Genomic DNA, 57,671 nt, shown 5'->3' on the forward strand with positions numbered 1-57,671 from the left:
TGAAACCACCGCTCCACAAACTGTATTTGAGGATTTTACAAACAATCATAATAAAACATTAATTCAGTTATTCGTTGTCGGTATGAGTGCACCCGTTCAAGTAACTATTCTAACAAGAAGATCTAGCGTACCAATTACTACTACATTACAACCTGTTCAAACAAAAATATTTCAAGTTGAAGATTTTCAAAGTCTTACTCTTACAAAGCAGGAAGGTTCTACTAGTGTAGTTAGTTTATTTGTTCAAAAAACATTTTGTATATGCTGTAACGATAATAACGATTCATGTGATAAATATTACCACGAATGTAATTGATATATTAAATCACCAGAAAAGCCCTTTATATAAAGGTTTTTTTTCCTTTTACTCCCCTCATTTTCCCGTTTTTTATTATGTTTCCTAACTTACAGTAATGTCCTTAAAAAAAATTTCATATATATTTATCAAACGCACTTTAAAATCCCAGAGTTTCAAATAATTTCAAAAGTCGACTGACCAACAATATTCGACTTATCTTTAAAAACTTATTAAAAATAACTTAGATACAAAAAGGCTACGTTTTATATAAGATAAAAAATTATCTTACGCAAAGGAGCTTGATTATTTGTGAATTACCAAAATGATAACAACTCTAACATTCACAAACCTTGTTCTTGTCCATCTCCCACGGCTAACAGTTTAAATGTTGTTCAAACTACCCCATCAATAGTTTCTGTAAACTCTGCGATTCCACTAGATACCGTGGTAAATTCTAATGGCACGGCAATCTCATTCACACCACCAACAACTGTTTTACTTGAAGGTGGAAGAACCTATTTGGCAATCTATGAAGTGCAAGTTATTATTCAAACAGGAGGTAATTCGGCAGGTATCACTATGTATCTGAATAATAATCCAATCATTGGCTCAGGTACTTCTCTAGGATATACTGCAGGATTCACTTCTGTATCAGCACCCGCAATTTTCACTACACCTTCAGGTATAACAAGTACTCTTACTATTAATGTAGGACCATATTCTAATACATTAAATACATTGGGCTTGACTCTTGCTGTTGTAGCATTAACATAGTTAAATCTAATACTTTCTAAAATAAATTTCTTTGTCCTTTAACTGCGGTTTGGAGTTAACCTCTTAGAACTCACTATAACTACATATAGAAAAAGATTATTATCTAGATCAATAGTATTGGGTGACTCGGCTGACACAATTGCTGAGTCACCCATTTTTTATAATAAATTAACGCTTTTGTTTAGTTCTAATTTTTATAGTTAGATTAGATAAATTTGTTTCTTATTATCTCAAAATACAATCACACCCAATTTATATCATGCATCTACTGGATATAATCTGATATTCTTAGAGAGGATGATATACATATGTCTAGAAAAGACAGATTCAATTCACCTAAAATAAAATCTGAAATTTCAATTTCTCCCGACCTAGTCGGGCCTACTTTCCCACCAATCCCATCATTTACTCTGCCTACTGGCATTACCGGACCTACTGGCAACACTGGGCCTACCGGCGACACTGGACCTACCGGACCCACATTTAACATTAATTTTCGTGCAGAAAAAAATGTTGCACAGTCTTTTACTCCTCCTGCAGATATTCAAGTATCGTATGGTAATATAATATTTAATAATGGTGGAGGGTATTCTTCAGTAACGAATACATTTACAGCCCCTATAAATGGTATCTATTTATTCAGTGCCAGTATAGGATTTAATCCAACTTTAGGTACGACTTCTACTCTAAGAATAACTATAAGAAAAAATTTAGTATCCGTTGATATACAATTTTCTGCAGCAGAAAGCGGAACTTTAACTGTAGGCAGTAGTAATTTTTTTTAGTGGCGCATTATTACCATAATGAAAATCTTAAAATATAATAGCTACAACAAATCTCATACATATAGGAGGACCTTAATGATTCTAGCTCAAGAAAAGAACATAAAATTAATTATGCATTTTCTTACCTTATTATCTTTTTTTATTCTTATTTTCTTTAGCATCACAATTTTTTATATACCGTTGATTTTTTATTTTGTATACAAATCACAAAACATTCGAAAAAACATCCTGGAAGCTGTGTTTTATCAACTATTCATTTGGATAATTACAGTAATTTGGAATCTCTTCGCAATAAGAATCTTAATGCTATCCTTGTCTAATTTAGACTTGACTTCAAATAATACTTTGATTATTTTCGGCATAGCTCCTTTATATCTAATACTGTTCCTTTTGTTAATTTTCGGGCCTATAAAAGGGATTTTATATGTGCTACAAGAAAAAGAGTTTCATTATCCTATTATTTCTAAATGGATTAACAAATAAAATCACGTGTAGAAGAATTCAGAGTTTTACTGAATTCTTTTTTTATGGACCTTTCAAAGTCTTTTACATATTCCTCCGTTCCTTCTTTTAAATAAAATCCAAATTCTATACCAATTAATTGACTTATATTTAATTTTTTGGGATTTCATAATAATATTTACCTATAAAATCATTACCCTTATATAAGGAGCCATGAGCCTTTCCACTCATGGCTCTTTTTTATTACGATTTTCATTTCACATCTACACGATTTTGACTAGCTTCTCGACTAAGTCCGTCTGGATATCTTGTTGCTAATTTAGATATATTCATTTGAGCAATATCTCCTAGGGTATATCCCCTTTCGTGAGACATGATTGAAATGTAGTACAAGATGTCCCCTATCTCTAAAGCGATTTTATGTGTATTTCCTTCTTCTTCTCCTGGACAATAAGCTGGATCAAATCCATGACCATGAAAAATTGCTTTTTTTACAACATCAGCAACATCAGCAACCTCACCAACTTCTCCCGTAAGCCCTAATGCTGCATTTAAAACAAATCTACCAAAATCGTTATTTGTATTCCATGTACATAATGTCGCTTCTTGATATTGATCTAATTCACAAATTTGATTGATATTCATTACAGCTTGTCATTCCATTGATTCACTAACTAATCTGGTTGTTTCATATACACCGTTTTCCATAGCGTTCATTTTATTTTCCCTTCCTATTTAGCAAATTCCTAATCCTTTTTGAGGTAAGTTCGATGACTGGTATAAATCTTCAAATTCATTTATCTAATTTACATCTGTTAACTGAAATTCAATAAGATATTCTCTTTCTCCCAAATTTCGTTTTAATCTTTCTAAGTCTTCATTGCTTATTACAAATCGCTTTGAACTAACGATTGATGGATTCATTTGAACATCACGAACACATGCTGATATCGTAAATTCTTGTTCCATATTATTTTTTATAATCCATATTTCATCTCCAATATGCAAATTGTATTTTTGCATAAAATAAATCGGTACACCTATTTCCCCTTTACTAATCTGTATCACTTTATTATTTAAATCTAATAAAAAATCAAAATTAGCGTTTTGTTTCACGGAACTAATATCTATTACGCTATTATGTTCGCCTTATTTTTATTTTGTATAAAAATGTTATACCCGTTTACTTGTACTTGGATTATCTCTGCCGTTTGCTACTTTTTTACAAACGGAGTTTTTTCTACAAAAGAATTAATTGACTTTTGATTTACTTCTCCGGCATGCATTTGTACGAAATGCGGTGCGTTTGATACTTTAACCAATCTCTCCATTGAGTTCAATAGATTTAAAACGGTACTTGAAGCACTAGCCATTAAAAGACTTGATAACATGATAAACATGAATAAAATGGTAATTATCATTTTATTTTGAGAAAAATCTCTTTTTAATATTCTCCTAATCATATAAAGCTAGTTCCCTTCATTAGATAGTATTTTCTTCGTCACAACCGCTAGTAATATCATTATGAAACTAATAACTAATATAGGTAAATAAATTTTCATGCTGAATCCTTCAAACATAAAACCATAAACGACTTGCCCAATCGGTGCCATACATTGAGATACCGCTGCTATAATTGCCATCACTTTTCCTAGATTTTCATTTGGTGTTTTCTTTTGGACTACAGTAATCACATAGATGGATACAATTGTCATAATCATCGCAATTAGAATAGAAGAAAGTATAAAGAGGATAAATGGTGGATAGATTCCTAAATTAAGAATAAATGGTGTAACCGAGAGTGCCACTGGTATGACTAATAAAGCTATGATAAGCATCCAATTATATAATGTTTTCATCTGTAACTTTTTAGCAAAGAAACCGATTGACAATGCCCCTAATATGGTTGCAAAATCAATTAATCCCATTCCAATTCCATACATCATATCGCTACTCTGCATAGTTACTCGTAATATAATAGGTCCTCCGACAACAAATAACGGTGTCAAAATTAAATTTAGTAAAGCTGCAAGTAACATAGCCTTCAAAATAAAAGGTTGCTTTAAAACACAAAGAAAACCTTCTTTCATATCTTTTACAATTGTCGGTACGATATGGCCTTCCTGTATTCTTTTTATAAATGGTATTGTAATAAACATTTGTAAAATCGCAGATAAAAAGAAAGCAAAACAACTTGTTATTACGAGCATTTTCAAACCAATTATGCCGTATAATAGTCCTCCTAGTACAGGTGCAACTATATTAGATAATGCTTGCACACCATTTACGATACCGTTCGCTTGTTCTAACTTTTTCTCTGGGACTAATTGCGGAATACTTGCCATAACAACTGGTGCGTACATTGCACTAACGACTGCTAGTAAAAACATAATTGTTCCAATCAATAAAATTGATATCGATTCAGTTAATAACAAAACTATAAAACTTAATACAATAGCAGCGTTTATAAAATCCAAAATGACCATTACATTACGGCGGTTGAAACGATCTGCTATCGCTCCGCCAAGAGGAGCTAACAAAAACGGGATACTTGTTACGGCATATAACCCTGCAAATATATCGGCACGTCCTGTTATATCTAGCACATATAAAGACAGTGCAAAACGTAATAGTGTTGAACCTAAAATAGTAATAATTTGACCACTTACCATTAAGTGAAAATCTTTCAAGGAAGATTGAATACTTGCTGGCATCCTCATCACATCCTTCATTTAGTTAGACCGACTGCCGGTCGATAATACTCAAACAGAAAATCACTATTTCTGTTTAAGTAAAACTTCCATCATATAATCAAAAGATCCCTCTTTCGCTCCGACAGATGCTTCCATCATTTTGATATAAGCTTTAGCTCTGTTTATCATTTCTTCCGGTTTCCACTGGAATAAACCATCATCAAATATGACTTGTGCTGAAGAGAGTAATAATTCAATTGTTTCTCGTGGGTATGGAGTAGAAAATATGCCTTCTTCTATTCCTTGCTCTAAAACTTCCGTTAATACAGGAGATAAATGTATAATGGATTGCACTAAACTTTTCTGATGCATTTCTGCATTATTCGGTTGATGGAATTGTTCAATCATTTTTTCTTTTACATCTCCTGATTTTGGTGATTGTTCCATTAAAATTTTAAATAACTTATCTAAAACGGGGATATCGGGATTGGAGACAATCCTTTTCGCCTTAGTGACATCCTCTTTAATAATCCTCATAATGATTTCATCCATTACTTCCTCCTTCGACTTAAAATAATGATAAAACGTCCCCTTTGCTATACCTATTTCTTTTAAAATGTCATTTACGGTTGTTTTCGTATAACCTTTCTTAAGAAACAAACGCTCAGCTGTTTCTAAAATTTCCTTTCTACGCTCCTCATACTCCTTTACAATTCGCATTCAAGTTCTCCTTCCCACCTGACCGACTGTCGGTCTATTAAAATTATATGTTTAGTTTGCAAAAAGTTTCCTATTATTGTATATACAACATCCTACTTTCTATTTCCTTTATAAATTTTTATTTTTTAACGTACGCTCAATTTGTTTAAAACGTATCTCATGTTTTTTATCGTCACCTTTCATTTTAGGAAAAGAACGATGCCCTCCGCTTGACCCTATTTTTCTCGATTCTTCATCCAGACGCACAACACTTTGTAGTTTTTCAGCTCCTTCACCACAAGTCAGCGCATCTCCTTTACATCGATGACTTCAAAAAATGACAATTGATTCATACGACACGGTTCCCCTCCGTTCGATCTATGTTCTTATCAATGGAGTATTTTGTTGAGTTCCAATATGTAATATTGCATATTTTGTACTTTTAATTTTTGCACATGCGATAATTTATTTATAAAAATATAATTATTAATAAGGGTGATTTATATGAGCAAGTTCCGAAAGAAAATGATTAAATATTTGCAAACATTTTGGGGATGCTTAGCATTTGGTGTATTAATGTTTGCTATCTTCTTAATTACGGATTTAACAGATGCATCTTTAAATACATTAGGCTGGAGAGACTGGCTAGGTTCTGTAGCAGGCGCAACCATTTTATCTGTTGGAATATTTACTTTAAATAAATTGAATTTAAAATAAATATTCGGTCAATACTGTATGTAGGCTGTATGCCAACATTCATTTAAAGTAGTCTTCTCTGTATCTCCTTGTATTGAGCAGTTAGCTTTTGCTAGCCGCTCTTTTATTTTGTTCCGGTTCTTGCCTCTTAAAGAACTCTTTATCTACTTTCCCCCTAATAAGTACACATATCTTATCTATTCCCCATTACTACAAAATGAAATCTGTATTTTGTTTTACGCGTCGCTTCTTCAATCAGCCAAGATACAATATTAAAATCATTAGCATCACCCTTTAAAGATGTTCCGTTCCAAAAGCATTCTTTCATCACTTCAAGTAATTCTTCAACAGCTTCAATTCATCTCATATTCATTTTCCCTTTCTTCCAAATAACTATTTTGTTTTACTAATTAGCTGATTAATTTCACAAACACCTTTATCAAACATTCCACGTTTCTTCACCCCGTGAATATTTTTCAAATAAAAATACATACTATTTTCAAGCCGCCGTGTCCACGGCTAATACCTCTTTCTTTTGTTACAGCAAAAGCAGGTAGGTTCTTCACTTATCTGCTTTTGCTGTATATTTTTTAAGAAATCGAAAATAATACCAACAAGCTGTTTGAACTAGCAGCTTCACTCTTCTCGCAATGGGGATGCAAATTATCACAATTAGCTAACTCATTGAACTCACTGGCAAACAACCAAAATCGTTGTCTGCTTTTTGTATGAGATTTTTCGTTTTACATATACTACTTTTGAACCTGCAGACCAATACGAGCCATTTTGGCGCTTGGGATTTCCCTTCCGGGGATAAGTATTTTTTACTTATCCCTTTTTTGTATAGACACGTATATTTAGGGTAAAACTAATTACAAGCAGATTTTCTGTTTATGCGTAGTTCTAAACAAGATTACTTTTTCTCCTATTAAAGGACGGCAGGTACGACTGCTAGTCCTTTTTTCTTATTCCGCATATTATCACTACATTACCTTCATCGTCGTAAGCAATTTTCCCATAAGGATGGCAGTGGTGCTTCTCGAGTTCCTCATCGATCAAAACTAACAAATTAATTTTCCAGTTTCCAACGATCGTACCCCAATACGAGTTTAATCCTTCATAAACTTCTCTTGTTCTATTTCGATAATTGCGGAATGTATAATGAAAATACTCGCTCGCTTCAATACCTTTTCTTTTAACCAAAGTGTTCTGCTGAATGACAGTAATACCCTTGCTCTACTGGTTTTGAACTATAAAATTTCCTTTATAAATTTCAAATACGGTGAATGAAATTTTTTCTTGCCATCATCCTTGTTGTATACAAACAAAAAAAGAGCCACAATATTTCGGGACTCTTTTACAATTATAACCATTTAACGACCGCGTCTTTGCTGACCTTGCTTTGTACTACCTTTTTTATTACTTGGCTTATTAAATGATCGGTTATTTTCATTTCTAGAACTATTTCTCGAACTATTTCTTGAATCACTTCTTGAGCTATTTCTCGAATCACGTCTTGATTCACTTCTTGAACCTTCGCGGCTATCTCTTTGACGATTTTGACCTGATTTCTTCGGAGCCGGCTTTGGTACCGGTTTTCCATTTTCATCTACACGTTTTATCTTCGGTTGTTCGATCATTTCTCTTTGTATTGGTGCACCAAGCGTTTTTTCAATTTCTTCTAAATGTTTTTCATCTTTCGCTGCAACGAACGTAATTGCAAGACCTGATCCACCTGCACGTCCTGTTCGGCCAATGCGATGAATGTAACTTTCTACATCTTCAGGGATATCATAGTTAAATACGTGCGTTACGCCATCTACATCAAGTCCACGAGCTGCTACATCCGTTGCGATTAAGTACTGAATTTTAGCTTCGCGGAAACTCTTCATAACTCTTTCACGCTTCGCTTGAGGTATATCACCATGAAGTTCAGCACAATTATAACCTAGTCCTTTTAAATTATCATAAAGCTTACTTGCTCTAACCTTTGTACGACAGAAAATAACTGCTAAAAATGGCTGATCACGATCCATAACAAAACGAAGTGCATCTGGCTTTGCACGGTCTGTCGTCTCAATGACACGCTGCTCAATTGTATCGACCGTTACTTCTTCACTTTGTACTTGAATCATTTGCGGTTCATCCATATAACGCTTCGCTAATTTTTTAATATCTTTTGGCATCGTTGCTGAGAATAACATCGTTTGTTTACTACCTGGTGTCTCATCTAAAATATCTTCAATATCATATAAGAAACCAAAATAAAGCATTTGATCCGCTTCATCTAGTACAATCGTTGAAAGATTACTTAAATCAATTGTTTCACGTCGTATATGATCTAATAATCGTCCTGGTGTTGCAACAACAATATGTGTATTACCTTTTAATTTTCTCAACTGTTGCGCTACATCTTGTCCACCATAAATCGCTAGTACATTAATATCTTCTCTTTGAACAAGCATTTTTTTAATTTCAGCTGTAATTTGCAGTGCTAGCTCCCTTGTTGGTGCAACAATTAAAGCCTGAACATCACTAGACGCTGGATCGATTTTTTCTAAAATCGGTAACACGAATGCAAGTGTTTTACCTGTTCCAGTTTTTGCTTGACCAATTATATCTTTACCAGACAGTATTACCGGAATCGCTTTCTCTTGAATTGGTGTTGCTTCTGTAATTCCATTTTCACGTAATGTATGATTAAAAGTTTCACTAATTCCTAATTCTAAAAAGTTTTTCAAATAGACCACTTCTTTTCCTTATTTTTCACATTAGCTTTCATTGTACCATTTGTTTCGCCAAATATGAAAAATAAAAAAATTCTTATCTTCTTTTTTTATATTCATCCTGTACTAGATGAACAAATTCTTTTTGCTTTTTCTCAGATTTTATTAATGCTTCCATGTTAGTAGAAGACAAAATGAACTTCTTAATTTTTCTATTACTCCAAATTAAACTTGTATACTTCGGATCTTCATGTAGATTTCGAAACCACTCTAATTCACTTAATTTTGCGATATGGTGTTTCAATTTCATGTCATTTCGAGGATAAAACAAAATTATATCCATTATTACATCAAGCAATAAACTCATCTTCTCCCCTCCTATACATATATATTTCAAATTTACGGAAACATAGTTAAAGGGTGATGGAATTGAACACTACATTCATAAAGATATTTTGCATATTTTTCTTACTATATTTTCAGTCGACCTCAATTATTATGGCAAAATCTCGAACAAATGTGATAAGTGAATTTAAACAAGCTTTACTCAAAAATGATAAAAAATTAATGCAGTCATATGTAACAGAAGGAGTTGAACTACCTACTTTCCAAAAGGAAAAACCTATTCATGAAATTAAAATAGTACCATCTCCAAAAGAAGATACTACAATTCTTATTTCTTATTTCAAAGGCACTAATGATGAATTTACTGTCGGTTTCATTTTAGAAATAGTAACAAAAAATAATAAAATATCTCAAATCAATCAAATTTATGATGGGAATCCACTTATGAAAGAAGCTACTATCGTAAAAGAATATGAAGTGAAGTGTAAGGAACATATACTTACTCCTACAAAATTCCCGTTCGAAATTCACGAATTTCAAGGGTACATTTATAACGATTACTTAAACCTCCAATATTACAATGAAGATATTAATGGGATTTTTAAAATCACTGTTTCACCAGTTCAAAACAAATTAGGCTTCTATGTACCTAGTGGAGCTAAGTTCTACAGCTTAAAAAATAATATAAAAGCATTATATAATCCTCATTTTGATTCAGCATATGAGCTTATCTTTCAGCAGAATGGTTTTCAATATACAATTGCAATTGGTAACAAACGCTATATACAAGGTAAATATAACGTAAAGGATTTAATTCAAATTGCAGAATCTATGAATTAAAAAACCAATCTTTTCTATATCAAAAAGATTGGTTTTTTATTATTTTATACAGTAAGTTTTCCTCCATGATAGCAATAATACTGTGCTGCTTTAAGACTTTTAATCCTATTTAAAGACTGTTCCGACCTTTCTATATCTAAACAAAAATTCGGATTAGCTATAACTAATTCTCGATTCTCTTGAACCGCTGCATCTCCTGTAATTACACAGTCTAAATTCGGAAAATATAATGAAATATGCCCCGAGGTATGTCCTGGCGTTGCCACTACTTGACATTCATTATTCGAAATCATTTGACCATCATGTACTTTTTCATCGACGGAAATATGTTTTATATTTTTTAACTGTTGTATAAACCATTTGCCAAATTCTTTTTCTTCATTTGGCATACGTTTTAACATTTCTTCAGCTTGAACTAACCTCTCTGATTTTATATCACCATTAATATAGTTAGATTCAATTTCACTAGCAATAACATTAATATTTGGATATTTCACTTTAAAATCATATACAGCCCCTATATGATCGTCATCATAATGGGTAATAATTATATTCTTTAAGTTTTTCATCTCATATCCATGTTTTAATATTGCATTTTCAATTAAAGGTAAAAAACTTGGATATCCTGTATCAACTAACGTTAATTCATTATGTAATATAATTAAACTTGGATAAATACATTGTTTTTGCCCGTTAAATTCGAATTCAATTGGTAGTTCTATTATTTTCATTTTTCTTCCCCCATACCGCTTATAAAATGCATAATAATAACTAAATCACCCACATACATCTTACAATATATATACTATGTAACGGAACACTGTTCAAAATAATCCACATTATATTATTTTGAACAGGTATTCCCCTATTTTTATGGAAATATATAATTAAGAAAAACAATAAAATTGATTAATCTCTCACTTCTTTGTCCATCCTTTTAAAAAATCTATGTTTTTGTAAAAGGAGTGTTTATATGGAGAAACAGACACTTTGGAAAAAGTTCAAAAAAAGCTCTGTAAACCTCGGTAAATCCAGCGTATATGAAAGTATTATTTTATTCTACACAATGAAAAAGAAAGAATTACCTACTAAAGCGAAATTCATAATATTAGCCGCTTTATCTTATTACGTATTAACAATCGATTTCATTCCAGATATAGCTGCTATTATTGGGATTGGATTATTAGATGATGTTTTAGCAATCGCTGTAGCGCATAAATACGTTATGAGACACGCAGATGCTGAAATTCGAGAGAAGAGCAAAGTAAAAATGGAGTCATTATTTACTTCAGCACAAGCATAATTAAACTAACTAGTCATTTACCTACCTTTTTACTTTCAAAAAAAGCTAACTGTAATTAATGATAGTTCCACCTCACTGAATATTACCCTTTACCATGCGACCATTGCAGAATAAATTCCTAACTCAGTACTCAAACCGTAAACAAATAGGGTGTCAGCACTTGTTCCTAAGTTCTGGCACCCTTTTGTTTGTTCTTATTTATATCTGTTATACAGTTGCACGTGTCCCCCTATACAAAACTGCTATTGCCGCGACTATAAGGATCACACCCATAAAAGCAGGTGCAGCATGACCAAGCGATACATAGATTTGCCCTCCAATAATAGGACCAATCATTCTTGCTAAAGCTTGAATAGATTGGCTTCCACCTTGAATCCTTCCTTGTTCACTAGAACTAACAGACTTTGAAAGCATCCCGTTGAATGAAGGCCCGAAAATTGAATCACCAAAGCCGAACATTAACATTCCGACGATAAGTAGTGGATACACCGAAAACAAAGCTGATGCTGCAATAAAACTGTAGCCTATAATCTCCGAAACCATCCCAAGAATTGCTATTTGTTTATCACTAAGCTTGATTAAAAGCTTTGGCATGATAAAACTTTGTGAAACAATGTCTTGAAAGCCCAAAATTGAAAACATAAGTCCGATTAATGCAGGTTTCCAACTGAAAGTATCCATTGTAAATTGTGTAAAAATTGCTTGTAAAGATCCGTTAGGTATCCAAAGTAAAAACGCCGAGACAAGTAACCATTTTAAATTTTTCATGGAAAGTATGTTTGCTAGCTGTGCAAAAGGATTCAACCTTACAAAAGTAATCTCTTTCAATCTATTATTTTTGTCAAGGCTCTCTGGCATATATTTCATCCCATATACAACATTTAATAAAGTTATGATTGCTCCAAAATACAAAGGTACAGTAGCACCAAACTTAGCAAGTAATCCTCCAAGGGTTGGGCCAATGATAGTTCCCGCACCTACAACTGCACTCACCCATCCAAAGTATTTCGTTCTCTGCTCTTTTGGAATAATGTCTGCAAAATATGCGAAGATAGTACTTATGCTCCCGCCTGTTATTCCTTCTATTATGCGTCCAGCAAATAGTACCCATAAAGCTCCTCCTATACCAAAAACTAAGTACCCAATTGCAGAACCAAATAAGCATATTAAAAGTAATGGACGACGCCCATATTTATCGCTTAAAGCTCCGAGTACTGGGGCAGCTAAAAACACGCAAGCCGCATATACGGAAGTTAGTAGTGTAACAACTAATGCTTGTTCTTCTGAATTACTTATATATGGCTGTACTAAGAATGGAACTACAGGCATGATGATACTGAAACCTATACCACAAAGAAATACAGAAATAAGTCCGAATAGTAAAGCATGTTTATCTATGTTTTTTTCAGTTTCCCTTTCATTTTGTGATCTAAATATAGACATTTAACTTCTCTCCTCAAAACATTTTGTTGCTGTGTCAACAAAAATAACATGATAAAAAAGCAGCCTATTCTCATTAGAGTAAGGCTGCCCGTAAAAGCCCGATTGGTGAGGGCTGATAATCAGTGGAGATGAAGAAAACCCCCACTGATTAATGTTTCACTTTATTATTAAAATGTATTACGATTTAATATGTACACCTTGTTTCTTTATTTCTGCATCCAAATGTCTACTATACTTTTCCACGAAACGAATTATACTGTCGAATTCTTCTTCAGTTACTTGCTCAAATACAGCTTTATCCCGCTCTTGAAACTCTTTGTGCAGATCTTCATGGATTTTATAAATTTCTTTCCCTTCTTCCGTAAGCCTAAAATAAATTTCTTTCTTATTTTCTGACTTTTGGTAGCTTTCAATAAGGCCTTTTTGTATGAGCTTCTTAGTCATTCTACTTATAGCGCCGCGAGTCACATAAAAAGCCTCTGCGAGTTGTGTCACGTTAGAATCTGCATTGTTTTCAATATATTCAATGCAGTGAACTTCAGAAGACTTAAAACCTTTAAGACCTTCTTCCATCTTATCTTTATTAAGCCAAACCAGCTTATTATATAATTCCCTGAATCCGTTCATGACCTGTTCTTCTTTATTCATGACCTGCCCTCCTCACCGCTCATTAGCACATTAAAACTATTATATTAAATTTCTGCTTATGTTTCGACAATATTGAAATAATTATTGTAACATTAAAGATATGTGTAAAAATAGACGCTTAAATAAAACAATTCATTAAACAGCAAATTCTGCAAACTTATTGCTACTTACAGTAAACGGTAGACAAAAAGTAAGAGCTAAGATCATTTCTCTTAGCTCTTCTTTTATAAAACTATTTCACTTCATTAGCGACAAAAAAGTGCTCACATACACTTGATATGCGCTGTAAGTCCACGTTCCCACCAGATATAACAGCTACTACTTTTTTCCCTTTTATATAACTATCAACTTTTCCTGCAAGAAGTGCAGCAGTTGCTAATGCACCTGCACCTTCTACAACAGCTTTCCCACGTTGTAATAAATCTTTCATCGCTACTTCCAGCTCTTTTTCTGATACAGTTACAATATCATCTACTAATTCTTTTACAATTTCAAATGTTAATTCCCCTGGTATTTTAACTGCGCAACCATCTGCAATAGTAGGCGCCTCATAATGTTCTACGATTGCTCCTTTATCGTAAGATGCCTTCATTCCATGAACACTATCTGCTTGGACACCAATTATATTAATGGATGGATTAAAAGATTTTAATGCTACAGAAATACCAGAAATAATTCCGCCTCCACCTATTGGTACAATAACAGTATCTACATCCCACATATCATCAAGAATATCTAATCCAATTGTACCTTGACCAGCCATTACCTCTACATCATCATATGGATGTAAGTATGTCTCACCTGTTTCCCTTATAATTTCTTCACATTTTGCCTTTGCATCATCAAAGGTTTCACCATGTAAAATCACTTCAGATCCATATCCTCTAGTTGCTTCAACTTTCGCCTGCGGTGCAGAAATTGGCATAACAATTTTACTCTTAATACCGAGTAAATGAGCAGATAATGCAACTCCTTGTGCATGATTACCTGCTGAACATGCAATGACACCTCTTTCTTTTTCTTGATCCGTGAGCCGTGACATTTTATTAAATGCGCCACGGAATTTAAAAGAACCCGTTAATTGCATATTTTCTAATTTCAAATGAATTTCTCCGCCCGTTTTACTAGTCAAGTAAAAAGATTTTACTAATGGCGTTTTACGAGCATTTCTATCTAGAATCTTGTGAGCTTTTTTAATATCGTCTATATGTAATGGGAGTTTTCTAGTTATCATACTTACACCTCTTCCAATGTTCTATTCCTAAGTTTTCGTAAGTCGTAGCTCCTTTATACGAAAAGAAAAAGTCTTTATATATGTACCCCACTCTGAAATAAACACATTTGCAAACAATTTAACATCCTCTTCATATCACGTTCTTTATAATGATTCAGGCATGCAATTTGGATCCAGTTATTCTTTTGTAAATACGCTGATTCATAATGGACAATATATCCTTGTAAAGCTAACGAATCACCTACCGTTTTAGAAGACTGACCTTCGCTTAATTGAATCGTAAGTATAATTTTCGCGGCATGTTCTTTAGGTGAAACAAGTTTTAATCCTATACTAGTAATAGCTTCTTCCATATAATCATATGTCTCTTTAATTTTCACATATACTTTTTCATCTTCAAATCTCTTCAGTGCTTCTTGCAAAGCATAAATTAAATTCCATGAATGAGAATATGGAATACTTTCATTTTCTTCGTACATACCAATGTCCATATAGGCCGGTAATGTCTCGTTTACTTTCACATTGTGATTATGAAAAACAAAAGATACTCCAGTAAACGATTTAATTGCCTTTCCACTAACACCACTTGCAAAATATATATTCTTCAAATCTATTGGTATTGCACCAATTGAGCTTATACAATCTACACATAGTTTCATTTGATTCGTGTTACAAAGAGTATTTAGCTCGTTTAAATCGTTTAACATTCCAGTAGATGTTTCATGATGAACACACCAAAGCCATTCATAATTTCCAGTTGTCATTATTTCTTCTAATTCGGTATAAATAAACGGCTCTCCCATTTCTTTTTTATACGTATCAAAATGTAACTGTGAACGTGTTGCATGCCCAACTAATCTATTACCAAATTCCCCATTTGTTAATACTAGTCCTTTCCCTGTTAAAGATTGTAACTGTAAAGCAATCGCATCATTTGCTAATGTACCCGTTCCTAACATAAGTTGTACCTGTTTTGCTTTTGTCATGTAAAGTAACCGTTTTTTCACATTGTCCATCGTCACTTGAAATGACTTAGAGCGATGCGAAATAGGCTTAGTACAAAATGCCTTTCGAACGTTCTCTTCAATGTCTACTGGACCAGGTAAAAAGGTGTATTCTTTCGTCATAATACTTCCAACACTCGATTCTTCAAACATAGCAGGGGTAACATACATTGGCTGGAAAGCTGCTTCTTCTGTACCAACTAACGTATGGAAAGCTTTAAATCCCATTTGCTCATATAAAGGGAGTTCACGCGTTGTAGCAGAAATGAGTGCCAATTCATATCCATTTAGAAGCAAATAACGATGTAGAAAACGAATTAACCCTAACAACGCTCTTCCATTCCTATATTCACGTTCTACTGAAAGTAAACGAATTTCATACACTTTTTCTCCATGCTCTTGCAAATAAACATCTAAATTTGAAATTTTATAATCTAACGAGAATGGTCGTTTTCCCCGCACCGCGACCATACCTACTAATCTATCCTCATCTAAACAAATTAAATATGTATTTTCTTCATGAAACCGATCTATACGAAACCGGTCTTTCGTTTCTTCATGTTGCGGAATCTCTTCTACAAAAGTTTTATAATTTAATTTATGTATACTTTCAAATTCCCAATCTTGATCAGCAACTTTATAAATTAACCCCATGCCTTATCTCCTTTATCTATTTAATAAAAAATGATAAGTGGAGATTATCCCCACTTATTAAACATTTATTTTATTCTCGATTTACATATAGAATAAGTACAATAATCATTCCACTTAAAATAATCGTAACAACAGAATAAGAATAAAGAATCATACAAATTGGTAAACAAGCAATCGTAATTAGTCCTGGCTTCGTAAATCCTTTGAATATTAAATAAAATACAATAAAAATGCCTATGAGGGTAAGCGCTATCAAATAATCAAATGCAATTAATCCTCCAATAAATGTTGAAATACCTTTACCGCCCTTACCTTTAAATAAAACTGGGTAAATATGTCCAATAATAACGGCCAATAATGTTAACATTACGAATGTAGGGTCTTCAAACAGATATTTTGCAACAGTAACAACGATTGCCCCTTTAATCGCATCCCCAAAAAATGTAGCGATGAAATACCCTTTTCCATATACGCGCCCCATATTTCTTGCGCCAGGATTTCCGCTTCCTTCATCCCTAATATCAACGTTATGTCTCAATTTTGTTACTATATAAGCGGTCAATATGTTTCCAATTAAATAAGAAGCCACCAAATATAAAAACTGCATACTATTAATCATGTAATCATTCACTTTCTAAATAGGAATACATATACAATATTCAATTACTACGTATATTGTACGTTTTTAACATAAATCCCTTCATACATTTTAACATCATATTTTTACAAATCATACAAAAATTCTCATGCGCTATTTTTAAAAATATATATCCCTCATTAAATAATATGTTCCTTTCACTGCCATTTCTGCTTGTGATACGAATGTAATTTCTTTCATACTTTCTTCACAGCATTTCTTAAATACAGCAAATATTTCAGGAACTAAACGCAATATACTCCCACTTACTGCAATTGGCATTGAGTGCTTAAAGTTCAACTTGTTATAAACATTTACTGTAATCCTTGCTAATTCCTTTCCAGCTTGCATTATAATTTCATGCGCATCATCATTGCCACTTCTCACTTCCTGAATAACTAATGGTGCGATTGCTGCAATTTTATCTTTAGAAGAAGTATATACTAAGCTTTTTATATGAGACGGTGTCAAAAGTTGAAACTGCCTTTGAATATTCAAACTCAATGGACAAAGGCTGATTCCTTGATCGAATTGAATTGTCATTTTCTTTAAAGCTTGTAATGCAATCCAATATCCGCTCCCTTCATCTCCTAAAATATGTCCCCATCCACCGCTATACTGATATACTTCTCCTTTCCTTCCTATACAAATTGCACCTGTACCACCTATAGTTAATATTCCATCCTTACCTTTTAAAGCAGCTGCATGCGCGATCATTGCATCATTAAAAATTTCAATTTTTGTTCCGTATTTCTTTTTTAAACGTAATGTTAATTCATTTGTATTCGCTCCGCTTATACCAGCTAATCCTAAACAAATACAAACGCAATGCTCATTTATTAAATTCTTCTGGCATTGATTAATTGCTTCCATAATATGCAAAAGCGCCTGATCAAAATCTATTAATACATTTCCAAATCTGCTCGTACCTCTTACAACTTCATTTCCATTTTGATCAAATGCAATTGCCTCTGTCTTCGTTCCCCCGCCATCTACTCCAATCATATACTTCATATGTTCGCCTCATTTTCATTTACATATTGGAGGGAATGTTACATTCCCTAAAACCACGGAATTCTTAGCACCTGTTGCGCTCGGCACATTACTCGGATTACGATGATACGTTTCGTTTGCTAAAATAGCAAATGCAATCGCTTCTTTCGCTGCTGAAGAATGACCGATATCCTCTTGTATACATATACTACATTTCTCTTCTCTTAATCCATTCCGTATCATTTCAACAAGTGTATTATTATAACTTCCACCACCACCTAAAATCACCTCATCAATGTCATAATACGGTAAAATACACTCCTTATAATGATGAACAATTGAACATGCTGTAAACATCGTGACAGTTGCCAATATATTTCTTTTACTATGCTTTTCAAATCGATTTAATAATTCAGTCACAAACGCTTCTCCAAAATGTTCTCTACCTGTTGATTTTGGTGGTTTCACGTTCAAAAATGGATGGTTCATACAGTATGTTAAAATTTCATCTACAACTACCCCTTGACTTGCGATCCAACCATTTTGATCATATGGTACATGAAATAATCTTTGACATACTTCATCGATTACCATGTTACCTGGTCCAGTATCAAAAGCAATAACACTCTCATTACTTCGTTTACTTGGAACCACTGTAACATTACCAATCCCGCCAATATTTTGCAGTAGTCTATTTTTAGTTTGATGCCGGTATAAAATAATCTCTGAATATGGTACAAGTGGTGCACCTTGTCCCCCTGCCGCCATGTCCATCGTTCGGAAATTCGAGATAACCGTCGTGTTCGTTTCATATGCTATTACTGCTGGTTCCCCAATTTGCAATGTTGAAGAAATAATATTCCCTTCTTGCTTTGGCTGATGATAAATCGTTTGTCCGTGAGAGCCTATTAAATCTAATTGTCTCAAAGGAAAATTGGCCTCTTTACAAACTTCCTTTACAGCATTGGCGAAGCATAAACCAAGTTTAAAATTCAAACTACATATAAGTTGGACATTCGAAGTTTCAATTGATAACGCTTGTTGGATCTCATTTTTCATATCATTACAAAATGGAACAGTAGTAAAATGGATGAGTTCGATTTTAGAATCTACACCAATTCCTTCTATATGAACGAGCGCTACATCTATTCCATCTAATGAAGTACCAGACATTACCCCTGCAATATACATAATGTGCATGACCTCCTATTTACTAAAAAACAATCATGTAAGTAACGAACGTACAACCAATCGAAAACAATATAAATCTAAAAAACAACTGAGCTTTCGATGCAAACGATCCATCAATGAAAGAAACAACTACCGTAAGCAAAACGCTTGCCGCAATACTTGTAACGAGCCATATACTATGCATTTGTGATAGATATAGCATTCTTAATAAAGGCACAAAAAGTAAATTCGCACATATCAATCCAAATAATAATAAAAATACACCTTTATAACTAAATTTTATATTCATTCTATTTCTCCCTTTCTTGTTTTAATGTGAAAGAAGTGATAGACAAAAAGTCTATCACTCAAAATAACAGCATACAGATTAAGGATTAACAGATTCCCCGTCACCATTCTTTTCAATTTCAAGCATATTTTTGTCGTACATTTTAAAGAATGGTAAATAAATAAGGAACGATATTGCTATATTTATAAAAACTAATACAATAGCACGCCAATCTCCACCTGTTGCTAAATATGCACCAATTGGAGCAGGTAATGTCCATGGCGGCATAATATGCGTTGGTGTTACAAATCCCATCGCAGTTGCTGAATATGCAACAGTTGCTGTTACAAGTGGTGTAATGATAAATGGGATAATTAAAATTGGATTTAGTACAATCGGTAATCCGAATATGACTGGTTCATTAATATTAAAAATACCTGGAACAATACAAGTTCTTGATAATGCTTTCGAATATTTCGATCGACCAAATATAATCATAGCTAATACAAGCCCTAACGTCGCACCAGAACCGCCAATCCATATAAACCATTGATATAACGGCTCGGGTGAAATAAATGGCAACTGATCTGCTCCACTAGCAACTGCTTCACCATTTTTCCCTAGGTATACTTCCCATAATGGCCTAGCAACAGTTCCAACAACCGACACACCATGGATTCCGAATGACCAAAAAAACGTAATTAAAAACACTGGAATCATTACACCGAAGTAACTATCCCCAGCTTTTACTAATGGTGCTGCTAATTTATCAACAACATGGTGTAAATCAATGCTAAAAACGACAGTTACTAGACTCATTATAATAATAACGAATGCTGCAGGTATAAGTGCTTCAAATGAACGCGATACAGATGGCGGTACTTGTTCTGGCATTTTAATCATTACATTTTTCTTCTTACAAAATCTTAAAATCTCTACGGATAAAATAGAAACAATCATCGTCACAAATAATCCATGACCTCCGAGATTTGTCATCGGAAGCATGAATCCTTTTTTATCAATTAACTCAGGCGTTAATGTTAAAAGTAGTGAACATACCGCGAGCTGTGCTCCTGATAAAGCATCTAATTTATAACTTTTCGCTAAATTATATCCTATTCCAAATGCGATATATAAGGACATAATAAACATGGTTAAACGATATGGTATCAATATACTTGTTTGATTCTTTAATGCCCAAACTGATATGAAACTATCTTTCGGCAGTGGTGGAAATGCTACTATTAAAAAGAAGCTTCCTACTATAATAAATGGTAACGCCGAAATAACTCCATCACGGATTGCTTGTAAATGTCTCTGCTCAGAAAGCCTTGCCATCGGTCCAGATAAGTTTTTATCAAGAAACGTGACAAACTTATTCATAACGTTTCCCCCTAACTTATTAATTCATTTACAGTTTTTAATAAAGTCGGGCCACCAAGCGGTGTGTATGCTTGCGGCGGTATAATGCCACACGGAATAGATTCCTCCTCTGCAAATTTTTTTACAGAGTCAAATCGGTGTCTTATTTGAGGTGCCACCATTACGACATCCCAGCCATTCTTTACTTCTTCCTCTACCTCATTCGTTCCAATTGCATGCACTTCCATGTTCACACCATTTTTCTCCGCTTCTTTTTTTAAAGCGTTTACAACAATTGCACTGGACATTCCTCCAGAACAGACGAACAAAACTTTCATTTATTAATCCTCCTATACTTATAATTTATTACCCTTCAAATGAAAGGAAGTTTCACTTTACTAACAAGCATATGAAGTAGTAAATGAATTTAGTTATAATGAAAGTAAATTTCATTAAAAATATTTTTCCTATTAAATTAATGTTTCAATATGCAATTTTCTCTATTGCAAGGTCAACCTCGCCTCATATATTATTTTAAATAATCATATGATAGGGAGGCGTATAAATGATCGTTAAACGTTTATTAATGATATGTTGTATCGTTATCTTGTTCATCCCTTTCTCTTTCATTCCCCCTCACTCTACTTATGCTGAAGTAAATACTACGTACAAAAAACATGAATTACGTGCTGTATGGATCGCATCAGTTCTGAATATTGATTGGCCCTCAAAAACTGGCTTACCTATTGAAAAACAGAAGCAAGAATTTATAAGGTTATTAGACAATGTAAAAAGCACTGGTATGAATACAGTTGTTGTACAAATTAAACCAACCGCTGATGCTTTCTATCCTTCAAATTACGGTCCTTGGTCTGAATACATTACGGGTACACAAGGAAAAGATCCTGGTTATGACCCGCTCGCATTTATGATTGAAGAAGCTCATAAAAGAAATATAGAATTCCACGCTTGGATTAATCCATACCGAATAACGATGAATCACACCGATATAAATCGATTATCAAATAATCACCCTGCAAGGCAACATCCCGATTGGGTTGTCCCTTATGGCGGAAAGTTATATTACAATCCCGGTATTCCGGAAGTGAAAAAATTTATAACAGAAGGCGCTTTAGAAATCGTACAAAATTACGATATTGATGCGCTGCATATGGATGATTATTTTTACCCATATAAAGTAGCCGGTGAAGAATTTCCAGATCAGAAAACGTACGAAACATATAATAACAGTAGATTTACAAATATAGAAGATTGGCGACGTAACAATGTAAATGAACTTGTAAAAGATTTAAATACTGCTATAAAACAAGAAAAATCATATGTAAAGTTTGGCATTAGTCCGTTCGGCGTATGGAGAAATATAGCTGACGATCCCACTGGCTCTAACACAACCGCAGGCCAAAGAAACTATGATGACCTTTATGCTGACACACGTGAGTGGATACAAAAAGGATATATTGACTACATTACACCGCAAATATATTGGAATATAGGTTTCACCCCAGCTGCATATGACATATTAGTAGATTGGTGGGTTAAAGAAACAAATAACAAACCGATTCACCTATACATTGGTCAAGCGGCCTATAAAATTAATAATAACTCCGTCCCTGCTTGGTCTGATCCAGAAGAATATCCAAGACAAATTGCATTAAACCGGCTATATCCTGAAATAAAAGGTAGTATGCATTTTAGCTTAAAAGATATTAATAACAATCCACTTGGAGTTAAAGATAGACTCTCAAAAGACATATATAAACATCCTGCATTAATCCCGCCTATGCCTTGGATTGATCATGATCCACCAAAACAACCGACTTTAAAAGGTGCCATTCCAAGAGATGAAGGTATTGCAATCGGTATCATTGACAATAGAGATAATGATTCTGCTTATTACGCTATTTACCGCGTGAATGGGAAAAATGAAGTGGATATACAAAATCCCAAAAATTTACTTACTACTGTAAGAAAAACAAAACTTGGAGAAATTTATGTAGATAAAACTGCTATTTCCGGAGAAACGTATACCTATGTCGTAACTGCAGTTGATCGATTGCATAATGAAAGTGTGGCTTCTAGTCATACTACCGTTAGTGCAAAATAAAACCTCATAAAAAAAGCGCCTTAAAGCTGTGATACTTAGCTTTTAAGGCGCTTTTTGTTATTTATTCTTAAACTTCTCAGTCGCTGCCCTCATCTTCACATTTAAATCGTGATCAATCGAGTCGCGAATATCTCGCTCTACTACTTCCATTTCTTTTTTGAAATTTTCCAAGTAGATCTTCAGTTCTTCTTCCTTCTCTGGTCTTTGTGAAGGTGGTAATTGTACTACCAACGATAACATGGCCGTTAAATCTTTCATTAAGAATGTTTCAAGTTTATGTTGTTGTTCAAACATGCGTTGCTCTTGATAGTACGGAAGTGCATTTAATACTGAAATTGTAATATCATCAACCGTTCTTTGTAATGAAGGATTTATTGAGCGTTTATACGCTTGAATTGTATTTAATGCGTCTGGATAACGGTCATAAAAATACAATTTGTAAAATGATAAGTCTGTCGGTTTTACAGTTTGCTGCGTTTCTTGTCTTAAGAAATCTTTCACTTTCATCGCAGCCACATCAATATCTTCATTCGTAAGCTTTTTCGTAGTTTTTGCCATTACATGCACTTTTTTCTGCTTTTCTTTCGGTAACATCGAGAAGACTTGCTCTCTCGTACGTTGACCTGATGCACAAAATAGAGTATTTAATGTATTTTGTTCTTTCTTTCCTTCGGTGCGAATCCAGCGATAAAACAGTGGATGTTGTGTAAATTCTTGTAGAAACGGTATTGATTTGTTTGATATCTTATCTAGAGAATCTTGCGCTCTTTTATATGGCTTCGTCCATGAAAAATACAGTTTCCGCCCGAAGTATACGACTAAAACAACGACAGTAAATGCTATTAAAAGCAATGTACCGAGTAGTAATAGTACTGTTTGAATGAAACTCATTTGTTCACCTCCTCTAATAATCCGTTATTTCCTTGGACGCTGAATGAGTTTCTGCTTCATCTCATCATTAAATGTGTCTAGTTCAATAACGAACTTCTTGCTTGACTCAATAATACGTTCTGACGATTTTTCAGATGCTTCAATTGCAGCGAACACATTTTGGAATGATTCACGTAATTTATCCATGCTAATAGCAGGGTTTTCAAGCAATTTCGTCGTTTCTTCTGTATTTTGTTTTAACGCTTGAGAATTACTTAATACCATCGATTCAATTGCTTCATTCGTCGCATTTACGGCATCAATTGTTTTCCGTTGATTCGTTAATGCAAGCTGAATAGCAGCTGAAACTGTTACAACGTTTTGTGTCATCGTAATCGCATTACGTATCGCCTCTGTTAATTTTTCATTATTTTTCTTAATGATGTCTACAGAAGCTATAGATTGTAATAATACACTTTTCGCTTGCTGCATATTACGTGTACGTACAAGTATCTTTTCTAATGCATCGTTAATTAACGGAATATCCCTTTGACGCTCTGGGTTTTGTTTCTCAGCTTCAAGCATGCCAGCAAGCTTTTTCCCTAAGTATACTTGTTTATCAAGAGCATGAATTTTATCGTGCGATTGTTCTTTTAACATTTCAAGACCAACTGTATCCTCTTGTAAGTTATCACGACCAATTAGAAGGGATCTAATAATTTCCTCAATTTGCTTATCTATAGATTGATATTTATGCACGTATGTTTCAAGTGGATTTTTCTTAAATACTTTAAACATAATTTTCTTCATACCACTTGCTTTTAATGAATTCGGATCAAGCTCTGATACTACTTTGCGTAATTCTAACAATGTATTTGGAATTTCTTCATTCTTTCCATTCATCATCGCTGTGACAGGACGTTTTAATGCTGATAACGTTTGTCCTGCTGCTTGTTGTTCTTTATCCCCCAAATCTCCTAGCTGCGACAATACTTTCGATAAATCTGTATTTTGCTCGCTATTTAACTTTTGTACATAAAGATCGGCTTCTTTATTTAATTCATCAAGTTCTTCATCTTTTATAACTGTATCAACTACTACTTCTACATTATTATCTTTCACAATTGATACGGGTTCTTTTTTCTCGAGTTCAGTCAACAAAATCGCTCCTTTATTTATATGTGCGAATTTATATGCACTATATTTCATCAATTATATCGTATTTCATATACATTCTGACTGCTTGAAATCGACTTTTTTAGAAATGCCTATTTATGCAGTCATTCCCTGTTTCTTACTATAAGTATACCTGTAATCAACATAATTTTCCTCAGACTTAAGACCTAGAGAACAACATGCTGAAGGCGGATTCTTCATATATTTCCTAAATAATTTACGTTCTTTCAATCGTGCTACACTCAATCTTTTGACATTCACCCGTTTTCAATGTGATAATTCTATTACACTCACTTCTATTTATTTTTGCGAGCTACAAATGCTCCCTTTTGAAACGCTAATAACACCGTTTCAAACGTATCATCTTCTTCAATCATTTTTATAAACTCATCTAATTCACTCGCATGAGAAGTTGCATTATCAACAACAAGAAAACCTTTTGGTTGTAACATACGTTTTATATGCTCAAACCACCACATGTATTGCGTGCGCTCTGAATCTAGGAAAATAAAATCAAATGAATGATCTAATTGGGAATCTAAAAATGCCCCTGCTTCTTGATTATGAATATCGATTCTTTGTAACAGGTTTGCCTTTTCAAAATTGACAAGTGCCTCTCCAACTCGTTCTGAAGAAAGCTCTACAGTTGTTACATTTCCATTTGTTTCTTCTACCGCATTAGCTAACCACAATGTAGAATAACCATTAGAAGTTCCAATTTCCAAGATATTTTTTGCATTACACCCTTTTACTAAAATTGATAAAAATTGCCCCATCTCACGAGAAATATTCCGTAATTTTTCTTCCCGTATTTTTTTATTCCGATCATGCTCTTCTCCATATTGTTCAAGTTGAAGTAATAATGAATCTAACGTATCCATTCTTTTCATCGCCTTTCCAAGCAATATGATGAAAAAGCTCTTGCTGCCCGTCTACTTTTATTATATGCGAAACGAAATCCTTTTTCCCGTTATATGACAAAGATTTATAATTTTTTATAGCATATTGTTTCGTTTTTTGGTAAAGTTAATTTCTACGTGCAATTATTCCATTCATATTATTTCATATTAAAATTGCAGTTATTAAATTATATAAACCCCATTTAAATGAATCGGTATTTCAAATTCAATTAAGCGCCCTTTTCGGACGCATTTTCTTTGTTTATATATTTCCAGAAGAAAGGATGCTTACAAATGAACGTGATTAGCTTAGATGCTGCTCGAAAACGAAAGCAGCATAAAAAATTAATGATTACTATACCGATTATTACACGTATTTATGAAGAAGACGGGGAAATTAAATTTGAGGTAGCTGGCGAAAAAGATGTACCTCTTGAAATGTTAGAAAAATAATAAAAAAACGCATTTCTAAAGAAATGCGCTTTTTTATATTTTTACATTTAAATGCATAAGTTTTTCAGGATTAACCATCATATAAATATTTGAAATCTTCTCATCCTCAAATGCAAACGAAAGAACATACGTTACTTTATTATTTATTGTAACTATAACTCCTGGTATACCATTTACCATTTTAAAATCAACAGTGTACTCTTCTGTCAATCGTTGTGCAATCCCAAAGAACAAGCGAATAATTCGATCTGCAGAATAAATCGGATTGATCGCAGTTGTAACTTTACCGCCACCATCAGCTTTGAATATAGCATCTGTTTTTAATACTTCCAACATACCTTCCGTATCCCCACACTGTAATGATGCTACAAACTTTTCAACATAAGAAGCCATTTTCTCCGTGCTTAATTTTGATTGCTTCGGTTTCTCTAACATGCTTTTTCGTGCACGTTGAAAGATTTTTCTACAGTTCACACTACTCTTATCAACAATTGAAGCTATTTCTTCGTATTCATAACTGAAAACCTCTCTTAATATGAAAACAATCCTTTCTACCTCAGATAGTTGTTGTAAAAGTAATAAATATGCGGTGGAAAGGGATTCTTTCATTATAAATGACTTTGATGGCTCATCACTCTCGTCTACAAGTGGCTCTGGTAACCACATTCCTACATACACGTTACGTTTATGCGCTGCCGATCGTAATTTATCAATTGAACGATTTGTCGCCATCTTACATAAATATGCTTTCATATTTTCTATAGATTGAGGATCTTCTATATTATTTAGCGAGATAAATACATCCTGAACGATATCCTCAGCATCCATAACACTCCCAAGGATTCTGTATGCTAACGAAAATAATAATGGTTGATACGCTTCATATAACTGCTCCGTTTCCATGATGAACTGCCTCACTTTCATATTGCTTTAAAATGTGTAACGCTGCTCGTTTCCCGCTTGCTACCGCAGCATCAGCTAATATTTCATCATGCCCTGCCCAATCTCCTGCAACATAAACACCTGGCATTTCAGGTATATTAGGACCCGGCTTTTCAACACGGTCAATATGAGGAAAATCATGTACTACTGTTATTTTCGGTAAATATTGCTGTGCAACAACTTCTCTTTTCCAATTTGGATGTAACAACTCCATCGTACTTTCCAACTGTTCTTTATCTTCATGAATATGATTCATCTCTAGCACAGGATTATGGTACTTGATTAGACTCACTGCAATTGATCCATCTTCACTTAATTTAGCTGCTCTCGATTGATTTGTGAAAAATATAGGTTGATCTAATCCTAATACAAATTGATGTGTAGGATTGGGTAATTGTCTTAAGCCAATATCTAATGCAGCAACAGTAACCGGTACCGATTGTTCACTCCATCTATGCAAACTTGTTCCTTCTGCACCTTTTATTATTTTACAAGCCTCTTTTGGCGGAGTCGTCACGATGACTGTACCTACTTCAAAAACCTCATCATCAACACAATGTATTCTTTGTTTATCTTCATAATGCTCTATTTCCAAAACATGCTTTTTAGCCAAAAATTTTACCCCGACATCATTCGCTAAATCTCTTAATTTTGTTATTATCGTCTCCCAACCACCATCTACATAAAGCACTCCTTCTTTTATAGAAAGCTGTATTTGCTTTAGTACAGATGATGCTAATTGTATTGTAGGAGCAAACGTATATGTTGTTGTCCGGCATAGCGCATAAAATATATTACGAACCATTGGATCTTTTATTTCATTTTCTGCCCATGTAGTTAGACTCATTTTCGGAACTTCTCCTACATCTAAATTTCCTAAACGAATCATAAGACGTGAGAATTGTACTTTTGCAGACCACGAAAGTAGTGGTGTTGATAAAATTGAGCGAAAATCTGTTGGGATGGTGAATATATCCCCTTTCCATATTCCATGTGCTTTTGTAGATGGTATTCCACCTGGAAGATTCAAACCGAGCTCATTAAAAGTTATAAACGCTGCCCCGCCTCTATATAAAGCATGTGCACCAAGATTCATGCAGATTCCATTTTTATTTATAGTCATCCCTCGGCCACCGAATTGACTGGATTTTTCTAATACAATCACTTTCTTTCCAGCTTTCGCTAAATATATAGATGCTGTTAATCCAGCAAGCCCACCGCCAACAATTGCTACATCAAATGTATTCATAATAAAATCCCTCCTTATCGTTCTACATACAAGACGAACGATTAAGGAGGGATGTGACATGAAAATAAATTTTTATTACCCTACTTTATTTCATTACTTTTTAATTCGGTCATATTGCATACGAAATAACTCAATTGCAAATGGAATATCCTCTTCACTCTTTATATAATAACTGATCCATCCTGATTCAGGTAATACGTGATGTGGTTTTACCAATCCTTGCTTCACTAATTCATCTCGCTTTAACTTCGGAAATGGTAAATCAGCTAATTTATCACCATGAAGATGGCCAAGTTCTTTCTTACCATAATTTATTTCAATACCACCAAATCGATGCGGTTTTTCAGAAACACCCGCCCAGCTGAGTACTTCATTTCTAATCATTTCACTAAATGACATGAACATTCACTCCTTATAAATGATTGATGTACTTTTAAATTAACATTTTCATTACTTTTTTCCATCAATCCAAAGTATGAATGGGAATACGAATATAGTTTAGTATTAACACCTTATTCTTTATGAAATAAGTGAATTTATTAAGCTGCCGACAACAGCACAAAACAAAGACTAGACTCATATCCTAATTTTGTAACCTAACTTCCCTATAGAAAGGCGGGTAATACAATTGACTGCCAACATCGACTATACCTCTCCCTCAACCAATTTTACTTATGATGTAAATAAAAGTAATTTTTTTCGGAAAGATGCCCAAAATTATATAAATGTACTCGGTATTAAACAATTAAATACTTTAGAAAATACTTCTTTATTAGATATTTATTTAAGTACAGGAAATGTTGTAGAACCACATATTCATCAAAATGCAGCTGAACTTGTTTATTGTATTTCAGGGTCTGCTGTTGTTTCTTTACTTAATCCATTTACGAATCAAATATTAAACTTACCGATAAAACCGGGGCAAGTTGCCAACATTCCACAAGCGTGGTGGCATTATGAAATTGCTACAGCTGATAATACTCATTTATTAGCTATTTTCAATGCCCCGGCGCCAGAAGTTATTTTCGGTTCTGATATTTTAAGATTAACTCCGGCTCATATGATGGCCCATACTTACTGCCTCAATGAACAACAATGGAAACAAGCGGTTTCTCCTATTCAATCAACTACTGTTATTGGCCCTCCGGCAAACTGCAATCAAAACCGTGGAATGAAAAATTACCCAACCCAGCCCCTCCCTCAACAACATAATCCGTATCCCCAAGATTCTTATTACTTTCCTCTTTACTGGGGCTATTAATTTGTAAATTTTTAAAAGAATCATCATTTATCTCCTAGGAAAATACCGAGGAGATTTTTTTATTGTATGTTCTCTTCCTATTAATAATAGTAACAATTGATAGTGTACATACATATAATATTTATATATTAAATTGGAGGTGATAGTACTATGAGTAATTATAACTATCGAAAAAACTACTCTTATAATAAAAATAGTAGCTCTTCAGCATCCTCTCAATCTTCCAATTCTCAATCTTCCAATTCCCAATCGCAAAGAGACTTAGCCGAGCAAGGCTATGTAAAGAAAAAAGGATGTAACTGTAATAAAAATAAATAGTTTATTTTATGGATGAATTCTTTTTTAAAAGAATTCATCTTTTTTTGCTGATCGGAAATTTTTAAAGTTACATAACTTATGCCTTAAATGAGAAAGGGTAAATTATACTTTTTTATACGAACTTAATAAAGAGTAATTGTTCAATTGATTTATTACTTATTTCCTCAAAAAATATAGTCCTTCCTAAATTTATTAGGAAGGACTATATACAAACCCCTGTTTAATTTCCTACTAAACATTGTAACAAATTAAACGATATTAATACCTGCACTTACAAATCCAGCAACTGCAGCTATTGGACTTGCTGCTGTTAATGAAACATACAGTAGTATTTTATCTCCAGCCGCTACTGGAATAGCTTCAGCAATGATTCCTGATGCTGTAGAACCAATCGCTATTGCGGCAAATGCTGGTGTTAATAAAAGAGGTGCGCCTTGTACTGTAAACGTATTGCTTGCTGCAGGTGCAGTTAATATTTGTATTTGCACTTGAACAGGTGATAATGGAGCTAAAGCAGCTGTTGCACTAAAGAAACCAGCTAATGACGTAATAACCCCTGCGCGTGGTGCTACAAATGCATAATCACCTACACCTAATGCTAATGTGATACTTGTTCCACCAGTTAAAGCTACACCAGGCTGACTAAATCCAAATCCAAGAAGAGTTCCTGTATTAGCTATTAACGCGTTAACTAACGCAGATGGTGTTGTACCTGAAGCAAATGGAATAATAGCTCCGCCACCAGTTGCTCCTGTTGCACCAGTTAAGCCTGTTGCACCAGTTAAACCTGTTGCTCCCGTTGGACCTGTTGCTCCTGTTGGACCTGTTGCTCCTGTTAGACCTGTTGCTCCTGTTGCTCCTGTTAGGCCTGTTGCTCCTGTTACTCCTGATGGACCTGTTGCTCCTGTTGCTCCTGTTGGGCCTGTTGCTCCTGTTGGACCTGTCGCTCCCGTTGGACCTGTTGCTCCTGTTGCACCAGTTGCTCCTGTTACTCCTGCTCCTGTTGGACCTGTTGCTCCTGTTGCACCAGTTGCTCCTGTTGCTCCTGTTGCTCCGCCTCCTGGACCTGTTGGACCTGTTGGACCTGTTGGGCCGCCTCCTGGAGTAGCACCAATTAATTGAGTTAATAAGTTTAATAAAAGTTGTAAGCTTGCAGGGTCAATAATTAAAGAGAAGAAGAATGGTGCAAGAGCACTGTAGAATTGTTGTAATAAAGAAAGTAATTGGCTTAGATTTGGGTTAGGAGATTGTAGTAAATTAATAATACTTTGAATTAATTGTTTTAAGAAATTCCCTTCTGGAGAAGGTGCTAATTCATTTAGTAAGTTCAATAGTTGAGTAAACAAATTGAGTAAAGCTAATCTGTTTGCATCACTTGGATTTGCAAAAAACGCTGCAATAGCCGAAATTAAAGAGTTTAGTAAAGTAATTAATCTACCTAATTGCTCACTAGTAATTGGAACTGTTTGTGGATTGTTACAGCAATCTGGAGTGAAAACAATCGGATTATTGCAGTGGTTATGACCGAAACAATTATTACTTGTCATTTATGTCCTCCTTACTTGTTTTATATTTGAGTTTTTCCTATTATAAGGATCATAAAGTTGTAAAAGAGTATGTGTTATACATTGACTTAAAATAGGAAACATGAAATATAATTAAACTTGCAAACGCTATTTAATTATGTTCATGACTCACATATTAATTATATGTTTTTAATAATTGACTGCTTAGATTAAATACCTAAACTTAAGAGTTTATTTTATTTTTCCACGTTTATCTCTTAGGTTTAAATACACATATTAATTTGCATATACTCAACAATTAACAGTGCCATTTTTTTCATATAAATATACCTTATTTCTTTACTAAGATTGTGTTCTCTTTTTTAAACATGAAGCCGTTTGTATTATAGAGAACTCTCATATACTATATTGAAAAATTCATTTTATATTTTATTCCAATACACTATGAAAAGGATTGAAGTTAAAATCCCTATCATTCAACCATTTATAACAGCTAGAAATTGAATGTACCTTCACTTAATTTTAACTATTCAAATATAAAACAAAAAGGACAGATTCCTTTTCATTAAGGAACTGTCCTTTTAATTAATAATGATAAATTGTAATATAATTGAAGATCCTTGCGATGGTGGTTGCGTATCCAATAAAGTTAATTTACCAGCACTCACTTCATATAATGGTTGTGGTTGCAGTATTCCGTTAACAAACAAATTAATATAAGAAACTTCACTAGGAGACAAAATATTCGTTGTACCATATTGAGGTATCCCGTCAGCATCTGTATATATAAGTTTCTCTCCATCTGCAAAAGTGTAATATAACAAATTGGTTGTGGTTATAGGACCAATGCCCCCAGTAGGACCTGTTGCTCCTGTTATCCCTGTTGCTCCCGTCGGTCCCGTTATCCCTATTGATCCGGTTTCTCCAGTTGGTCCCATTTCTCCGGTTGCTCCTGTTATTCCGATCGGTCCTGTTGCTCCCGTCGGTCCCGTTATTCCGGTCGGCCCCGTTTCTCCGGTCGACCCCGTTATTCCGGTTGCTCCTGTTATTCCGGTCGGCCCCGTTTCTCCGGTCGACCCCGTTATTCCGGTTGCTCCTGTTATTCCGGTCGGCCCCGTTTCTCCGATCGACCCTGTTATTCCGATCGGTCCTGTTGCTCCCGTCGGTCCCGTTTCTCCGGTTAGTCCTGTTATTCCGGTCGGTCCCGTTTCTCCGGTTAGTCCTGTTATTCCGGTCGGCCCCGTTTCTCCGGTTGGGCCTGTTATTCCGGTCGGCCCCGTTATTCCAGTCGGCCCCGTTATTCCAGTCGGGCCGGTTGCTCCTGTTGGAATATAAATCGGTGGAAGAATCGGAAATGTAGGTCCAATATTTTCTGGTCCCATCATCTCCTTATTCAATGATAAATTGTCATTGCGTTTCAATTTAATACCTCATTCCACATGTTTTTTAATTCATACACATCATTATGACCCTATCATTAAAGAATAACTTTATAACTATTCTCTTTTTTCTCCCCAAAGAATTATTACATATATTAAACATTTTACCGTTGCTATAACCGCTTTAATTAATATAATAAATTAATCATTCTATTTAAAAAGTACTAAATCTATAACATTCTTATTTAAAAAGATGAGGTGATTTATATTCATGATAATAATGAAATTAGAAAAAAAGAAATAATGTCAATGGCCCTTGACATTATTTTCCCTTACAGGCTTACTGGACCTACGGGGCCTACTGGAAGTACTGGGCTTACCGGGAGTACTGGGTCTACCGGAAGTACTGGGCCTACCGGAAGTACTGGACCTACCGGAAGTACTGGGCCTACCGGAAGTACTGGGCTTACCGGGAGTACTGGGTCTACCGGAAGTACTGGACCTACCGGAAGTACTGGGCCTACCGGAAGTACTGGTTCAATCGTTACAACAAACTCTATGTTCGCTAATAATACATCAGGTGGTCCTGTTTCAGTCATATTAGGAGGAACAAACATTCCACTTTCAAATAACCAAAGTCTCGGTAATTTTACAGTTAACGCTTCAAATGACGTATTTACAATTCCTGTAACTGGAAGATATCATTTAACCTATCAAGTTAATACGACAACCGCTCTACTTGCTGGAACTAGACTACTATTAAACGCTTCTACGCCAATTCCTGGCTCTATTTTTTCTCCCGCTTTATCAACTTCAAATTATAGTAATAATTTAATTACTAATTTAAATGCTGGTAATACAATTTCACTACAATTATTTGGTATATTATCCGTCGTGAATTTAGTTGGAGGTGGATCAACAGGTGCCTCTCTTACAATTATACGAATTGATTAAAAAATGATTCATTCTTTTTATAATAAACAATCTAAATACTCAATTGATAAATATTACGATAGTGATTACGTAATAAAAATAAATTGTACTATATCCATAGTAGAAAACATCTATACTAAATTTTCCGTATATATATTATCAATTTACACTTCCCCCATGTCGATGTTACATTAAAGATGAAGATCGTTTCTTCTTTACAGACCATCTCAATATGTATTTGAGGAACATCTCCAATCCTATACGCGAGAGCAATACTATATTGACACTCAATCGAGTGTCTTTTTTTATATTCAAAAAAATAAAACCATCTCTTATAGATGGTTTTAACAATACACATTTACTTTTACTCTTTATATTATTGCCAGCTTATAAAGCTGGATAATAAATAGTCATACTTAACCGAGTTAATGTTCTTCCTGAATTAGTATAAGTATGCGGTCTATCCGCCTTAAAGCGAATTGAGTCTCCATTATTTAACGTATATTGACAATCATTTATATCAATTGTCAATTTCCCTTCAAATACCGTTATAAACTCTTCTGTTCCTTCTTTATGCGCTTCTGAACTTAATTTCCCTTCTGTATCAATTTCAACCATATAGATTTCAAAATTCCTATCATCTTGGAAAGGAAATGAGGGATACACCTTATATCTCCCATTGTCTTCAGACAATACTTGAACATCATTTCGTAAAACTACTTTCGTATCAGGCTGTGGATTATTAATTAAAGAGGTAAATGATACTTTCAAACCATTAGCAATTTTCCATATTGTTGTTAGTGTCGGGCTTGAATCTCCTCTTTCTATCTGTCCAATCATTGTTTTACTTACACCTGTTAATTGAGAGACCTTTTCTAAACTTAATTTTTCTTTTTCACGTATTGATTTTAAATTTTTTGCCAGAATAAGTTGAATTTCTTCCATAAAAAACACTCCTACACTGTATACAATATAACGACCGTTATGTATAATAAAAAGCACACGTTATATTGTTCTTTTTGGTCATTATAACACACAAAAAATAGGGGGGGTTGAAATGCCTATATTTTCTTTTTTGTTATTTGTATTTATAAGTAGCTTCACACCTGGTCCCAACAATTTCTTAGCTATGACATACGCAAATCAACATGGATTAAAGAGAAGCATAAACTTTTGCTTTGGAGTAGCATTCGGTTTTTTCATCCTCACTTCTTTATGCAGTTTCTTTAATATTGTATTAATTAATATTATCCCTATAATTGAATTTCCTTTAAAAATTTTAGGTGTCGCGTATATGCTATATTTAGCCTTTAAAATAATTACTAGTAAAGGCGGTGCCGGTCACAATGAAAAAAATAATAAAAACTTATTTACAGTGGGTATTTTCCTTCAATTTATTAACCCTAAAGGAATATTATTCGGACTCACAGTAGTCTCTACTTTTATACTCCCTTACTACAATTCATATTCAAGTTTTCTACTTTTCTCATTATTTCTAGGTATAGTCGGTTTACTGAGTACATTTAGTTGGAGCCTTTTTGGTTCCATGTTCCAAAAACTTTTATTAAAACATAATCAATTATTTAACATCATTATGGCTGTTTTATTAGTTTTCAGTGCCGTTTCAATCGTTATACACTAATTCGATGCTCATTTTAGATTTTGTACTTTTTAATACCACTCTTTATCATTCAGACTACTTTACATACTAATCCATCCACATACCCTATGTGGTTTAAAACTTTTAAGAGGAGACCTTCTAACAATAGGTTTCCTTCCATATCATATTAAATAAGAAGCAGGTTAAATACGGAGGTGATTTTGATTAAGACTACTTTAATTTCTCATTTTTACAATGAAGAATATTTACTTCCGTGGTGGTTAATGCACCATACAAAGCTATTTGATCATGGCATTCTTATTAACCGTGGATCCACTGATCGTTCAGTTGAAATCTGTAAAACATTCGCTCCTAATTGGGAAATACGAAACTCAAAATCATTCGAATTTGATGCTTATTTAGTTGATCAAGAAGTTATGGAAATTGAAAGAGAAATTATAGGATGGAAAATGGTATTGAATACGACAGAATTCCTGTGCTGTTATAATAAAGAACAATTTTTCAAATCACTTAACACTATGGGCGGCAATATGTTTTCAATAAGAATGATTATGATGATTGATGAACCGACTCATGGCTACACTAATCCAAGATATAGCTCTCCGCTTGTTAAACAACGTTATCACGGCATAATAATTCAACCTAATCCAAACCAACTATATCTTAACGGTAGATTAATTCACAATAATTCGCACGGGAACTATAGAGTCGGGAGACATGGTTCGCATTATCCTTATAGCATTTACATGGAACCTGCTTTTATTTTTAAATTTTTTTATAGTCCATGGAACGATGCAATGAAAAAACGAAAATTACAAATTGGGCCGACTCTTTCTCAACATAGTGTACGACGCGGATTAGGTTCTCATCACATAACAACAATTGAAAAATTAGAAAAAAAATACAAATACTATGCAACCTTAACTACGGATCTCCGGTTATTCCCAGAATACCAAATTATATTTCCTGATCTTTGTCCTTAATGTCATGAATATTTAGTTTCGACATCCATCCGTTTTTTATTAACATACCAACTCCAACTAAATACTTTTCTCTAGTAGAAATCTGAGCTAGGACGCTTGCAGCACGCAAACTCCTCTTATTTAATCTCGTATCTCTAGCCTATAATCTTTCATACCATTTCATTAAGCACTTGATGTTGGATCAGAAATAAAAAATCGTAATTCATTTGGAAAATTTTCAATTTCAGATTATATATCTTCTAAAACAAAAAATTCAAACAATAGAACCTAAACTAATGTTTGAAGTTATGGCTTTATTTTTTTCTTATTATTCACTTTAAAATCTTTTTATAATAATATTGAAAAATACGGTATAATATAAATTACTGTTCTTTAGGAGGATCACAATGGCTGATAAGTATAAATTTTTTATTCTCATTGTTACCGCATTTTTTTCATTCTTTTCTTTAATAAAAGATTTCCGCAACACTTCAAAAAGTTTCTTTTGGGGTAGTTTTATCATTCTTACAAGCTTCATGATACTATTAATACATGCTCTAGATTTAACTCAAATACTTTTTTATCCAAAGCAAATTGCGCTTGAATTTATTACAATACCACGTAAATTATTTCTACCATCTGTCACTGAGGCCGCCAGTTTCCCTCCAACACTAAGATAATAATTTGATTAAGAGCTCTTTCTAAAAGAGCTCTCTTTTTTAACATAAACATACCATATACAAAATCCAACCTTAACCACTTAATTACTTATAAGAACCTAACTTATAAAACGCATAATAATTATACTTATTTACTAGTATACAAGCCGTATCTCTTAGTAGAAGCACAGCATAATATACGATACAGGACAAAACTTTCAAAAAACTTGTCTAAGTTAATTCTCAAAAAGGGGTGAATATAAATGCCTATCGTTAAACCTTTTATAGCCGGAAGACGATTTGTAAGTACAGCCGCAACAGGAACTGCTGCTGGTGCAGATTTAACTTTTGCTAACACAGACTTCACTGATGACACTGGTGCTGTAACAACATTCCCTGCTTCTTATGCCTTTTTAACACTTTATATTAATGGTGTTATTCAAACAGGTGATACTATTACTGGTGTGACTACTACAGCTGCTACTATTGTAGGAGGAGCAGTCCTAGATGGAGGCACTCCTATCGCAATTGAATTTACTATAACGTAAATTTAGTTGTCTTTTTAGAGGTTTCATTGAAAGAAACCTCTAATTTTAAAAATTCACATCAATTTTAGTAGCAACTACATAATACAGTGCACATACTAGATAGAATGATAGAATTTTATACTCACTCTCAAAAAGAGCACTTATCTATAGCGATCTTTTATATAGCGCAATAATTTTTCGCCTATTTGCTCTTGGAGAACCGACTAAGCAGTTAGTTAAATTAGCTAACTGCTTTTTCCATATAGTATTTATTATTATTCATAGCTTTATCCGTAATAGTAATGCTTGTGCACTATCTACTATAAATTTTCATATATTGTATTATGCTTGTCCAAAATGTGAAGTTAATACTCACGAAATCTAAATACAAGAAAGGAGTGAAAATATGCGCTCATCCATTCGTAAATTCGCTAATTTTAATTGTGAAGCACAAGCACCTAGTTCACTACCTGCCCTAGGTTTTGCCTTCAATGCTACTTCACCTCAATTTGCAACATTATTTACACCACTACTATTACCTAGTACAGGCCCAAATCCTAACATTACTGTCCCTGTAATTAATGATACAATTAGTACTGGAACTGGTATTAAAATTCAGGTAGCTGGTATTTATCAAATTAGCTATACATTAACGATTAGCCTTGATAACGTTCCATTAGCCCCGGAAGCAGCTCGCTTTTTCTTGACATTAAATTCATCGACTAATATTATTGCAGGATCCGGATCCGCAGTCCGTTCTAATATTATCGGAACTGGCGAAGTCGATGTATCAAGTGGGGTTATTCTAATTAACTTAAACCCTGGTGATTTAATTCAAATTGTCCCCGTTGAAGTAATAGGTACAGTAGATATTCGTTCTGCAGCGTTAACAGTTGTGCAAATTCGTTAATAAAGTGAAACTTTAATCAGCCCTCACCAATCGGGCTTTTATGGGCAGTCCAGCCCCCACCTAACTTCTTTGCTTCCGCTGAATTTTAAGGTGGGGGTCTTACTGTCCGGCAAATAGCAGGATAAAAACAAAAGACTTAGCTAATTAACATTTATTGTTCCTTATACACAATATCTTTTTATAGATTTGACACACATTTATATTAAACAAGCATATTTTATTGTATGACTATATAGTCATACAAATCTAAAGCGTTCATAAAAGCACACTTATATGTGTGCTTTATTTTTAATTAAAACCTACAACATTCTCACACAATATCCATATATTATCTTGATTCCTCTCTAAATGTATGGTTTGTCTCAGAGCGCTTTTAACAGCGCTCTCTTTATTTAAACTCCGATTTTTAAAGTTCGATTTTATGATTTACGTTATTATACACTTGCTACGCTACTTTTGAAACAAGGTATACATCCAAAGACTGTAAGTGAACACTTCAGTTATAAAGATATGTTCATAACATTAAATCGCTATTCACATGTTTTGCCTGGAATGCAGGTGGATGCTGTTAAAATATGTAGTGAAAGACCATTTGGATAGTAATATTTGTAAATATAAAAAATGCGGTTTCTCCTCTCAAGAGAAACCGCAACATATCAATGCTTTTACTATATTTTAAACTGACTCGTATACAAATCAAAATAAAACCCTCTATCTTCCATGAGAGATTCATGATTCCCTCTTTCTAAAATATTTCCATCTTTTATAACAAGAATTTGATCTGCTTTTTCAATTGTTTTAAGTCGATGAGCGATCACAAAACTTGTGCGACCTCTCATTAAATTATTTAGTCCTGCTTGTATTTGTAATTCTGTTCTTGTATCAATATTTGATGTCGCTTCATCGAGAATTAATATATCTGCATCTGCTAAAATTGCTCGTGCAATCGCTAGAAGTTGTTTTTGTCCTTGACTTAAATTCGATCCTTCTGAAGCAATTTCTGTTTCATATTGATTTGGCAAATGCTTAATAAAAGAATGTGCAGATGCTGCCTTAGCTGCAGTGATAACTTCTTCATCAGTAGCATCTAAGCGTCCATAACGGATATTATCCATAATCGAACCAGCAAATAAATACGTATCCTGTAAAACTACTCCTATTTTACTTCGTAAAGAATTAATATCATAATCTTTTATATCTTTTCCATCAATATGAATTTGTCCTTGCTGTATATCGTAAAAGCGAGTTAACAAATTAATGATTGTTGTTTTCCCTGATCCAGTCGGACCAACTAAAGCAATTGTCTCTCCTGGCTGCGCTTTAAGACTCACTTCTTTTAAAATCGTTTTATTTTCTGCGTAGCCAAATGAAACATTCTCAAGTGCAACATGCCCTTGTAAATTTTGTACAACGAATGCGTCTTTTTTATTTTGAATTTCTGGTACCTCATCCATAATTTCAAAAACACGTTCTCCACCAGCAACTGCCGCTTGAATTGTATTCATTAAAGTCGCAAATTGACTTAGCGGTCTTGAGAATTGACGAGAATAATTAATAAAAGCCGCAATAACTCCTACTGTTGTCATTCCGTTTAAAACCATAACTGATCCAGTCCCAATGACAAGCCCCATACCTAAGTTATTAATAAAGTTCATACTTGGAAAAATAAAAGCTGAAAATGTATCAGCCTTCGTAGCTGAAACTCTTAGCTGTTCATTAATTTTATTGAAATTTTGTACAGTTTCTTTTTCTTTTCCGTACAACGTTGTAACATCCGCACCTGTAATTGCTTCCTCAATAAATCCATTTAATTCACCTAAATCTTTTTGACGCTTTGCAAAGTTTTTACCACTATATGCAACTAGTTTTTTTGTAACGTAAAACATAATAGGTACTGTAATTAAAGTTACAATTGCTAAAATCCAATTTAAGGCGAACATTGCAATCGTTACACCTATAAAAGTTAACGCTGATGAAATGATTTGTACAACACTTTGTGTCAAAGCTTGATTCAAATTATCTATATCATTTGTCACACGGCTCATTAAATCACCTTGAGAACGCACATCAAAGAACCGTAAAGAAAGCGTTTGGATTTTCTCAAAAATATCTTGTCGTATTTTTTGAATTGTTTTTAATGCAACGTTAATCATGACAAACGTTTGTAACCATGTTAAAAGTACAGTTACACCATAAATCGCGATAAGTAACATACACATTCTTGCTGTACCACTTAAATCTTTCGGTACAATATATTGATCTATAATAACTCCCATAAAATAGGGACCTAATAATCCAAGTAATGTAGTAACAACGACTAGAAATATAACAAACATAAGAGCAGCTTTTTGATAGCCCATATAGTTCCATACCCGCATTACAGTTCCTTGAGCATTTTTAGCTTTTCCCATCTTTGGGGTGTTTCGTCCACCTTTATTAGCAAATTGCCCTTGAAAATTACGCATGTTCTTCCCCACCTTCTTTATCCAAATTACCACCTTGGGAAAGATAAATTTCCTGATAAACCTCACTTTGTTCTAACAATTGTTCATGTGTACCATTGCCAACTAATTCACCATTATCTAATACAAGTATTTTATCCGCATCCATTATGGAAGAAATTTTGGACGCAATTAATAAAGTTGTTGTGCCTTTATATTTTGTTTTTAAAGCTATTTGAATAGTAGACTCTGATTTTGCATCAACTGCTGATGTAGAATCATCTAATATGAGAATTGGTGGCTTTCTCACAAGTGCCCTTGCAATTGATACACGTTGTTTTTGTCCACCTGATAGATTTGTCGCGCCTTGTGTTAAATTATATTGATAAGATTCTTCCAGCTTATTGATAAACTCAGTCGCACAAGCTGATGCAGCTGCTACTTCCAGCTCGTCATGTGTTGCATCTTCTTTACCATAACGTAAATTTTCTTCTATACTGCCTGAGAACAACAACGCCTTCTGAGGTACAAACCCTATTGAAGCACGGAGTTTTTGCAAATCATATTTTTTAACATCTATTCCATCTATACATATTTCACCATGATCCACATCATATAGACGTGGTAACAGTTTCGCTAAGGTAGATTTACCACTTCCAGTTGATCCAATAATTCCTACTTTTTCACCTTTTTGAATGCTAAGCGAAATATCTTTTAAAACGTATTCATTATTTTTCGTATAGCTATAACTAACATTTTTAAATTCGATATTTCCTTCAATTTTCTCAGGTTCGATCGCATTCGCTTCGCTTATAATATCAACCTCGGTATTTAACACTTGCTGTACACGATCCGCAGATGGAAAAGCTCGCGCAATTTGAATAAATACCATGCTAATCGACATAAGCGACATTAAAATGATATTCAAGTAATTAATAAATGCCAAAATCGCTCCTACTTGAAGCGTTCCATCAAATACTTTTTCTCCACCAATCCATAATGTTGCGACAATCCCGCCACTTACAACTAGCATAATGATTGGCATCATTAAAGAAATAAGTTGCACAGCTCGAATATTTATCTTCGTTAAATTTGTATTTACATTTCCAAATTGAGCGATTTCGTATTTTTGTCTTACATACGCTTTTATAACACGCACACCAGATAAATTTTCTTGTAGCTTTGTATTCACTTTGTCTAATGCCTCTTGCACCTTTTTAAATGTACCACTTGCTTTACTTGCAATTAAAATAATCGCAAGTAATAAAATCGGAACAACTACAAGTAATATTGGAAATAACTCTCGCGCTGTTACAAAAACAATAATTATACTTCCGATAAATAACAGTGGACCACGAACGAGAACACGTAATGTCATCGTCATTGCCGATTGAATGGAAGTGATATCATTTGTCACGATTGTTAATAATTTACCTGTTCCAAATGAGTCCCGATTATTACTAGAAAATGTTTCTATTTTCGCAAACACATCTTTTCGTATGTCTGTAGCGAAATTAACAGCTGCTTTTGTAGAATACATCATACACCCAAGCCCTCCAACTAAACCGAGTGCTGCTGCTCCTATCATAAGAAGCCCCATTTTTATTACATAATTTAAATCCCGATTTGCAATCCCAACATCAATGATATGTTGCATAATAGTCGGTTGAATTAAGTCCATCGCAACCTCAAGTACCATAAATAGCGGCCCAATAATAGCGAAGAACATGTATGGTTTTAAATACTGTAATAACTTACGAAATGATTTCATACATAATCTCCTTTTCCCATGAAATTACCACTGAATAATTCATATCCCTCCTTATTTAAGCGATATTTTTTGTAATTTCTTCATTACTTCTATTATATTATGTAAATTAATATTTAACATTATTAAATGATAAGTATTAATGACTTTCTGGTCAATAAATGTGCTTTATATTATGTAAATACAAAAACCGCATTCTTAATGAAAAGAATACGGTTTTTAATCTATATTTCTTCAATTGTAAAATTTAAAAACTCAGTCTCAAATCCCTTATTTTTAGAAGGACTACACGTGTAAAAACCTATTTTAATAGGCTCATTCCCTATATCCTCCATTAAATGAGCGATTCTTATTTGTTCCCATTGATGGCTCTTTTTCACATATATTGTATAATCACCGCGTTTTCGAATAATTCGAAAACGCAGTTGTTGCTTAGCTGCTTCAGTTGGATAATCTTGCGTTGACCAGTCAGAATATCCATTATTCGTTACGACAGCACCTAAGTGAGATGGCCCTTCAGGGATATATTCTAAAGATGTTTTTAACCAACAGTTCTCCGAAATCATAACAAAAAGACCTGCTTGATCGAATTTTGAATTTGGATTCATACGTAACTGAACTTCAGCTTGAAAGTCTGTCATCATCTCATTATAAAATACATGACCATTCATTACTTCAAAACCATAATGTGTTTTAAGCCAAAAATCGGTTTCTGCTTTCGAACGGACAATAAACGCATGATTATCATTAATCTTATAATATTCAGGTACATTCATTATAGTGAGTTGCTCAATACGTTCTGGTATATACGATATATTCATAGCTCCTCCATAATAAAGCATTTATATAGACATTTAAAACTCCGCTAATACTGGGAATTTATAACCTTTAAAATCTAACTCTTTATCACTTCGAACCATTAAATACTTGCTAGACTGTACTTCTGTAAACTGTACATCCTCAACCCCTAATTGATCCGGAGAAAAATAAAATTCGATTTCCGTAAACCTTTCATTGATTTCTCCACATAATTCATCTAAAACCGGAAGTACTGGCGCAAATACTCCAAATAATTTCAACTTTTCATTTTCTACTTCATAAACGATTAGAGCATCTAGTTTCTCTGAATAATACAATTTCTCATTCCATTCCGAATCATACATATTCATATAAAATGAAGGATGGAAGTTTAAAGTTGAAAAACTATTTGAAAGTCTTTGGCTACTATCAATAGTTTCATGTATTAACTGTCTATTCTCTATATTATAGTAATCTAACTTTTTAAGTAGTGAATCGTTATTATTAATATTTTTATCATATGGTATAGTCATCAAATATTCCTGCACAACTTTAAATCCAAATGCTGTATATAGTTCAGGGTTTTCCGTAAACAATAATGCACATTCACATTTCTTATCGATTTCTTCTATCATTTTACCCATTAATTGTGTCATTAACCCTTGTCTACGGAAATTAGGGTGTGTCATTACTGATTGAATACCCGCCGCATTTATTTTTTCACCATTAATTAATAATGGGAGTGAAAATGCCGCAACATTTGCAATCACTTTATCTTCTTGTAAAAACGATAAAGCTTTATATGTATCATCCCAATATCCTTTATCCGAAAAATCATTCAATGTTTGAGTTTTAATTCCAAACACTTCTTCAAATAAAGGAAATAACTGCTCTCTTTTCGGTTCTTCTATTAGAAGACTTGCCAATTTTTCAACATTCCCCATGTTGTACCTCCAAATGTTAAATTCCATTAAATTAGATATACTTATATGACCTACTCTTAAAAATAGAGGTCTTACCAATCAATATACTATCATAAAACATAAAAAAAAAGTCTAATTAATTTTATGTTTTGACTATTTGAAAATAAGTCGAATAAAACAATATTAAGATTTCTGGATATTAATTAGTTTATTATATAAAAATAGCGCTTTCTAATTAGCTTTTACTAATAGAAATACACTATTTATAATAAAATATTTTTATTCTTTTATCCCTTCAAGTCTTTCCTTCGTATTAATTTCTTCTCCACTTATACGCTTTTCAAAAGACTTTCTCCAACTACTTGAAAGTGCATTTACTTCTAATATTCTTTTTACCCCTTCAATATTTTGTTTTTCCTTATGCATGATACGATTAGCAAACGCTATTGAAACACCTTTCGGATCAGACTGTAGACTTTTTAATGTATCGACTGATGATACCCATCCTTCTTTTAATACACGAAAATAAAATCCTGTATATCCTGTTTCTTGAAAATATAGTGGTAACTTTGGAATATTATATTTTTTTGCTAATTTAAAACAAGGTTGCCTTGGTTGTGTTACCTGTACGATTGCCTCTCCGAGCTCAAACGTATCACCAATACAAACATCCTCTTCGCGCATACCACTAACTGTTATATTTTCTCCGAAAGCCCCATATACAAGATCTTGATTCAATTCTTTTTCCCAGTATGGATAGTGATCACCAGTATAAACACAAACTGCTTTATCTACTCCTCCATGATGAACTAAGTCCGCCTGTCCATCTCCATTAAATCTTACAAAGGATAAATATACCGGTTCCTTTACTTGTTTCTTATTTATGCCTGTATGAATTACTTTTCCGCCGTATATAACCTCTTTTGGTAATCCTATATTTAAAGATAATAATTGATATTCATTAGCCATTCTATTTCCTCCTTTACAGGTGTTACATGTATTTTCTCTCGATTAATTTTTACAACCCTCTCTGTTACATAAAGATGATTATAAAACCTCTAAAATCATTGTTCAATTCAATTATTTATATAATAATGATAGGTATAACCTATCATTATACTTGAGGTGATTCCAATCGAATTACGACAACTTGAATACTTTTTAGCTGTTTCAAAAGAATTACATTTCACAAAAGCAGCTGAAAAATTAAATATTTCACAGCCTTCACTAAGTCAACAAATACGTGCATTAGAGCATGAAGTAGGAATGCCACTTTTCGATCGAATTGGTAAAAAAATATCATTAACTGAAGCAGGGAAGATTTTATTATCACATAGTAAAACCATTTTTCATGAAGTCGAACAAGCTCGTTCAGCTATTCAAGACCTAAACGGATTACAGCAAGGTTCCTTAACAATAGGGGCTTTGTTAACCGTCGTAAATTATTTACTACCAACAGCTATTTTAAATTTTAATAATTTATATCCTAATATAGAGCTTTCTGTATTAGGGCTTCGTACAGGAGATATTCGTGAAAAATTATTACAAAACGAACTAGATATTGGAATTACATTTCTCCCGGTGCAAGATAAAGAGATTATCTCCATCCCTCTATACAAAAGCGATCTTACATTGGTCGTGCCCACTGGTCATCGATTAGCTGAACGTAATCATGTATCTATTGCTGAATTACAGAACTACCCTTTAATTCTTTTACCTAAAAATTTCTTTTTAACCGAACTAATTACATCTCATTGTCAAAAGTTAAACTTTAAACCAAGGCCAATTTTAGAAATTAGTACGATGGAATCTTTAATCCAAATGGTTTCCAAAGGAATGGGAATTACAGTGTTACCCAAACCATATATAGACTTTTTACAAAATAAAAACATTCAAGCTATTAAAATAGAAAACCCTACTCCAATAATTGAAATAGGGCTAATTTATAGAAAAGATAAATATATGTGTGCTGCAACTCGAGAATTTATTGAGCAACTAAAAATCACAGTACGTTCTTTCCAAAACTAAGCAAAAGAGATTATCCTATGAAACCGTTTCACAACAATTTAGTAGAATAATCTCTTTTCAAAACAAAGTAAACATTATATTTAACTCTTATAAACTTTAATGTACCTTTTTAGATATTGGAATATATTTAGTAAAATATGCACCAACTAGCAATAATACAATTGAAAATAACCAAGTAAAAGCACCGCCAAAATGAAACCAATATGCAAACATATTTAAGATTGCAAGTGAAAAGAAGCAAATAGAAGTTACCGCACTTTTCAATCCTTTTATCCCAGACTTTTTTCTCTTTTGATAAGCAATATACATCGCAATGACAAGAAAAAAGATAAGAACAAATGGTAACATAACTTTTAGTATTGATAATCCCTCCAGTATAAATGCACTCTTTACATCACCATCTTATCCCATTTATCTTTTAGGTATCAATTCATTCTTATCTTCCTTCCAAAAGTCAGTATAAGTTTTATTTTTAAAGTTCACGTTCACCTCAGAAAACGGCATACTTCCTCCAACTTTCAATGAATACCAGTCGTTTAAAAGTGGTGATCCGAAACAAATCTTCATTGTACGATCATGTAAATCGAATAATACAGAATGTAAAGTTCCAAACCATTCTTCATAGTTATGCACAGTAAGTCCAGCAGGATATTCTTCTTCTACTAACTTTTTTAAAGACTCTATGCTTACTTGTTCACATCTATTTAAATGCTCATGTAAAAGGTGATATCTCTTTGTTGATTGTTCTAATTTCCTATTATTTAATTTCTGAATTGATGAACTAACTGCATGGTTTGTTGATACAATAAAAGCTTGTTTTTCACCATCAATCGTTATTGTGGATTTATGACCGTCAAATATTTCAATATATGCTGCATTTAAAGGATCAGCTATTATTAAATTAATATTACTAGCAATTGGGATTTCTTCTATTAGTAACTTAGCTTCCTGCACATTTTTACATTTCTCCAACAACAATCGAATTACCGCAAAACATTGTAAACCACCCACCATTGGCTTTCTTAAACCTGCAATATTTCCTACTGGTTGACCACATGCTGAAAATGTAACAGCTAATCCATGCTCGTTTATCCCTTCCGTTCGGCCAAAATATTGAGTAGAAAAGCCACTATGTGCATACGCACCTTTAACATGAGTTGAACAAAAACGCATATCATCTATTACTGGTGACAAATCATAATTCCTTAATACATATGTGTGCTCTAAATCGGTCTTTTTAGGTAATACTGCACAATGACTACAACCTGCTTTCAATAGTGTTTGATAGTAATACATCATATTTTTTGAAGGAATTTTTAACACTTCACAAAACCCCTCAATTTCTTCATTTATGCCTGGACAATGTTTGTTTAGTATATTTCTCGATTCTGTCCAATGGTTATTAGATATTACATTTTCTTCGTGTATAAATTGCGGGATGAGATACGGATTTTGTTTCACGAATTCCCCTTGTTGCTTTCCAATCTCATAATAACTTCCTTTTAATGATGAAAAATACCCCTTTACTTGATACATCAAACTCCCCCTCACATTGGATATATCCATATCGTACCAAATGGATTTCATTCATCCTTGATGTTTTTTACTATCTTTCTTTAACACCATCCCATTTTAATATCTCCACTAATAATTATTTACTAGACAATTAAAGTTTTGTTAATATTGCTGTAATAGCTTTATTTCAAAATAAAGTAGTTTGGATATCAAATGAGCAAAATACTTTGTTAAACCCACTTATAAGCAATCATCTAATTCATGAAATCAAAAAACTTATTTATCAAAATAAAAGGAGAATTTATGTATGAGTAGTTGCAAACCAATTGATAAATTAACTATTGAGGACCTAAAACAAAACCCCATTTGGGAATGGGCAATAGATGAAGAGGAAAACGAAGAACATGACGAAACATGGGTAAAACCAGCGGCAACTACTAATTTTACAGAAGAATTAAACGGTTCAATCGTACTAGGCGAATTATTCTTACATAATGGTGAAAAATTCCCTATGATGTGTGAAATTGATATTGAAGGTGACGAGGCCGTAATTCGTTCTGTTGTTTATTATAAGGAAGCAAAAAATGAGTATATTGCTATAGAAGATATTGTGAAAACGGTCGAAATGCCGTTATCGATTATTATTAATCTTACAATTCATGCAGAATCCAAAACCTTACGCTTCACTGCACATAAAGTAGATATTTATAAAAATTCAATAACGACTAATTTTAATTAAAGTTGGCCGAAATAAAGAAAACAATTATGAAATACAAACTGGGGAATCATTAACGATTCCCCAGTTTTTTAAACTATATTAAAGTATCCCCTTTTCCACTAAAGTCTCTGCGATTTGAACTGAATTCCAAGCCGCACCTTTTAATAGGTTATCGGAAACAATCCAGAGGTGGAATCCGTTTGGCGTATCAGGATCTTTACGTATTCTTCCGACAAATGTATCTATTTTCCCTTCTGCATATAATGGCATTGGATACAGCTGTTCACTAGGGTTATCCTGCAAAATAACACCTGGTGCATCCATTAGTATTTCCTTGATTTCCACAACGCTTGCTTCTTTTTCCAGTTCTATATAAACCGATTCTGAATGCCCCGATACAACTGGAACACGTACACAAGTAGCTGCCATTTTCAGGTTTTCATCTTCTAATATTTTCTTCGTTTCTTGAATCATTTTGACTTCTTCAAAAGTAAAATCATTGTCTGTAAATATATCTACTTGAGGCAGTACATTAAATGCTATTGGATAATGTTTTTTATCTTTTTTCACCGGTAATATATCACTCTTCACTTCTTCACCTGCAAGTATAGACTTAGCCTGCTCTTGTAATTCATGAATCGCATGAATGCCAGAACCCGATACAGCTTGATATGTTGAAACGATAATTCTTTCTAAACCGAATGATTTTCGAATCGGCTGAAGTGCTGTTACCATCTGTAATGCTGAACAATTTGGAACTGCAATGATACCTTTATGCTGTTTTAAAGTGTGCGCATTCACTTCCGGAACAACGAGCGGTACATCTTGCCCCATTCGGTACTCACTTGTGTTATCAATTACAATCGCACCACTAGAAACTGCATGAGTTACAAATTGTCTAGATACTTCTCCCCCAGCGCTAAAAAAGGCAATATCTACACCTTCAAAGCTAGTTGTTTTTGCCTCTTGTATAATTATCTCTCGTCCTTTGAATCTTACTTTCTTACCAGCGGATCGTTTTGACGAAAGCAATGTAACTTCAACTATATTAAACTTCATTTCATTCTCTAACAGTTCAATAATTTTTTGCCCTACCGCACCTGTAGCCCCAACAACAGCTACATGATAGCCCTTTTTGATCATCTTTTCTCCTCCAATATCACCTGAATGAATATTTCTACAATTTCATTTTATACAGAATTTAATCATTTGGAAAATTAAAATACATGATATAATCATTCACAAATCATGATAATAAAAGAGGGATCGCTTATGGAAATGAGACATGTTAAAACATTTTGCGCCATTGTGAAGTATGGTAATTTTTCTAAAGCTGCGCACGCGCTAGGTTATGCGCAATCTACTGTTACAGCACATATGAAAGCTTTAGAGAACGATTTACATATTCCTCTTTTCGATCGGTTAGGGAAAAAAGTGCTACTTACAAAAGCAGGTCATCAATTTCATCCTTATGCATTAGAATTACTTTCAATATATGAAAAAGCGCAAGAAATCCCCCAAAATACAGATTATTTAGAAGGTACATTAAGTATTACATCTAATGAATCATTAGCGGTATACCGATTACCACAATTATTACGTACTTACAAACAGAAAAATCCGAAAGTAAATATCGTACTTGAAACGAACACAAATGAACAAGCATTACAAAAATTACGTGAAGGAGAAACAGACGTTGTCTTCATAATTGGAGAAAGTATAGAACATAATGATTTTATTACGCGTACTTTTAGTAATGAAACATTTGGATGGATTTTACCAGCTTATTCCTCTGCACATGCAAATCCATTCCAGTTATTACAGGACACCCAGTTCATTTTTACAGAACAAAGCTGCGGCTATAGGCCAATGGTAGATCGTTTTTTACGTCAAAGCGGGAATATTCCAGATAAAACATTTGAAACTTCCAATGTTGAAGTCATTAAACAATCCGTTATGTGTGAGTTAGGCATTTCAATTCTTCCTTATATCGTTGTACAAGAAAGTTGTCAAAAAGAACAACTATGTTTTCAGCCTATCGAAACTCCAACAGTTATTCAAAGTCATGTAATCTATCATAAATCCAGATGGATTTCCCCGGTGTTACAGTCGTTTCTTTCCTTACTTGAACGAGACTAAAATATTAAGACGTACATATAAAAAGAGTAATTGCCTAATAAGCAATTACTCTCTTTCATTAATTAGTATACTATTTATTAGTCTGTCCCCCACCTGCAATTAATTTACTACCTGAATATGTACCTTTGTTCATAAACACTTGATTAATTAATTCTTTTTGCTCAGCTTCCGACATTACTCCTTTTCCTTCTCCTAAATTCCCACTTTGTAATTTCCAAATCTTATTGTGATCTGCATCAACCTTTTCATATTTCCCTTGTTTCCATCGTTCTAAAATTTCTACATATGTACTTCCCTGCACAAGATCATTACTCTTTACAATATCAATTAAGCTTTCAATCCGCTCTTGTGTAATAAAAATATAGCCCCACTTTTGATCAGCTTTCGCTTTTTGATGTGCCATTTCATGTAATGCTGTCTGTATGTTCTCATCTGTCCATTTAAAATTTTTATTAAAACCACTATTTGGCAATGAATAATTGCCATTTTCTAAAAGCTTTGCATCTTCTACTTTTACGTTACTATCAGCTAATACTTCTACTGCTGGAGCAGCTGGTGATGTCTTTTTCGCAGCTGGTTTACTATTATTTAAATAATGCAGAATACCATATGTTAAACCTACTCCGATTACCGCCATACCAGCTATAACACCTATTATTTTCAAAAATGTTTTCATCTCGCTTGTTTCCTCCCAAATATCTCTGTTCTGACTACCTAATTATTTCTTATATAAAAACTGTTACTTCATTCAAAATATCGCATCCCCTATCATATTATTTATATATACTTCCTCATATTGTATTTCTTTTTCTTTAAAATTGAAAGAATATTCTGTTAAATAACGAAAATATTCTACAAATTTTTCCTTTATATTTATAAAGAAACAAAAAAACAACGAGCGCGTTCTACAACACTCGTTGTTTTTACTTTATGCACGATTTTCTTTTAACCATTTCGTAATAGCATCTAACCTCGAAACATCAAAACGTCTTTCTTCACACACGTTCAAATTTTTTGAGTTTCTCACTATTTCTAATTCATTATTTCTTACACTTTTCGCCTCAATTAATTTACAATACCCATCTGTAACAGTATTTAAATTTTCATAATAACGCTGAAACGATTTTGATATATGTAAATGTTTTTCAAAGTTTCTCCTTCTTTTCGTTTCATCAGATACTTTCCGCTTTCTAAGTTCTTCATCGTTCGTATATAAATAAAAATATTGATCCGGAAAACCAATTTCCCTATTTACCATCTTTTCTTTATAAAAATTTTCTATTAAAGATAATGGCTGATTAAATATATCAAAATGAAAGCACCAATTATAACTAAGTGGTTGATATATATCCCCATCGAGTATTACTAATTCATATTGCTCTGACTTCTGAACAGCTATATTCCAGCGCTCAACTTGTTTTTCAAAATACCATGTTCTATGTTCATTTTTTGGCCTTTCAAATAAAGAATTCACTTCAGGTATTATATAAGCACCATAATTCTTTTCTAATTCACGGCACGTGGTACTTTTACCAACAGCGCTTGCTCCCTCAAATGCTATTATCCCCATAGTTTCCCCCTCTTTCATTAACTAAAATTTCGTTGTTTCGCTTTTCTTCCCCATAACTTTCTCCATAAAACAATTGAAGCGATAGTGAGCATGATTGTTGTAATGATACTACCTTCAATTCCGAACGTGCCTCCATGCAATGTTTCTGGTCCATTTGTTATAGACTTAAAAATTGGAGTAGAATATACAGTTGTGCCACTAACTGCAAAGCCATATACATTATATTGAGCCCAGTTCCAAATTGAGTGCCATGCACATATTCCCCACAGACCATCTTCTTTCAATACGTATAAAGCTGCGAAAACACCCACTAATATTATATTCGATATAGATAATATTGTAATTCCCGGATTAAGTAGATGAAGAAATCCAAATAAAAATGAAGTTACAATTATTCCAACCCATATACGACTTCTAACAGAAAGAACCGGGAATAACCAACCTCGTACAATAATTTCTTCCGTTGCCCCTTGTATTAAAAATGCAACTAGAGATCCTACTATTCCTACTATTACTGTTGAGGTAATATGTTGTACTTGCAATTTCACACTCCCCATTAATAATAGTAGAATAACTGGCGTTGAAATAAATACAAACCCTATTAACGCACCTTTTAAATACTTTCTCATCCATTTCTCTTTCCAAAAGCCAATGGATGAAAAAGGTCTTTTTTCTACAAAACGAACCCATATAAATAAAATAAATATAGCTCCGCCAAACGTTAACACCATTCTAACATTGTCATAAATACCTTTCATGAATATCGTTTCAGCTTTTGGTAAAAATAACATAAATAACATAAAAAGTTCGCCTAAAGTCAAAAATATAATGGCTAATATTACAGCAAAGACTGGATGCACCTTTTTTCTCCCTGCTTTTGCTGCTTCAATTATTATAAATGAATTATTTTTCACTTTCTTTTCTCCTTTTATAATATTTAACTACTAACAGCTAACAACCATATTTTACCACAAAAAATGCGATATTAATATTTACTCTAAGTTTTTCTTACATGATTTTGCATAAATCCAAATTAGGAATAATATATAAATAAAAGAGGTGCCTTTGTGCCTTTACTATTATCACCCAGATTACTCAGTGGTATTACCAGCACTTGCTATTTCCCACCATTTGTTGTAAGATAGTAATTAAGGTCAATTTAACACTATATTTTCTTTGCATATTATCAAGTATCAATCAGGGACATTTTGTACTCCTTATGGGTTTTTGATAATATGTGAACTTTTATTTTCATTCAAATAAGGCCGATCATATTGTAATTTTTCTACTTTTAGGAGGCATTACCATGACATTAACAGGTAAAGTAAAATGGTTTAACAGCGAAAAAGGTTTCGGTTTCATCGAAGTTGCAGACGGTAACGACGTATTCGTTCACTTCTCAGCTATCACTGGCGACGGCTTCAAGTCTCTTGACGAAGGTCAAGAAGTTAGCTTCGAAGTTGAAGAAGGTAACCGCGGACCTCAAGCTAAAAACGTTGTAAAGCTATAATTCAAACAATAAAAAGGTTGTTACCAGCAAGGTTAACAACCTTTTTAATATATAACTAAAATTTTTTACATAAAAGGAGTGGTTACATGTATCGCAATCGAAAGAACGATGTAGCAGAAGTACCACCAGAACAAACCCCTGTTTGGGAATGTGAATCAGAGGATTGTTTAGGATGGATGAGAAAGAACTTTTCATTTGAAGAAGAGCCTAAATGCCCTTTATGTAAAAGTAGCATGAAAAGCGGAGAACGTTTATTACCTAAATTAGGTTAATTTATAATAAAAAAAACCTCTTTTAATTAAGAGGTTTTTTTTATTATAAATTTATGTCTTCAATATCAGTTCGCACTATAGAATACAATAATGCATCGTGTTGCTTATTTCCTTGATGAATATATCCGCGCAATAGACCTTCCTTTTGAAAGCCGATTTTAGATAACATTCTACAAGAAGTAACATTTTCAGGATATGTAATAGCTCCAATTCTAAACAAACCCAAATCTTTAAACCCATAATCAATAATTTCTCGAGACGCTTCTGACGCATAACCATTTCCCCAATAACGAGGATGCAGGTCATATCCAATCTCAGATCGTTTACTCCATAATTGTAAATTGTTTAGTCCAATTGTTCCTATTAAAACGTTCGTTTCTTTTAACACAATTCCCCATCGTATTGCCTTTTTCTCAAAGTAATTTTTCGAAAAAGATTCGATCATACGTGAAGCTTGTCCAAACTCCGTAAAAGAATTCATACCGTAATAACACGTTACTTCATCCAATGAAAAGATTTCATATATTTTTTGACAATAAGATTGTTCTATTTCAACTAAACGTAAGCGTTCTGTTTCTAATATAGGAAATGCCATAGGATCACTCCTTTCTCTCTACTCATTCATTATATCAGAAAAAATATTTATAATTACTAAAGTCCTTATTGTTCCATAAATCAAACATTTCTAATGACGCATTCCCTCTTTATTCTATATACACGAATTGGATACCTTCTGATTACTACTCAAACATTACGCTATAATTTCCATAAATCGAATTTCAAATTATCAAGAACTGTAAAAAAAATTGTTTCTTCATTTTCTCCTTCCAAACAACCACCCTACCCCATACATTTATGGTAAAATATAGTTAATATATTATTTTATTGTGGAGGTGTAAATTTCCTATGTATATATTCATCGGCTTATCCCTCTTACTCATATTACTTATTTTTTTATTCGCAAAAAAATTCACACCAAACTCTTTCATGATGACTAACTTTAAAGGCAATAGCTTTAAGACATTTTCAATCGGTATTTTAATCGCTGCCATACTCTCACTTTCATATGGAACTTATCATGCAGTAACATATCAACCTAGTTATTTAGATATTAAATTAAAAAATCAAAACTACACTGTTTTCGGTAATGTAGGCGAATTCGGTTATTTCTCCGAAGAATTATTAAAAAAAGATACTGAAGTTCAACTATATTTCGTCTCTTGGAAAAAAATGCAGTTAAAAAATCCGGTAATACTTATAGAATATCCTTCAGGAAAACAAGAAACATGGAAGCCAAATATCGTATTAATACCGATAAGTAAATTACAAGAAAAACATGATATAAAAGATATTTATCAACTATCACCGTATTCATTTAAAGAATCTGGAGAAATAACATTAACAATAAAAGAAAACAATGTAAAAAACAATAAAATTTCCATTCAAATAAAATAAATAAAAACTGTTCCTTCATTTTGCTGAAGGAACAGTTTTTATTTATTCTACAGTATTATTTATTTAATGTAGCCATTATTTCATTGGCAATATTCTTTCCATTTCCAATACACGCACCAATTCCAACACCGTAATATGAGGCACCAGCTAAATATACATTTGGATAAAGATTTGTCATTTTTTCTTGCAATGCTTGAACCGCTTGATTATGTTCTAAATGATATTTCGGCATTAAATCTTTCCAATTTGTAACTTCAACTACTTCTGGTTCACCTTTAATTCCGAGACTCTTTTCAATATCATATAAAGCTACTCGTACTAATTCTTCTTCATTGTAATCCTTGATTGTTTCATATACCGGATTGGTACTCTTATAAAACATTCTAACTAATAATTTTTGTTTACCCGATGTATGTTTCCACTTTCGACTTGTCCATGTACAAGCATCACAATGTAAATCACTGTTTTCCGTTACAATAAACCCCGTACCGTCAGCTGGTAGTTGTTCATCTAGTATGTCAAATCCTAAATAAATACTAATAAGAGATGAGTTTTTAAATGTATTAAACTGCTCATTTAACTCATTAGACTGTAATAAAGTTTGCGCTATATCATGTGGAGCTGCTAAAACAACATAATCTGCTTGTATTGTTTCATGATTTGCAAAAGAAATCTCATATCGATCTTCTTGTTTACTTACAGCCATCGTTATAGCACCTTTTTTTACGACAGTTTCAGTCAGCACTTCTTCTAAGCCATTAATTATCGTAGATAGTCCACCCTTAAATGAAACGAATTTTTTATTTCCTGCTGATTGAAATTGTTTTTTATTCTCTTCAAAACCTTTAATAATACTTCCATACTTATTTTTATAATCCAGTAAATACGGTAATGTAGATGCCATTGTAAGCTCATTCAATTTACCAGAATATACGCCTGAAAGCACAGGAGCAATTTGTCTTTCCACTAACTCTTTCCCTAAAAAGCTTTCTAAAAATAGAGCAAGTGATGTATCTTTCGTAAACTCTTTATTTTTCGTTATGAAATCTTTTAAAGCTACGATTTTCCCCTTCGTTGAGACTAGCGTACTGCTAAACAAAGACCGGGCACTCATCGGTATCCCAAATATAGTATCAGAAGGAATTGGATGTAACATGTTTTCAGAATATATGTAAGAAATACCCGTTTCATTATATACCATTTCATTTTCTAAATTTAAATCTTTTACAAGTGGCATAACGTGTTCATTACGAGCAACGATTGAATCCGCCCCTGACTCCATAATGAAATCCTTTTCTTCCACACTATGGATTTTACCACCTAAATACTCTTCTTTCTCAATAAGAATTAAATTTAAATCGATATTATAATCCTTTTTTAATTTTTCTAAATAAAACATAGTAGAAAGTCCCGTTATACCTCCACCGATAACAACAACTGTTTTCATATGTGCTGCGCTCCTAACCGATACAATTAATAATTCCTTTTTATTATAACCAAAAGTCCTTATATTCGACTAGCAAGTTGCGCATTCTGTAAGAAATTAGACAATATATTTTAATATATTTTCAAATTACCTAATAAAAAAGAACTATAACATTTACAAACCCCGTCATAGTTCTCTTTATTTTAAAAACATAAAGTAATTGATTAATTTGTCTAGTTCTTG

General features: G+C 33.3%; 60 protein-coding genes and 2 pseudogenes (1 of these 62 running past the window's edge). 22 read left to right on the plus strand and 40 right to left on the minus strand.

Annotated elements, in window-relative coordinates; genetic code table 11:
* From H6481_RS20115 to H6481_RS20130, 4 genes are all read left to right on the plus strand, one after another.
* On the plus strand, nucleotides 1-316 hold a 316-nt coding region (locus H6481_RS20115; protein ID WP_182812944.1), incomplete at its 5' end, for an exosporium protein D.
* A 291-nt stretch (nucleotides 317-607) separates the two neighbouring features.
* Complete coding sequence (locus H6481_RS20120) at nucleotides 608-1,072, plus strand: hypothetical protein (protein WP_182812946.1); 465 nt, start codon at nucleotides 608-610, stop codon at nucleotides 1,070-1,072.
* A 308-nt stretch (nucleotides 1,073-1,380) separates the two neighbouring features.
* Nucleotides 1,381-1,857 carry an exosporium leader peptide-containing protein gene (locus tag H6481_RS29065; RefSeq protein WP_182812948.1) on the plus strand — a complete coding sequence of 159 codons (477 nt, stop codon included), beginning with the start codon at nucleotides 1,381-1,383 and terminating at the stop codon, nucleotides 1,855-1,857.
* Nucleotides 1,858-1,932: 75 nt separating this feature from the next.
* Entirely contained in the window at nucleotides 1,933-2,340 is a 408-nt protein-coding gene (locus H6481_RS20130) for a DUF4870 domain-containing protein (RefSeq protein ID WP_182812950.1), read from the plus strand.
* Nucleotides 2,341-2,571: 231 nt separating this feature from the next.
* Here the strand turns inward: H6481_RS20130 and H6481_RS20135 are convergent.
* The 4 genes and pseudogenes from H6481_RS20135 to H6481_RS20155 form a co-directional block, all read right to left on the minus strand.
* Nucleotides 2,572-3,036: pseudogene (locus H6481_RS20135) on the minus strand (nucleoside triphosphate pyrophosphohydrolase family protein).
* Nucleotides 3,037-3,123: 87 nt separating this feature from the next.
* Nucleotides 3,124-3,782, minus strand: a pseudogene (locus H6481_RS28930) (ABC transporter permease); the annotation flags it as partial.
* Between the two features lie 6 nt (nucleotides 3,783-3,788).
* Nucleotides 3,789-5,033: an MFS transporter gene (locus tag H6481_RS20150; protein ID WP_182812954.1), complete on the minus strand. Its 1,245-nt coding sequence runs from the start codon at nucleotides 5,031-5,033 to the stop codon at nucleotides 3,789-3,791.
* Between the two features lie 63 nt (nucleotides 5,034-5,096).
* Complete coding sequence (locus H6481_RS20155; protein WP_182812956.1) at nucleotides 5,097-5,732, minus strand: TetR/AcrR family transcriptional regulator; 636 nt, start codon at nucleotides 5,730-5,732, stop codon at nucleotides 5,097-5,099.
* 483 nt (nucleotides 5,733-6,215) lie between these two features.
* On the opposite strand from H6481_RS20155, the gene H6481_RS20160 reads away from it, so the two are divergent.
* Nucleotides 6,216-6,428 carry a hypothetical protein gene (locus H6481_RS20160; protein WP_000033157.1) on the plus strand — a complete coding sequence of 71 codons (213 nt, stop codon included), beginning with the start codon at nucleotides 6,216-6,218 and terminating at the stop codon, nucleotides 6,426-6,428.
* A 1,352-nt stretch (nucleotides 6,429-7,780) separates the two neighbouring features.
* On the opposite strand, the gene H6481_RS20165 is transcribed toward H6481_RS20160, so the two are convergent.
* Together H6481_RS20165 and H6481_RS20170 are read right to left on the minus strand one after the other, a co-directional pair.
* A complete protein-coding gene (locus tag H6481_RS20165) occupies nucleotides 7,781-9,157 on the minus strand; it encodes a DEAD/DEAH box helicase (RefSeq protein WP_182812958.1) in 1,377 nt (458 codons plus the stop codon).
* 73 nt (nucleotides 9,158-9,230) lie between these two features.
* Entirely contained in the window at nucleotides 9,231-9,500 is a 270-nt protein-coding gene (locus tag H6481_RS20170; RefSeq protein ID WP_182812960.1) for a hypothetical protein, read from the minus strand.
* A 62-nt stretch (nucleotides 9,501-9,562) separates the two neighbouring features.
* On the opposite strand from H6481_RS20170, the gene H6481_RS20175 reads away from it, so the two are divergent.
* Nucleotides 9,563-10,318: a hypothetical protein gene (locus H6481_RS20175; protein WP_346655887.1), complete on the plus strand. Its 756-nt coding sequence runs from the start codon at nucleotides 9,563-9,565 to the stop codon at nucleotides 10,316-10,318.
* Between the two features lie 44 nt (nucleotides 10,319-10,362).
* On the opposite strand, the gene H6481_RS20180 is transcribed toward H6481_RS20175, so the two are convergent.
* Nucleotides 10,363-11,049: an MBL fold metallo-hydrolase gene (locus H6481_RS20180; RefSeq protein WP_182812964.1), complete on the minus strand. Its 687-nt coding sequence runs from the start codon at nucleotides 11,047-11,049 to the stop codon at nucleotides 10,363-10,365.
* A 242-nt stretch (nucleotides 11,050-11,291) separates the two neighbouring features.
* Here H6481_RS20180 and H6481_RS20185 point away from each other — a divergent pair, with 242 nt between their 5' ends.
* Entirely contained in the window at nucleotides 11,292-11,621 is a 330-nt protein-coding gene (locus H6481_RS20185) for a DUF1232 domain-containing protein (RefSeq protein ID WP_000415089.1), read from the plus strand.
* Nucleotides 11,622-11,828: 207 nt separating this feature from the next.
* Here H6481_RS20185 and H6481_RS20190 read toward each other — a convergent pair whose 3' ends face one another.
* From H6481_RS20190 to H6481_RS20235, 10 genes are all read right to left on the minus strand, one after another.
* Nucleotides 11,829-13,064 (minus strand): MFS transporter, encoded by a 1,236-nt coding sequence (locus H6481_RS20190; RefSeq protein WP_097987530.1) that lies wholly within the window; start codon nucleotides 13,062-13,064, stop codon nucleotides 11,829-11,831.
* A gap of 177 nt (nucleotides 13,065-13,241) precedes the next feature.
* Nucleotides 13,242-13,712 (minus strand): MarR family transcriptional regulator, encoded by a 471-nt coding sequence (locus H6481_RS20195; RefSeq protein WP_001030896.1) that lies wholly within the window; start codon nucleotides 13,710-13,712, stop codon nucleotides 13,242-13,244.
* Nucleotides 13,713-13,944: 232 nt separating this feature from the next.
* Nucleotides 13,945-14,946 (minus strand): bifunctional threonine ammonia-lyase/L-serine ammonia-lyase TdcB, encoded by a 1,002-nt coding sequence (gene tdcB, locus H6481_RS20200; RefSeq protein ID WP_182812966.1) that lies wholly within the window; start codon nucleotides 14,944-14,946, stop codon nucleotides 13,945-13,947.
* 74 nt (nucleotides 14,947-15,020) lie between these two features.
* On the minus strand, nucleotides 15,021-16,604 hold the full coding sequence (locus H6481_RS20205; protein WP_097987532.1) for an aminotransferase class V-fold PLP-dependent enzyme: 1,584 nt from the start codon (nucleotides 16,602-16,604) through the stop codon (nucleotides 15,021-15,023).
* A 70-nt stretch (nucleotides 16,605-16,674) separates the two neighbouring features.
* The gene (gene plsY / locus H6481_RS20210; RefSeq protein ID WP_182812968.1) at nucleotides 16,675-17,223 is read right to left on the minus strand and encodes a glycerol-3-phosphate 1-O-acyltransferase PlsY; all 549 of its coding nucleotides are present in this window, start codon (nucleotides 17,221-17,223) and stop codon (nucleotides 16,675-16,677) included.
* A gap of 138 nt (nucleotides 17,224-17,361) precedes the next feature.
* The gene (locus H6481_RS20215; RefSeq protein WP_182812969.1) at nucleotides 17,362-18,255 is read right to left on the minus strand and encodes a BadF/BadG/BcrA/BcrD ATPase family protein; all 894 of its coding nucleotides are present in this window, start codon (nucleotides 18,253-18,255) and stop codon (nucleotides 17,362-17,364) included.
* 15 nt (nucleotides 18,256-18,270) lie between these two features.
* Nucleotides 18,271-19,425, minus strand: a complete 1,155-nt coding sequence (gene anmK / locus H6481_RS20220; protein WP_182812970.1) for an anhydro-N-acetylmuramic acid kinase AnmK — start codon at nucleotides 19,423-19,425, stop codon at nucleotides 18,271-18,273.
* Nucleotides 19,426-19,447: 22 nt separating this feature from the next.
* Nucleotides 19,448-19,714 carry a hypothetical protein gene (locus tag H6481_RS20225; RefSeq protein ID WP_182812971.1) on the minus strand — a complete coding sequence of 89 codons (267 nt, stop codon included), beginning with the start codon at nucleotides 19,712-19,714 and terminating at the stop codon, nucleotides 19,448-19,450.
* Between the two features lie 78 nt (nucleotides 19,715-19,792).
* Nucleotides 19,793-21,076 carry a PTS sugar transporter subunit IIC gene (locus tag H6481_RS20230; protein ID WP_001032277.1) on the minus strand — a complete coding sequence of 428 codons (1,284 nt, stop codon included), beginning with the start codon at nucleotides 21,074-21,076 and terminating at the stop codon, nucleotides 19,793-19,795.
* A gap of 11 nt (nucleotides 21,077-21,087) precedes the next feature.
* A complete protein-coding gene (locus tag H6481_RS20235) occupies nucleotides 21,088-21,393 on the minus strand; it encodes a PTS sugar transporter subunit IIB (protein ID WP_000865907.1) in 306 nt (101 codons plus the stop codon).
* Nucleotides 21,394-21,620: 227 nt separating this feature from the next.
* Between H6481_RS20235 and H6481_RS20240 the strand changes: the two genes are divergently transcribed.
* Nucleotides 21,621-23,180, plus strand: coding sequence for a family 10 glycosylhydrolase (locus H6481_RS20240; protein WP_182812972.1), 1,560 nt, complete (start codon nucleotides 21,621-21,623; stop codon nucleotides 23,178-23,180).
* Between the two features lie 57 nt (nucleotides 23,181-23,237).
* Here the strand turns inward: H6481_RS20240 and H6481_RS20245 are convergent, their stop codons facing one another.
* The 3 genes from H6481_RS20245 to H6481_RS20255 all read right to left on the minus strand — a co-directional run bounded on the left by H6481_RS20245 (nucleotide 23,238) and on the right by H6481_RS20255 (nucleotide 26,116).
* Nucleotides 23,238-24,071, minus strand: a complete 834-nt coding sequence (locus H6481_RS20245) for a DUF3974 domain-containing protein (protein ID WP_000008372.1) — start codon at nucleotides 24,069-24,071, stop codon at nucleotides 23,238-23,240.
* 24 nt (nucleotides 24,072-24,095) lie between these two features.
* On the minus strand, nucleotides 24,096-25,208 hold the full coding sequence (locus tag H6481_RS20250; protein ID WP_000137402.1) for a toxic anion resistance protein: 1,113 nt from the start codon (nucleotides 25,206-25,208) through the stop codon (nucleotides 24,096-24,098).
* A gap of 314 nt (nucleotides 25,209-25,522) precedes the next feature.
* Entirely contained in the window at nucleotides 25,523-26,116 is a 594-nt protein-coding gene (locus tag H6481_RS20255; protein WP_076876553.1) for a class I SAM-dependent methyltransferase, read from the minus strand.
* Between the two features lie 303 nt (nucleotides 26,117-26,419).
* Here H6481_RS20255 and H6481_RS20260 point away from each other — a divergent pair, with 303 nt between their 5' ends.
* Nucleotides 26,420-26,578: a hypothetical protein gene (locus H6481_RS20260; RefSeq protein WP_001100984.1), complete on the plus strand. Its 159-nt coding sequence runs from the start codon at nucleotides 26,420-26,422 to the stop codon at nucleotides 26,576-26,578.
* A gap of 33 nt (nucleotides 26,579-26,611) precedes the next feature.
* Here the strand turns inward: H6481_RS20260 and H6481_RS20265 are convergent, their stop codons facing one another.
* From H6481_RS20265 to H6481_RS20275, 3 genes are all read right to left on the minus strand, one after another.
* The gene (locus H6481_RS20265; protein WP_000447147.1) at nucleotides 26,612-27,481 is read right to left on the minus strand and encodes a sigma-70 family RNA polymerase sigma factor; all 870 of its coding nucleotides are present in this window, start codon (nucleotides 27,479-27,481) and stop codon (nucleotides 26,612-26,614) included.
* Entirely contained in the window at nucleotides 27,459-28,769 is a 1,311-nt protein-coding gene (locus H6481_RS20270; protein WP_097987537.1) for an FAD-dependent oxidoreductase, read from the minus strand. Before H6481_RS20270 ends, H6481_RS20265 begins: the two co-directional genes overlap by 23 nt.
* Nucleotides 28,770-28,862: 93 nt before the next feature.
* Complete coding sequence (locus H6481_RS20275; protein WP_000010317.1) at nucleotides 28,863-29,168, minus strand: luciferase family protein; 306 nt, start codon at nucleotides 29,166-29,168, stop codon at nucleotides 28,863-28,865.
* A 229-nt stretch (nucleotides 29,169-29,397) separates the two neighbouring features.
* Between H6481_RS20275 and H6481_RS20280 the strand changes: the two genes are divergently transcribed.
* Entirely contained in the window at nucleotides 29,398-30,030 is a 633-nt protein-coding gene (locus tag H6481_RS20280) for a cupin domain-containing protein (protein ID WP_000126322.1), read from the plus strand.
* A 566-nt stretch (nucleotides 30,031-30,596) separates the two neighbouring features.
* Here the strand turns inward: H6481_RS20280 and H6481_RS20285 are convergent.
* Complete coding sequence (locus tag H6481_RS20285; RefSeq protein WP_097987539.1) at nucleotides 30,597-31,895, minus strand: exosporium glycoprotein BclB-related protein; 1,299 nt, start codon at nucleotides 31,893-31,895, stop codon at nucleotides 30,597-30,599.
* A gap of 560 nt (nucleotides 31,896-32,455) precedes the next feature.
* Nucleotides 32,456-33,295 carry a DUF4183 domain-containing protein gene (locus tag H6481_RS29070; RefSeq protein ID WP_182812973.1) on the minus strand — a complete coding sequence of 280 codons (840 nt, stop codon included), beginning with the start codon at nucleotides 33,293-33,295 and terminating at the stop codon, nucleotides 32,456-32,458.
* A 267-nt stretch (nucleotides 33,296-33,562) separates the two neighbouring features.
* Between H6481_RS29070 and H6481_RS20295 the strand changes: the two genes are divergently transcribed.
* Nucleotides 33,563-34,207, plus strand: coding sequence for a hypothetical protein (locus tag H6481_RS20295; RefSeq protein WP_182812974.1), 645 nt, complete (start codon nucleotides 33,563-33,565; stop codon nucleotides 34,205-34,207).
* Nucleotides 34,208-34,573: 366 nt separating this feature from the next.
* Here the strand turns inward: H6481_RS20295 and H6481_RS20300 are convergent, their stop codons facing one another.
* Nucleotides 34,574-35,188 (minus strand): XRE family transcriptional regulator, encoded by a 615-nt coding sequence (locus H6481_RS20300; RefSeq protein WP_130813712.1) that lies wholly within the window; start codon nucleotides 35,186-35,188, stop codon nucleotides 34,574-34,576.
* A 55-nt stretch (nucleotides 35,189-35,243) separates the two neighbouring features.
* On the opposite strand from H6481_RS20300, the gene H6481_RS20305 reads away from it, so the two are divergent.
* From H6481_RS20305 to exsF, 5 genes are all read left to right on the plus strand, one after another.
* On the plus strand, nucleotides 35,244-35,828 hold the full coding sequence (locus H6481_RS20305; RefSeq protein WP_001121273.1) for a LysE family transporter: 585 nt from the start codon (nucleotides 35,244-35,246) through the stop codon (nucleotides 35,826-35,828).
* Nucleotides 35,829-36,007: 179 nt separating this feature from the next.
* Nucleotides 36,008-36,790: a glycosyltransferase family 2 protein gene (locus tag H6481_RS20310; RefSeq protein ID WP_182812976.1), complete on the plus strand. Its 783-nt coding sequence runs from the start codon at nucleotides 36,008-36,010 to the stop codon at nucleotides 36,788-36,790.
* 386 nt (nucleotides 36,791-37,176) lie between these two features.
* Nucleotides 37,177-37,449: a hypothetical protein gene (locus H6481_RS20315; RefSeq protein WP_000774115.1), complete on the plus strand. Its 273-nt coding sequence runs from the start codon at nucleotides 37,177-37,179 to the stop codon at nucleotides 37,447-37,449.
* A 242-nt stretch (nucleotides 37,450-37,691) separates the two neighbouring features.
* A complete protein-coding gene (locus tag H6481_RS20320; RefSeq protein WP_001123247.1) occupies nucleotides 37,692-37,976 on the plus strand; it encodes a DUF4183 domain-containing protein in 285 nt (94 codons plus the stop codon).
* A 385-nt stretch (nucleotides 37,977-38,361) separates the two neighbouring features.
* A complete protein-coding gene (gene exsF / locus H6481_RS20325; RefSeq protein WP_001257871.1) occupies nucleotides 38,362-38,865 on the plus strand; it encodes an exosporium protein ExsF in 504 nt (167 codons plus the stop codon).
* Nucleotides 38,866-39,533: 668 nt separating this feature from the next.
* Here the strand turns inward: exsF and H6481_RS20330 are convergent.
* The 5 genes from H6481_RS20330 to H6481_RS20350 form a co-directional block, all read right to left on the minus strand.
* On the minus strand, nucleotides 39,534-41,330 hold the full coding sequence (locus H6481_RS20330; protein WP_016081661.1) for an ABC transporter ATP-binding protein: 1,797 nt from the start codon (nucleotides 41,328-41,330) through the stop codon (nucleotides 39,534-39,536).
* Nucleotides 41,323-43,077, minus strand: a complete 1,755-nt coding sequence (locus H6481_RS20335; protein WP_182812978.1) for an ABC transporter ATP-binding protein — start codon at nucleotides 43,075-43,077, stop codon at nucleotides 41,323-41,325. Before H6481_RS20335 ends, H6481_RS20330 begins: the two co-directional genes overlap by 8 nt.
* A 221-nt stretch (nucleotides 43,078-43,298) precedes the next feature.
* Nucleotides 43,299-43,895 (minus strand): DUF1349 domain-containing protein, encoded by a 597-nt coding sequence (locus H6481_RS20340; protein ID WP_016109944.1) that lies wholly within the window; start codon nucleotides 43,893-43,895, stop codon nucleotides 43,299-43,301.
* A 33-nt stretch (nucleotides 43,896-43,928) separates the two neighbouring features.
* Nucleotides 43,929-44,816 carry a GNAT family N-acetyltransferase gene (locus tag H6481_RS20345; RefSeq protein ID WP_098356012.1) on the minus strand — a complete coding sequence of 296 codons (888 nt, stop codon included), beginning with the start codon at nucleotides 44,814-44,816 and terminating at the stop codon, nucleotides 43,929-43,931.
* 258 nt (nucleotides 44,817-45,074) lie between these two features.
* Nucleotides 45,075-45,764 carry an MOSC domain-containing protein gene (locus tag H6481_RS20350; RefSeq protein WP_097987769.1) on the minus strand — a complete coding sequence of 230 codons (690 nt, stop codon included), beginning with the start codon at nucleotides 45,762-45,764 and terminating at the stop codon, nucleotides 45,075-45,077.
* A 156-nt stretch (nucleotides 45,765-45,920) separates the two neighbouring features.
* On the opposite strand from H6481_RS20350, the gene H6481_RS20355 reads away from it, so the two are divergent.
* Nucleotides 45,921-46,823 carry a LysR substrate-binding domain-containing protein gene (locus tag H6481_RS20355; protein WP_065483522.1) on the plus strand — a complete coding sequence of 301 codons (903 nt, stop codon included), beginning with the start codon at nucleotides 45,921-45,923 and terminating at the stop codon, nucleotides 46,821-46,823.
* Nucleotides 46,824-46,919: 96 nt separating this feature from the next.
* Here the strand turns inward: H6481_RS20355 and H6481_RS20360 are convergent, their stop codons facing one another.
* Together H6481_RS20360 and H6481_RS20365 are read right to left on the minus strand one after the other, a co-directional pair.
* Complete coding sequence (locus H6481_RS20360) at nucleotides 46,920-47,171, minus strand: hypothetical protein (RefSeq protein WP_000936604.1); 252 nt, start codon at nucleotides 47,169-47,171, stop codon at nucleotides 46,920-46,922.
* A 63-nt stretch (nucleotides 47,172-47,234) separates the two neighbouring features.
* A complete protein-coding gene (locus H6481_RS20365) occupies nucleotides 47,235-48,359 on the minus strand; it encodes a C45 family peptidase (protein WP_182812980.1) in 1,125 nt (374 codons plus the stop codon).
* Between the two features lie 286 nt (nucleotides 48,360-48,645).
* Between H6481_RS20365 and H6481_RS20370 the strand changes: the two genes are divergently transcribed.
* A complete protein-coding gene (locus tag H6481_RS20370; RefSeq protein ID WP_000093107.1) occupies nucleotides 48,646-49,077 on the plus strand; it encodes a hypothetical protein in 432 nt (143 codons plus the stop codon).
* Nucleotides 49,078-49,155: 78 nt separating this feature from the next.
* Here H6481_RS20370 and H6481_RS20375 read toward each other — a convergent pair whose 3' ends face one another.
* Nucleotides 49,156-50,199, minus strand: coding sequence for an aspartate-semialdehyde dehydrogenase (locus tag H6481_RS20375; RefSeq protein WP_182812982.1), 1,044 nt, complete (start codon nucleotides 50,197-50,199; stop codon nucleotides 49,156-49,158).
* A 129-nt stretch (nucleotides 50,200-50,328) separates the two neighbouring features.
* Between H6481_RS20375 and H6481_RS20380 the strand changes: the two genes are divergently transcribed.
* Nucleotides 50,329-51,195: a LysR family transcriptional regulator gene (locus H6481_RS20380; protein ID WP_098033848.1), complete on the plus strand. Its 867-nt coding sequence runs from the start codon at nucleotides 50,329-50,331 to the stop codon at nucleotides 51,193-51,195.
* Between the two features lie 70 nt (nucleotides 51,196-51,265).
* Here the strand turns inward: H6481_RS20380 and H6481_RS20385 are convergent, their stop codons facing one another.
* From H6481_RS20385 to H6481_RS20395, 3 genes are all read right to left on the minus strand, one after another.
* Nucleotides 51,266-51,871 carry a PRK06770 family protein gene (locus H6481_RS20385; RefSeq protein WP_098033849.1) on the minus strand — a complete coding sequence of 202 codons (606 nt, stop codon included), beginning with the start codon at nucleotides 51,869-51,871 and terminating at the stop codon, nucleotides 51,266-51,268.
* A 252-nt stretch (nucleotides 51,872-52,123) separates the two neighbouring features.
* Entirely contained in the window at nucleotides 52,124-52,783 is a 660-nt protein-coding gene (locus H6481_RS20390; RefSeq protein WP_140157193.1) for an AAA family ATPase, read from the minus strand.
* Entirely contained in the window at nucleotides 52,783-53,679 is an 897-nt protein-coding gene (locus tag H6481_RS20395; RefSeq protein ID WP_000794822.1) for a type II CAAX endopeptidase family protein, read from the minus strand. The genes H6481_RS20390 and H6481_RS20395 overlap by 1 nt, the downstream gene beginning before the upstream one ends.
* A gap of 392 nt (nucleotides 53,680-54,071) precedes the next feature.
* Here H6481_RS20395 and cspD point away from each other — a divergent pair, with 392 nt between their 5' ends.
* Both cspD and H6481_RS20405 read left to right on the plus strand, forming a co-directional pair.
* Complete coding sequence (gene cspD, locus H6481_RS20400; protein ID WP_000176366.1) at nucleotides 54,072-54,275, plus strand: cold-shock protein CspD; 204 nt, start codon at nucleotides 54,072-54,074, stop codon at nucleotides 54,273-54,275.
* 86 nt (nucleotides 54,276-54,361) lie between these two features.
* Entirely contained in the window at nucleotides 54,362-54,547 is a 186-nt protein-coding gene (locus tag H6481_RS20405; protein WP_000286203.1) for a cold-shock protein, read from the plus strand.
* 43 nt (nucleotides 54,548-54,590) lie between these two features.
* On the opposite strand, the gene H6481_RS20410 is transcribed toward H6481_RS20405, so the two are convergent.
* Nucleotides 54,591-55,142 (minus strand): GNAT family N-acetyltransferase, encoded by a 552-nt coding sequence (locus H6481_RS20410; protein ID WP_000885400.1) that lies wholly within the window; start codon nucleotides 55,140-55,142, stop codon nucleotides 54,591-54,593.
* A gap of 311 nt (nucleotides 55,143-55,453) precedes the next feature.
* Here H6481_RS20410 and H6481_RS20415 point away from each other — a divergent pair, with 311 nt between their 5' ends.
* On the plus strand, nucleotides 55,454-56,002 hold the full coding sequence (locus H6481_RS20415; RefSeq protein WP_000275232.1) for a hypothetical protein: 549 nt from the start codon (nucleotides 55,454-55,456) through the stop codon (nucleotides 56,000-56,002).
* A 55-nt stretch (nucleotides 56,003-56,057) separates the two neighbouring features.
* Here the strand turns inward: H6481_RS20415 and H6481_RS20420 are convergent, their stop codons facing one another.
* Both H6481_RS20420 and H6481_RS20425 read right to left on the minus strand, forming a co-directional pair.
* The gene (locus tag H6481_RS20420) at nucleotides 56,058-57,449 is read right to left on the minus strand and encodes a protoporphyrinogen oxidase (RefSeq protein WP_182812984.1); all 1,392 of its coding nucleotides are present in this window, start codon (nucleotides 57,447-57,449) and stop codon (nucleotides 56,058-56,060) included.
* A 177-nt stretch (nucleotides 57,450-57,626) separates the two neighbouring features.
* Nucleotides 57,627-57,671: the final stretch of an aspartyl-phosphate phosphatase Spo0E family protein gene (locus H6481_RS20425; protein ID WP_000417698.1), read on the minus strand. Its footprint extends 105 nt past the window's final position; only the last 45 of its 150 coding nucleotides appear in the window; the start codon falls outside the window, past its right edge — the gene reads right to left on this strand; the stop codon is at nucleotides 57,627-57,629.

Origin of the sequence: Bacillus sp. ME78 (genome assembly GCF_903970865.1) — a bacterium.
GTDB classification, from domain to species: Bacteria; Bacillota; Bacilli; order Bacillales; family Bacillaceae_G; genus Bacillus_A; species Bacillus_A cereus.

Excerpts from the sequence above, each read along its gene's own strand:
- H6481_RS29065 (WP_182812948.1), top strand. The coding sequence starts at position 1,381 with ATGTCTAGAAAAGACAGATTCAATTCACCTAAAATAAAATCTGAAATT.
- H6481_RS20130 (WP_182812950.1), top strand. The coding sequence starts at position 1,933 with ATGATTCTAGCTCAAGAAAAGAACATAAAATTAATTATGCATTTTCTT.
- H6481_RS20150 (WP_182812954.1), bottom strand. The coding sequence starts at position 5,033 with ATGCCAGCAAGTATTCAATCTTCCTTGAAAGATTTTCACTTAATGGTA.
- H6481_RS20155 (WP_182812956.1), bottom strand. The coding sequence starts at position 5,732 with ATGCGAATTGTAAAGGAGTATGAGGAGCGTAGAAAGGAAATTTTAGAA.
- H6481_RS20160 (WP_000033157.1), top strand. The coding sequence starts at position 6,216 with ATGAGCAAGTTCCGAAAGAAAATGATTAAATATTTGCAAACATTTTGG.
- H6481_RS20170 (WP_182812960.1), bottom strand. The coding sequence starts at position 9,500 with ATGAGTTTATTGCTTGATGTAATAATGGATATAATTTTGTTTTATCCT.
- H6481_RS20180 (WP_182812964.1), bottom strand. The coding sequence starts at position 11,049 with ATGAAAATAATAGAACTACCAATTGAATTCGAATTTAACGGGCAAAAA.
- H6481_RS20185 (WP_000415089.1), top strand. The coding sequence starts at position 11,292 with ATGGAGAAACAGACACTTTGGAAAAAGTTCAAAAAAAGCTCTGTAAAC.
- H6481_RS20190 (WP_097987530.1), bottom strand. The coding sequence starts at position 13,064 with ATGTCTATATTTAGATCACAAAATGAAAGGGAAACTGAAAAAAACATA.
- H6481_RS20195 (WP_001030896.1), bottom strand. The coding sequence starts at position 13,712 with ATGAATAAAGAAGAACAGGTCATGAACGGATTCAGGGAATTATATAAT.
- tdcB (WP_182812966.1), bottom strand. The coding sequence starts at position 14,946 with ATGATAACTAGAAAACTCCCATTACATATAGACGATATTAAAAAAGCT.
- H6481_RS20205 (WP_097987532.1), bottom strand. The coding sequence starts at position 16,604 with ATGGGGTTAATTTATAAAGTTGCTGATCAAGATTGGGAATTTGAAAGT.
- plsY (WP_182812968.1), bottom strand. The coding sequence starts at position 17,223 with ATGATTAATAGTATGCAGTTTTTATATTTGGTGGCTTCTTATTTAATT.
- H6481_RS20215 (WP_182812969.1), bottom strand. The coding sequence starts at position 18,255 with ATGAAGTATATGATTGGAGTAGATGGCGGGGGAACGAAGACAGAGGCA.
- anmK (WP_182812970.1), bottom strand. The coding sequence starts at position 19,425 with ATGTATATTGCAGGGGTAATGTCTGGTACTTCATTAGATGGAATAGAT.
- H6481_RS20225 (WP_182812971.1), bottom strand. The coding sequence starts at position 19,714 with ATGAATATAAAATTTAGTTATAAAGGTGTATTTTTATTATTATTTGGA.
- H6481_RS20230 (WP_001032277.1), bottom strand. The coding sequence starts at position 21,076 with ATGAATAAGTTTGTCACGTTTCTTGATAAAAACTTATCTGGACCGATG.
- H6481_RS20235 (WP_000865907.1), bottom strand. The coding sequence starts at position 21,393 with ATGAAAGTTTTGTTCGTCTGTTCTGGAGGAATGTCCAGTGCAATTGTT.
- H6481_RS20240 (WP_182812972.1), top strand. The coding sequence starts at position 21,621 with ATGATCGTTAAACGTTTATTAATGATATGTTGTATCGTTATCTTGTTC.
- H6481_RS20245 (WP_000008372.1), bottom strand. The coding sequence starts at position 24,071 with ATGAGTTTCATTCAAACAGTACTATTACTACTCGGTACATTGCTTTTA.
- H6481_RS20255 (WP_076876553.1), bottom strand. The coding sequence starts at position 26,116 with ATGAAAAGAATGGATACGTTAGATTCATTATTACTTCAACTTGAACAA.
- H6481_RS20260 (WP_001100984.1), top strand. The coding sequence starts at position 26,420 with ATGAACGTGATTAGCTTAGATGCTGCTCGAAAACGAAAGCAGCATAAA.
- H6481_RS20265 (WP_000447147.1), bottom strand. The coding sequence starts at position 27,481 with ATGGAAACGGAGCAGTTATATGAAGCGTATCAACCATTATTATTTTCG.
- H6481_RS20270 (WP_097987537.1), bottom strand. The coding sequence starts at position 28,769 with ATGAATACATTTGATGTAGCAATTGTTGGCGGTGGGCTTGCTGGATTA.
- H6481_RS20275 (WP_000010317.1), bottom strand. The coding sequence starts at position 29,168 with ATGTCATTTAGTGAAATGATTAGAAATGAAGTACTCAGCTGGGCGGGT.
- H6481_RS20285 (WP_097987539.1), bottom strand. The coding sequence starts at position 31,895 with ATGACAAGTAATAATTGTTTCGGTCATAACCACTGCAATAATCCGATT.
- H6481_RS20295 (WP_182812974.1), top strand. The coding sequence starts at position 33,563 with ATGGCCCTTGACATTATTTTCCCTTACAGGCTTACTGGACCTACGGGG.
- H6481_RS20305 (WP_001121273.1), top strand. The coding sequence starts at position 35,244 with ATGCCTATATTTTCTTTTTTGTTATTTGTATTTATAAGTAGCTTCACA.
- H6481_RS20315 (WP_000774115.1), top strand. The coding sequence starts at position 37,177 with ATGGCTGATAAGTATAAATTTTTTATTCTCATTGTTACCGCATTTTTT.
- H6481_RS20320 (WP_001123247.1), top strand. The coding sequence starts at position 37,692 with ATGCCTATCGTTAAACCTTTTATAGCCGGAAGACGATTTGTAAGTACA.
- exsF (WP_001257871.1), top strand. The coding sequence starts at position 38,362 with ATGCGCTCATCCATTCGTAAATTCGCTAATTTTAATTGTGAAGCACAA.
- H6481_RS20330 (WP_016081661.1), bottom strand. The coding sequence starts at position 41,330 with ATGCGTAATTTTCAAGGGCAATTTGCTAATAAAGGTGGACGAAACACC.
- H6481_RS20335 (WP_182812978.1), bottom strand. The coding sequence starts at position 43,077 with ATGAAATCATTTCGTAAGTTATTACAGTATTTAAAACCATACATGTTC.
- H6481_RS20340 (WP_016109944.1), bottom strand. The coding sequence starts at position 43,895 with ATGAATATATCGTATATACCAGAACGTATTGAGCAACTCACTATAATG.
- H6481_RS20345 (WP_098356012.1), bottom strand. The coding sequence starts at position 44,816 with ATGGGGAATGTTGAAAAATTGGCAAGTCTTCTAATAGAAGAACCGAAA.
- H6481_RS20350 (WP_097987769.1), bottom strand. The coding sequence starts at position 45,764 with ATGGCTAATGAATATCAATTATTATCTTTAAATATAGGATTACCAAAA.
- H6481_RS20360 (WP_000936604.1), bottom strand. The coding sequence starts at position 47,171 with ATGTTACCATTTGTTCTTATCTTTTTTCTTGTCATTGCGATGTATATT.
- H6481_RS20365 (WP_182812980.1), bottom strand. The coding sequence starts at position 48,359 with ATGTATCAAGTAAAGGGGTATTTTTCATCATTAAAAGGAAGTTATTAT.
- H6481_RS20370 (WP_000093107.1), top strand. The coding sequence starts at position 48,646 with ATGAGTAGTTGCAAACCAATTGATAAATTAACTATTGAGGACCTAAAA.
- H6481_RS20375 (WP_182812982.1), bottom strand. The coding sequence starts at position 50,199 with ATGATCAAAAAGGGCTATCATGTAGCTGTTGTTGGGGCTACAGGTGCG.
- H6481_RS20380 (WP_098033848.1), top strand. The coding sequence starts at position 50,329 with ATGGAAATGAGACATGTTAAAACATTTTGCGCCATTGTGAAGTATGGT.
- H6481_RS20385 (WP_098033849.1), bottom strand. The coding sequence starts at position 51,871 with ATGAAAACATTTTTGAAAATAATAGGTGTTATAGCTGGTATGGCGGTA.
- H6481_RS20390 (WP_140157193.1), bottom strand. The coding sequence starts at position 52,783 with ATGAAAGAGGGGGAAACTATGGGGATAATAGCATTTGAGGGAGCAAGC.
- cspD (WP_000176366.1), top strand. The coding sequence starts at position 54,072 with ATGACATTAACAGGTAAAGTAAAATGGTTTAACAGCGAAAAAGGTTTC.
- H6481_RS20405 (WP_000286203.1), top strand. The coding sequence starts at position 54,362 with ATGTATCGCAATCGAAAGAACGATGTAGCAGAAGTACCACCAGAACAA.
- H6481_RS20410 (WP_000885400.1), bottom strand. The coding sequence starts at position 55,142 with ATGGCATTTCCTATATTAGAAACAGAACGCTTACGTTTAGTTGAAATA.
- H6481_RS20415 (WP_000275232.1), top strand. The coding sequence starts at position 55,454 with ATGTATATATTCATCGGCTTATCCCTCTTACTCATATTACTTATTTTT.
- H6481_RS20420 (WP_182812984.1), bottom strand. The coding sequence starts at position 57,449 with ATGAAAACAGTTGTTGTTATCGGTGGAGGTATAACGGGACTTTCTACT.